Annotated in this window: 56 protein-coding genes (2 of these 56 cut by a window edge); 15 read left to right on the forward strand and 41 right to left on the reverse strand. The window is 61.3% G+C overall.

The features are described 5' to 3' along the window. The 6 genes from LCH97_RS07180 to LCH97_RS07205 form a co-directional block, all read right to left on the reverse strand. Positions 1–172, reverse strand: the 5' portion of a protein-coding gene (locus LCH97_RS07180; RefSeq protein ID WP_017507949.1) for a hypothetical protein. The gene continues 140 nt to the left of window position 1, outside the view; only the first 172 of its 312 coding nucleotides appear in the window; its start codon is at positions 170–172; its stop codon lies off the left edge, out of view. Next, a complete protein-coding gene (locus LCH97_RS07185; RefSeq protein ID WP_227304485.1) occupies positions 165–542 on the reverse strand; it encodes a hypothetical protein in 378 nt (125 codons plus the stop codon). The genes LCH97_RS07180 and LCH97_RS07185 overlap by 8 nt, the downstream gene beginning before the upstream one ends. Next, a complete protein-coding gene (locus LCH97_RS07190) occupies positions 539–1,141 on the reverse strand; it encodes a hypothetical protein (protein ID WP_227304488.1) in 603 nt (200 codons plus the stop codon). Before LCH97_RS07190 ends, LCH97_RS07185 begins: the two co-directional genes overlap by 4 nt. Continuing rightward, positions 1,134–1,364 (reverse strand): hypothetical protein, encoded by a 231-nt coding sequence (locus LCH97_RS07195; RefSeq protein ID WP_227304491.1) that lies wholly within the window; start codon positions 1,362–1,364, stop codon positions 1,134–1,136. Before LCH97_RS07195 ends, LCH97_RS07190 begins: the two co-directional genes overlap by 8 nt. A gap of 4 nt (positions 1,365–1,368) precedes the next feature. Next, on the reverse strand, positions 1,369–1,887 hold the full coding sequence (locus LCH97_RS07200; protein WP_227304494.1) for an N-acetylmuramoyl-L-alanine amidase: 519 nt from the start codon (positions 1,885–1,887) through the stop codon (positions 1,369–1,371). A 77-nt stretch (positions 1,888–1,964) separates the two neighbouring features. Then, positions 1,965–3,188 carry a hypothetical protein gene (locus tag LCH97_RS07205; RefSeq protein WP_227304497.1) on the reverse strand — a complete coding sequence of 408 codons (1,224 nt, stop codon included), beginning with the start codon at positions 3,186–3,188 and terminating at the stop codon, positions 1,965–1,967. A 136-nt stretch (positions 3,189–3,324) separates the two neighbouring features. On the opposite strand from LCH97_RS07205, the gene LCH97_RS07210 reads away from it, so the two are divergent. Further along, positions 3,325–4,257, forward strand: coding sequence for an IS5 family transposase (locus tag LCH97_RS07210; RefSeq protein ID WP_227301451.1), 933 nt, complete (start codon positions 3,325–3,327; stop codon positions 4,255–4,257). Here the strand turns inward: LCH97_RS07210 and LCH97_RS07215 are convergent. Continuing rightward, positions 4,188–4,889: a hypothetical protein gene (locus LCH97_RS07215; protein WP_227304500.1), complete on the reverse strand. Its 702-nt coding sequence runs from the start codon at positions 4,887–4,889 to the stop codon at positions 4,188–4,190. The two genes, LCH97_RS07210 and LCH97_RS07215, sit on opposite strands and share 70 nt — an antisense overlap. Positions 4,890–5,645: 756 nt before the next feature. Beyond that, entirely contained in the window at positions 5,646–7,502 is a 1,857-nt protein-coding gene (ilvD, locus tag LCH97_RS07220; RefSeq protein ID WP_227304503.1) for a dihydroxy-acid dehydratase, read from the reverse strand. A 220-nt stretch (positions 7,503–7,722) separates the two neighbouring features. Between ilvD and lgt the strand changes: the two genes are divergently transcribed. Both lgt and LCH97_RS07230 read left to right on the forward strand, forming a co-directional pair. Next, positions 7,723–8,517, forward strand: a complete 795-nt coding sequence (lgt, locus tag LCH97_RS07225) for a prolipoprotein diacylglyceryl transferase (protein WP_227304507.1) — start codon at positions 7,723–7,725, stop codon at positions 8,515–8,517. A gap of 10 nt (positions 8,518–8,527) precedes the next feature. Continuing rightward, entirely contained in the window at positions 8,528–8,869 is a 342-nt protein-coding gene (locus tag LCH97_RS07230) for a hypothetical protein (RefSeq protein WP_227304510.1), read from the forward strand. A gap of 95 nt (positions 8,870–8,964) precedes the next feature. On the opposite strand, the gene LCH97_RS07235 is transcribed toward LCH97_RS07230, so the two are convergent. Continuing rightward, positions 8,965–9,408 (reverse strand): Lrp/AsnC family transcriptional regulator, encoded by a 444-nt coding sequence (locus tag LCH97_RS07235; RefSeq protein ID WP_017508524.1) that lies wholly within the window; start codon positions 9,406–9,408, stop codon positions 8,965–8,967. Between the two features lie 121 nt (positions 9,409–9,529). On the opposite strand from LCH97_RS07235, the gene LCH97_RS07240 reads away from it, so the two are divergent. Next, positions 9,530–10,144, forward strand: a complete 615-nt coding sequence (locus LCH97_RS07240) for a LysE family translocator (protein ID WP_227304513.1) — start codon at positions 9,530–9,532, stop codon at positions 10,142–10,144. Positions 10,145–10,253: 109 nt separating this feature from the next. Here LCH97_RS07240 and LCH97_RS07245 read toward each other — a convergent pair whose 3' ends face one another. Continuing rightward, positions 10,254–11,132: a LysR family transcriptional regulator gene (locus LCH97_RS07245; protein ID WP_227304516.1), complete on the reverse strand. Its 879-nt coding sequence runs from the start codon at positions 11,130–11,132 to the stop codon at positions 10,254–10,256. A gap of 98 nt (positions 11,133–11,230) precedes the next feature. On the opposite strand from LCH97_RS07245, the gene LCH97_RS07250 reads away from it, so the two are divergent. Next, positions 11,231–12,235, forward strand: a complete 1,005-nt coding sequence (locus LCH97_RS07250; protein WP_227304519.1) for a YeiH family protein — start codon at positions 11,231–11,233, stop codon at positions 12,233–12,235. A 53-nt stretch (positions 12,236–12,288) separates the two neighbouring features. Here LCH97_RS07250 and LCH97_RS07255 read toward each other — a convergent pair whose 3' ends face one another. The 11 genes from LCH97_RS07255 to LCH97_RS07305 form a co-directional block, all read right to left on the reverse strand. Further along, positions 12,289–12,429 (reverse strand): hypothetical protein, encoded by a 141-nt coding sequence (locus tag LCH97_RS07255; RefSeq protein WP_227304522.1) that lies wholly within the window; start codon positions 12,427–12,429, stop codon positions 12,289–12,291. Between the two features lie 112 nt (positions 12,430–12,541). Further along, positions 12,542–14,884 (reverse strand): heavy metal translocating P-type ATPase, encoded by a 2,343-nt coding sequence (locus LCH97_RS07260; RefSeq protein ID WP_227304525.1) that lies wholly within the window; start codon positions 14,882–14,884, stop codon positions 12,542–12,544. Positions 14,885–14,945: 61 nt separating this feature from the next. After that, positions 14,946–16,010, reverse strand: coding sequence for a magnesium/cobalt transporter CorA (gene corA / locus LCH97_RS07265; RefSeq protein ID WP_227304528.1), 1,065 nt, complete (start codon positions 16,008–16,010; stop codon positions 14,946–14,948). A gap of 103 nt (positions 16,011–16,113) precedes the next feature. Then, complete coding sequence (gene ppx / locus LCH97_RS07270; protein WP_227305283.1) at positions 16,114–17,562, reverse strand: exopolyphosphatase; 1,449 nt, start codon at positions 17,560–17,562, stop codon at positions 16,114–16,116. 128 nt (positions 17,563–17,690) lie between these two features. Beyond that, on the reverse strand, positions 17,691–18,407 hold the full coding sequence (gene phoU, locus LCH97_RS07275) for a phosphate signaling complex protein PhoU (RefSeq protein WP_017508517.1): 717 nt from the start codon (positions 18,405–18,407) through the stop codon (positions 17,691–17,693). Between the two features lie 133 nt (positions 18,408–18,540). Beyond that, positions 18,541–19,203, reverse strand: coding sequence for a ribose-5-phosphate isomerase RpiA (rpiA, locus tag LCH97_RS07280; RefSeq protein ID WP_017508516.1), 663 nt, complete (start codon positions 19,201–19,203; stop codon positions 18,541–18,543). A gap of 28 nt (positions 19,204–19,231) precedes the next feature. Then, positions 19,232–19,717 carry a 2-C-methyl-D-erythritol 2,4-cyclodiphosphate synthase gene (gene ispF, locus LCH97_RS07285; RefSeq protein WP_147692720.1) on the reverse strand — a complete coding sequence of 162 codons (486 nt, stop codon included), beginning with the start codon at positions 19,715–19,717 and terminating at the stop codon, positions 19,232–19,234. Positions 19,718–19,751: 34 nt separating this feature from the next. Next, positions 19,752–20,432: a 2-C-methyl-D-erythritol 4-phosphate cytidylyltransferase gene (gene ispD, locus LCH97_RS07290; RefSeq protein ID WP_227304532.1), complete on the reverse strand. Its 681-nt coding sequence runs from the start codon at positions 20,430–20,432 to the stop codon at positions 19,752–19,754. Continuing rightward, on the reverse strand, positions 20,429–21,160 hold the full coding sequence (gene dnaQ, locus LCH97_RS07295; protein WP_227304536.1) for a DNA polymerase III subunit epsilon: 732 nt from the start codon (positions 21,158–21,160) through the stop codon (positions 20,429–20,431). Before dnaQ ends, ispD begins: the two co-directional genes overlap by 4 nt. A 45-nt stretch (positions 21,161–21,205) precedes the next feature. Then, positions 21,206–21,652 (reverse strand): ribonuclease HI, encoded by a 447-nt coding sequence (gene rnhA / locus LCH97_RS07300; protein WP_017508512.1) that lies wholly within the window; start codon positions 21,650–21,652, stop codon positions 21,206–21,208. Then, the gene (locus LCH97_RS07305) at positions 21,645–22,406 is read right to left on the reverse strand and encodes a methyltransferase domain-containing protein (RefSeq protein WP_227304540.1); all 762 of its coding nucleotides are present in this window, start codon (positions 22,404–22,406) and stop codon (positions 21,645–21,647) included. The genes rnhA and LCH97_RS07305 overlap by 8 nt, the downstream gene beginning before the upstream one ends. Between LCH97_RS07305 and gloB the strand changes: the two genes are divergently transcribed. Both gloB and LCH97_RS07315 read left to right on the forward strand, forming a co-directional pair. Then, positions 22,405–23,169, forward strand: coding sequence for a hydroxyacylglutathione hydrolase (gene gloB, locus LCH97_RS07310; protein WP_227304542.1), 765 nt, complete (start codon positions 22,405–22,407; stop codon positions 23,167–23,169). The genes LCH97_RS07305 and gloB overlap by 2 nt on opposite strands. Positions 23,170–23,322: 153 nt before the next feature. Next, on the forward strand, positions 23,323–25,260 hold the full coding sequence (locus LCH97_RS07315) for a LysM peptidoglycan-binding domain-containing protein (protein WP_227304544.1): 1,938 nt from the start codon (positions 23,323–23,325) through the stop codon (positions 25,258–25,260). A 139-nt stretch (positions 25,261–25,399) separates the two neighbouring features. On the opposite strand, the gene LCH97_RS07320 is transcribed toward LCH97_RS07315, so the two are convergent. The 15 genes from LCH97_RS07320 to ndk all read right to left on the reverse strand — a co-directional run bounded on the left by LCH97_RS07320 (position 25,400) and on the right by ndk (position 40,600). Next, positions 25,400–26,695, reverse strand: a complete 1,296-nt coding sequence (locus LCH97_RS07320; protein ID WP_227304546.1) for an adenylosuccinate synthase — start codon at positions 26,693–26,695, stop codon at positions 25,400–25,402. Positions 26,696–26,726: 31 nt separating this feature from the next. After that, the gene (locus tag LCH97_RS07325; RefSeq protein WP_227304548.1) at positions 26,727–27,878 is read right to left on the reverse strand and encodes an ATP phosphoribosyltransferase regulatory subunit; all 1,152 of its coding nucleotides are present in this window, start codon (positions 27,876–27,878) and stop codon (positions 26,727–26,729) included. 96 nt (positions 27,879–27,974) lie between these two features. Beyond that, positions 27,975–28,850 carry a protease modulator HflC gene (hflC, locus tag LCH97_RS07330; protein WP_227304550.1) on the reverse strand — a complete coding sequence of 292 codons (876 nt, stop codon included), beginning with the start codon at positions 28,848–28,850 and terminating at the stop codon, positions 27,975–27,977. Between the two features lie 12 nt (positions 28,851–28,862). Beyond that, positions 28,863–30,086, reverse strand: a complete 1,224-nt coding sequence (hflK, locus tag LCH97_RS07335) for an FtsH protease activity modulator HflK (protein ID WP_227304553.1) — start codon at positions 30,084–30,086, stop codon at positions 28,863–28,865. Then, positions 30,073–31,209 carry a GTPase HflX gene (gene hflX, locus LCH97_RS07340; protein ID WP_227304556.1) on the reverse strand — a complete coding sequence of 379 codons (1,137 nt, stop codon included), beginning with the start codon at positions 31,207–31,209 and terminating at the stop codon, positions 30,073–30,075. The genes hflK and hflX overlap by 14 nt, the downstream gene beginning before the upstream one ends. 67 nt (positions 31,210–31,276) lie before the next feature. Beyond that, positions 31,277–31,534 (reverse strand): RNA chaperone Hfq, encoded by a 258-nt coding sequence (gene hfq, locus LCH97_RS07345; protein ID WP_017508502.1) that lies wholly within the window; start codon positions 31,532–31,534, stop codon positions 31,277–31,279. Positions 31,535–31,622: 88 nt separating this feature from the next. After that, a complete protein-coding gene (der, locus tag LCH97_RS07350; protein ID WP_017508501.1) occupies positions 31,623–32,987 on the reverse strand; it encodes a ribosome biogenesis GTPase Der in 1,365 nt (454 codons plus the stop codon). Positions 32,988–32,997: 10 nt separating this feature from the next. Next, positions 32,998–34,137 carry an outer membrane protein assembly factor BamB gene (gene bamB / locus LCH97_RS07355; RefSeq protein WP_227304559.1) on the reverse strand — a complete coding sequence of 380 codons (1,140 nt, stop codon included), beginning with the start codon at positions 34,135–34,137 and terminating at the stop codon, positions 32,998–33,000. 2 nt (positions 34,138–34,139) lie between these two features. After that, positions 34,140–34,772 (reverse strand): tetratricopeptide repeat protein, encoded by a 633-nt coding sequence (locus LCH97_RS07360; protein WP_227304562.1) that lies wholly within the window; start codon positions 34,770–34,772, stop codon positions 34,140–34,142. A 15-nt stretch (positions 34,773–34,787) separates the two neighbouring features. Further along, entirely contained in the window at positions 34,788–36,059 is a 1,272-nt protein-coding gene (gene hisS / locus LCH97_RS07365) for a histidine--tRNA ligase (RefSeq protein WP_227304565.1), read from the reverse strand. Positions 36,060–36,115: 56 nt separating this feature from the next. Then, complete coding sequence (gene ispG, locus LCH97_RS07370) at positions 36,116–37,390, reverse strand: flavodoxin-dependent (E)-4-hydroxy-3-methylbut-2-enyl-diphosphate synthase (protein WP_227304568.1); 1,275 nt, start codon at positions 37,388–37,390, stop codon at positions 36,116–36,118. A 6-nt stretch (positions 37,391–37,396) separates the two neighbouring features. After that, complete coding sequence (locus LCH97_RS07375) at positions 37,397–38,233, reverse strand: RodZ domain-containing protein (protein ID WP_227304571.1); 837 nt, start codon at positions 38,231–38,233, stop codon at positions 37,397–37,399. Positions 38,234–38,255: 22 nt separating this feature from the next. Then, positions 38,256–38,996 carry a type IV pilus biogenesis/stability protein PilW gene (gene pilW, locus LCH97_RS07380; protein WP_227304575.1) on the reverse strand — a complete coding sequence of 247 codons (741 nt, stop codon included), beginning with the start codon at positions 38,994–38,996 and terminating at the stop codon, positions 38,256–38,258. After that, positions 38,996–40,087, reverse strand: coding sequence for a 23S rRNA (adenine(2503)-C(2))-methyltransferase RlmN (gene rlmN, locus LCH97_RS07385; protein WP_147683831.1), 1,092 nt, complete (start codon positions 40,085–40,087; stop codon positions 38,996–38,998). The genes pilW and rlmN overlap by 1 nt, the downstream gene beginning before the upstream one ends. Positions 40,088–40,174: 87 nt before the next feature. Then, positions 40,175–40,600: a nucleoside-diphosphate kinase gene (gene ndk / locus LCH97_RS07390; RefSeq protein ID WP_147683833.1), complete on the reverse strand. Its 426-nt coding sequence runs from the start codon at positions 40,598–40,600 to the stop codon at positions 40,175–40,177. Between the two features lie 185 nt (positions 40,601–40,785). Here ndk and LCH97_RS07395 point away from each other — a divergent pair, with 185 nt between their 5' ends. Then, positions 40,786–41,646: an SPOR domain-containing protein gene (locus LCH97_RS07395; protein ID WP_227304578.1), complete on the forward strand. Its 861-nt coding sequence runs from the start codon at positions 40,786–40,788 to the stop codon at positions 41,644–41,646. Between the two features lie 81 nt (positions 41,647–41,727). On the opposite strand, the gene zapE is transcribed toward LCH97_RS07395, so the two are convergent. From zapE to LCH97_RS07420, 5 genes are all read right to left on the reverse strand, one after another. Beyond that, positions 41,728–42,846, reverse strand: coding sequence for a cell division protein ZapE (gene zapE / locus LCH97_RS07400; protein WP_227304581.1), 1,119 nt, complete (start codon positions 42,844–42,846; stop codon positions 41,728–41,730). A gap of 82 nt (positions 42,847–42,928) precedes the next feature. Continuing rightward, positions 42,929–43,825 carry a cysteine synthase CysM gene (gene cysM / locus LCH97_RS07405; RefSeq protein WP_227304584.1) on the reverse strand — a complete coding sequence of 299 codons (897 nt, stop codon included), beginning with the start codon at positions 43,823–43,825 and terminating at the stop codon, positions 42,929–42,931. A 227-nt stretch (positions 43,826–44,052) separates the two neighbouring features. Next, the gene (locus tag LCH97_RS07410; RefSeq protein ID WP_227304588.1) at positions 44,053–45,426 is read right to left on the reverse strand and encodes an esterase-like activity of phytase family protein; all 1,374 of its coding nucleotides are present in this window, start codon (positions 45,424–45,426) and stop codon (positions 44,053–44,055) included. Positions 45,427–45,577: 151 nt separating this feature from the next. Next, positions 45,578–46,822, reverse strand: a complete 1,245-nt coding sequence (glyA, locus tag LCH97_RS07415) for a serine hydroxymethyltransferase (RefSeq protein ID WP_017508488.1) — start codon at positions 46,820–46,822, stop codon at positions 45,578–45,580. 124 nt (positions 46,823–46,946) lie between these two features. Next, positions 46,947–47,990: a hypothetical protein gene (locus LCH97_RS07420; protein ID WP_227304591.1), complete on the reverse strand. Its 1,044-nt coding sequence runs from the start codon at positions 47,988–47,990 to the stop codon at positions 46,947–46,949. 836 nt (positions 47,991–48,826) lie between these two features. On the opposite strand from LCH97_RS07420, the gene sbcB reads away from it, so the two are divergent. From sbcB to LCH97_RS07455, 7 genes are all read left to right on the forward strand, one after another. After that, the gene (sbcB, locus tag LCH97_RS07425) at positions 48,827–50,251 is read left to right on the forward strand and encodes an exodeoxyribonuclease I (protein WP_227304595.1); all 1,425 of its coding nucleotides are present in this window, start codon (positions 48,827–48,829) and stop codon (positions 50,249–50,251) included. Positions 50,252–50,394: 143 nt separating this feature from the next. After that, positions 50,395–51,165, forward strand: coding sequence for a sulfite exporter TauE/SafE family protein (locus LCH97_RS07430; protein WP_227304598.1), 771 nt, complete (start codon positions 50,395–50,397; stop codon positions 51,163–51,165). Positions 51,166–51,261: 96 nt separating this feature from the next. After that, on the forward strand, positions 51,262–52,206 hold the full coding sequence (gene miaA / locus LCH97_RS07435; protein WP_227304601.1) for a tRNA (adenosine(37)-N6)-dimethylallyltransferase MiaA: 945 nt from the start codon (positions 51,262–51,264) through the stop codon (positions 52,204–52,206). Positions 52,207–52,234: 28 nt separating this feature from the next. Then, positions 52,235–52,747, forward strand: a complete 513-nt coding sequence (locus LCH97_RS07440; protein ID WP_227304604.1) for a MarR family transcriptional regulator — start codon at positions 52,235–52,237, stop codon at positions 52,745–52,747. A gap of 121 nt (positions 52,748–52,868) precedes the next feature. Next, positions 52,869–54,272, forward strand: a complete 1,404-nt coding sequence (locus LCH97_RS07445) for an efflux transporter outer membrane subunit (protein WP_227304607.1) — start codon at positions 52,869–52,871, stop codon at positions 54,270–54,272. 38 nt (positions 54,273–54,310) lie between these two features. After that, positions 54,311–55,495 (forward strand): efflux RND transporter periplasmic adaptor subunit, encoded by a 1,185-nt coding sequence (locus LCH97_RS07450; RefSeq protein ID WP_227304610.1) that lies wholly within the window; start codon positions 54,311–54,313, stop codon positions 55,493–55,495. A gap of 9 nt (positions 55,496–55,504) precedes the next feature. Continuing rightward, positions 55,505–55,831 carry the 5' portion of a DHA2 family efflux MFS transporter permease subunit gene (locus LCH97_RS07455; protein WP_227304613.1) on the forward strand. The gene runs 1,218 nt beyond the window's last position, so only the first 327 of its 1,545 coding nucleotides appear in the window; the start codon lies at positions 55,505–55,507; its stop codon lies beyond the right edge, outside the window.

Below are 55,831 nucleotides of genomic sequence, written 5' to 3' on the forward strand. Positions count from 1 at the left end.
CAGACAGGTAGTCCAGCTCGCGCCGGACTTCAATCGGCGTCACGTCCGGATAGATGGACTGCATGGTCATCTGGATAGGCCCCTCGGACAGCTCCTCCGGGCGGGCGTTGTACAACGCCAGCAGCAAATACCAGCGCAGACTTTCACGGCGTACTTTGGCTTGATCAATCACGGTTGGCCCCTTTTAGTTGCCAGTTCTCAAGGCGCAACGCCACCGCATCAAGCTTGGCCTCGATCACGGTCTGGTTGCGGATATAGTCTTCGCGGCGCACGTACTGCAGCGGCAGCTCGGCTTTCCACTGCAGGAAGTCGCGGTCCAGTGCCTGCAGCCGGGTGACCACTTTCTGTTCTTCTTCGGCGTGGCGGGTGAGCGTGGCCTGCATGGCGGTGTCGGCCATCTTGCGGGCGTCTTCCAGCGCCTGGAAGCGCTCGTCCAGGCGACGGTCTATCTGACTGAACAGCACCTTGGCGCCGCCGGCGACAAAGCCAAAGAAAGCCAGCAACAACGTGAGTAGCTGCCAGAACTCTACTTGTACGGTCATGGCTTGCTCCCTTCATGCCAGTCCAGTAGGCGGTTCAGCTGTGACTCGATGTTGCGGCAGCGCTGTCCGTAGTCGGTGATGTGTTCCAGGATGTCAGCCTGCTGTACCCCGGCATCAAGGGCTTCGGCGGGGTCGGCCGCATCAGCAGCGCCGGCGGCAGGGATGGTTGGGGGCACAGGGGCGGCACCGATGGCGCCGTTGTACACGCCGACAAAGCCATGAGTGAAAACGCACTGAGGAACAGGCTGCAGCGGCGCATCAGGCGCCGGGCGGTATTGGCTGGTGACACGGGTGATTCTCCGTTTCAGTTGGTCGGTATCTTCGGCGTGCCGGGCACGCGCCTGCAGCAACTGGAAACCCAGCTGGTTGGCGGTGGCGGTCAGCTCGCGCTCTTTGTCCAGGGCCTGCCCGGCGGCGGTCGACATCAGCAAGGCGTGGTCACGCTTGAGGTTAGCCAGCGCGGTCTCGCCCTTGGCCTGGGCCGAGCGGTGGCCCAGACCGTAACCCCCGGCACCGGCCGCCAGGGTTGTGATGGCGATCAGGCCCAAGCCAGCCAGTGCCGCCTGCAGGCGGGTGGCGATGAAGGGGGTATCAAGCATTGCTGGCCTCCTGCTTGTCGCGCTTGGCGGCAATCCAGCTACGGGCAGCCGAGTAGCCGCCCACCACGCCTAGATAGACCAGCCAGGTATCGGTAGTCAGCTGGCCAGCCACGCCCTGGTAGATGAACATGCCAGTGGCAGAGGCGCAGGCCACATTGGCCCACAGCTTGCTGTGGCTCAGACGGCCGCTGGCTGGGTTGGTAAACAGATCAGACAGGCGCATGGGCTTACTCCTGCAGGCTGCCAACCAGTGGCTTCAACCCACCCTGCAGCCAATCGGCCACGTTGAAGCCAGGGCAGGTTTTGAGCCACTCGCCAGGCTCCACGGTGCCGTCGCCATCCTTGTCTGGCGACAGGTCACGGTGGCCTACCACGCGGGCAGCCGGGTACTGCGCCTTCAGCGCTTTTACCAGGCTGTGTAGTGCATCCCACTGCGCCCGGGTAAAACGGCTGGTGCCTACCAGACAGATGCCGATGGATTGGGCGTTGAAACCCTGGGCGTGGGCGCCTACCTCGGCAATGCCTCGGCCGGTGTGCTTGCTGCCATCGGTATCCAGCACGAAGTGGTAGCCGATGGCGGGTAGATGCGGGTTGAGCTGTGTCAGCGCAGCCGGCTGGCGCTTGAAGCCACGCTGGGCATGCCAGATATCGATGACCGCTGCGGCGCTTTTGGTAGGGCTACCCAGCTGACGGCCATTGGCGCTGGCCGAGCAGTGGATAACGATGCAGTTGATGGTACGAGACATGATCCCCTCCAGACGTGAACATGCCGCCATTGTCGGCGGCATGTTCGGGAGGGGCTTTTAATCGAGATTAGAGAGATTCAGCAGAAAACTATAGGAATTACGGAAGTAACACTTTCCAACCATAACCAAGCAGCGGGAGTGAGGCAGAAGTACACGACATGAGCTAAAACAAGCCCAATGATTAGTACAAAAGCAATTGCCCATAGAATGCGACGCTGCATGGACAATCGTGCGTCTAACATCGCAAAGATGTCGTTGAACGTTGGAGCAACGGTTTGATGCTTTTTCTGAATGAGATCTTTCTGACGTGTGATTTCACCCTTCAGCACCTCGAGCGTATGCCTCTGATTCCAGATCAGCAAACCGACCAACAGTACAAAAATCCAGCAGCCAAGTAATACGGCAGAATTCACCCAAGTCTCATAGCTGGTTGCTTTTTCAGACCCGGCATCCTTCATTTGTGTGGCTACTATGATCGTAGCAACTGGGATGCTAAGCATTTGGTTCTGAATATCAGCAAAAACCTTATGAATTTTCCCCGTGTATTCGACCTTTGCTGCTTCGAGCTCACTTCTGACTTTGTCATAAGAGAAGTTGGAAACGAACAGCCGATAGCCATCGGCAAACTTATTTTGCAGCTCAGGAAGATGAGAGAGTAGTCGCTGGAACCGCTCAGCAGGAGAAGCCCCCTTAGCGATGCTTATTGCCGCATCTGCGAGGATGGCAAGCTTTTGCTCCTTGTGAGTATCGTTCGTGAAGGAGTCTTCTAGCTTCTTTATGGCAGACAGATCGGCGGCTAAAAGATCAGCTTTGCAATAGCTCACTGGAAGTGTGAATTTTCCTTCGTGAATGAATATCAGCTCTTCTCTTTCGGCTTCTAGGTATGCCGCAGCTTCTCTGAGTAGCAGGATGAAGCTGAGCAAAGTTTTATAGCTCTGCACCTCCGGGGGGACAGAGCTATCTCCTGGAGCATACTTGCTATCAATTAAAAAGTATCTCTTTGGCTCTTCAATGCGGGCCTTCCTGGTTCGGAGAAGGCCATCTAAATCGCTAGATAGCACACCAATGCCGAGCCTTGGTTCCCCAACGAGCAAGCGTACAGTCTGCCCAACTGCAAGTTTGTCAGGGTTTCCAGACGCCAGGCTCATTCCTGAGTCATCAAGGTTTTCCTCTTCCAAAAGCAACGCAAGCGTATCCCTCAAGTCTTGACTTGATAGGGTAAGCGTACCGGCCTTGGCATTTTGGTCAAATGCCAAGCTCCGATAAATACTTAGCAGAAGCGGGAATGTAACCTTACTCATTATCTCCGTCGTCTTGTTGCATCTCTTTACGTAGCCTGATCTTGAGTTCTTCAGGCACGTTTGTGATAGTCAATGATTCGTCGTCATGGCTTTGTTGCACAAATCAGTGCTTGCGTCCGTCCGGTAGAATGACCGCATGAGCAAGCCCCTTCCTCCCAAGTACCAAACCATCAACTGGCAGTCATACAACCAGTCCCTCAAGCAACGAGGGCAGCTCCTTCTCTGGCTCGACAAAGGCATGAACTGGTTGGCACCGGCTACCGGCAGGCGGGGACGGCAGCTAACTTTTTCTGATGCTGCCATCCAGTTCTGTCTCACCATCAAATGCCTCTTTGGCCTGGCGCTACGGCAAGCCACAGGTATGGTCGAAAGTATGTTGCGCCTGGCTGGCCTTGACTGGGCCGTCCCCGACTTCAGCACGCTTTCCCGCCGCCAGAAAGACCTGCAAGTCCGCATCCCGGTACAGAAAAAGCAAGGTTGTCTGCATCTCTTGGTGGATAGCACCGGCATCAAGATGATGGGTGAAGGCGAGTGGAAGGTGAAAAAGCATGGCGCTGATTACCGCCGCCAATGGCGCAAGCTGCATCTGGGCATAGATGCGCAAACGCTGGAAATCCGGGCAATGGAAGTGACCGACAATCGCACTGGAGATGCCACGATGCTGCCAGAGCTGCTATCGCAAATTCCGGCGGGAGAGGGACTGGTAACCGTCACCACGGATGGGGCGTACGACACACGCCTATGTTACGCAGCGATTGCAGAGCGTGGGGCGGCAGCCATCATTCCCCCACGTCGAAATGGCCAATTCTGGAAAGGGAATTTACGGGGCAATCAGGCTCGCAATGAGTCGCTACGAGCGGTGAAGTATCTGGGGCGCGCGCTCTGGAAAAAGTGGAGTGGCTACCATCGCCGCAGCTTGGTCGAAACGAAGATGCACTGTTTCAAATTGCTGGCAGATCGGGTTAAGTCACGGGACTTTGACCGGCAAGTAGCGGAGCTTCAAATCTGTGCAGCGATTCTGAATCGCTTCACAGCACTGGGCACGCCGCAAACGGTCCGTATGGGATAAATCCGTCTGGGGATTGGGGTAGTTCGACCTACGGCTGATTTGTGCAACAAAGCCCTGTTGCTGCCATCATTACAAGAAGAAAGGGTTCCTAGCCTGAAGTCCGCGGGCACGTAGTCCAGCAGGTTGCCCTGCCCTGACAGATCGGCCGTGAATTGCTTGCCCCAGGCATGGGCATCGCGCGGTATGCGCGAGCGCACCAGCACTGCGCTAGTGCCCTCGCGTTGGCCGCCGTATAAAGACTTGCGCAGCACGTCCGCACGCGACATGGCAACGTAGTTCAGCAGGTTGCCAGACCAGTAGCTGCCACCGCATTTTTTATCGGCCGTGTACTGCCTCGCCTCGAAACGGTTGGTAGCAGTTGAGTATTCGTAGCATACGTTGCTATTGAAATAGCCGTAGTAATCGATAGACGGCTTGAATTCTACATCATATATGCCATCATCGTCCAAATCAGTCGCATCGTTATAGGCTTCAACGAACATATTTCGGTCGCGGCCTACTACCAACACATTCAGCGGTGGTTGCGACACCGAAGTACCAACCATGGGTAAATTGGGCACCACCAGCGCGGCAGCCGGCAAAATATGGCATACCAAAATTAAACATTTGAAATTATCGACCAATCTGCGCATTTTAAACTCCACCAGAAAACAGCCCTGAATTTTCTGATTAAAATATAGCCACACCCACCACAATACGAAATTATAGCCACCAACACTCAATCACATACACTTTAAATCTCAAAAAAAAATGCTCAATATCAGAACCCCAAGAGAACTACTCATCAACATTCACCAAACCACCAGTATTTATATTGCCAACAGTAATTAATTTATTAAAAACACGTATAACTAATTATCGAAAAATACACATACAAGCATGGTAAAAAAAAAGCAGTGCCCGCAAAGCACTTCGCGTATGTCACAAAAAACAGCGCACCTATGTGCAAGCTAGCTGGTGTACAACCACGCTTGCTCACAATCCACAAGATAAGTCATAGCGCAGAGCCTGTATGCCTTTGCAAAGACAAGCAGTGGAAAGTGCCTTCTGCCAAGCCCAAAAAAGCTAACAGGCGATGCGCAGCAACTAGCCGACAGCAAGCACACGGCATAGCAGGCGGCTCTGCCAGCCAAACCCAACTGATGCCGTAAACACTGCCGATCAGGCATAGCAACTGTTGCTATCACACTCTGCATGCTGACCCGCAAAGCTTCGCCGTGTTTGAAATAGCAGTATCAGCCCCGTGAAGACAGCAGCGACTTCCGACTTTTACGGATGCCAGTTGCACGACAAGTGTCATCTAGCCGCTAGTAAAAAAGACAAACCCCGCTTGTACAACCAGCGGGGTTTGTCTTGGGCTCGGTAACGCCGGGCGGGCCGGCTGTGGCTTACTTGCGCTCTACCTGCGATACATCGCGCACCGCACCCGTATCGGCGCTGGTGGTCATGGCAGCGTAGGCACGCAGCGCCGGGCTCACCACGCGCTGTCGATCCTGCGGTTTCCATGCCTGGGCGCCACGGGCCTCCTGTGCGGCGCGGCGTGCGGCCAACGTTTCATCGCGGACTACCAGATGGATGCCACGGTTGGGGATGTCGATCTCGATGGTATCGCCCTCTTCCACCAGGCCGATGGCACCGCCTTCGGCGGCTTCCGGCGACACGTGGCCAATGGACAGGCCGGAGGTACCGCCCGAGAAGCGGCCGTCGGTCAGCAGCGCGCAGGCTTTGCCCAAGCCTTTGGATTTCAGGTAGCTAGTGGGGTACAGCATTTCCTGCATGCCAGGGCCGCCTTTCGGACCTTCGTAGCGGATCACCACGACATCACCGGCCACCACTTGGTCAGCCAGGATAGCGGCCACGGCGTCGTCCTGGCTTTCAAACACGCGGGCACGGCCGGTGAATTTGAGGATGGAATCGTCCACACCAGCGGTTTTCACGATGCAGCCACGCTCGGCGATATTGCCGTACAGCACGGCCAGGCCGCCATCCTGCGAGTAGGCGTTGGCCTTGTCGCGGATGCAGCCACCGGCGCGGTCGTCGTCCAGCGTCGGGTAGCGCATGCTCTGGCTGAAGGCGATGGTGGTCGGCACGCCGCCAGGTGCCGCGCGGTAGAAGCGGTGCGGCTCGCTTTCCGGGCCGTGGCGCATTACGTCCCAGGCCTCGATACCGGCGCCCATGCTGGGGCTGTGTACGGTGGGTACATCGCGCTGGATCAGGCCGGCGCGGTCCAGCTCGGCCAGGATGGCGATCACGCCACCGGCGCGATGTACATCTTCCATATGGTACTTCTGCGTGGCCGGTGCCACCTTGGACAGGCAGGGCACGCTGCGCGAGATGCGGTCGATGTCGGCCATCTTGAAATCCACACCGGCTTCGCTGGCGGCAGCCAGCAGGTGCAGCACGGTATTGGTGGAGCCGCCCATGGCCACGTCCAGGCTCATCGCGTTCTCGAACGCGGCCTTGGTGGCGATACTGCGCGGCAGCACGCTGAAGTCGTCCTGCTCGTAGTGGCGCTTGGTGATCTCCACGATCAGGCGGCCGGCCTTCAGGAACAGCTCCTTGCGGTCGGCGTGGGTGGCCAGCAGGCTGCCGTTGCCCGGCAGCGACAGGCCCAGCGCCTCGGTCAGGCAGTTCATCGAGTTGGCGGTAAACATGCCGGAACAGGAGCCGCAGGTCGGGCAGGCGCTGCGCTCTACCTTGTCCACCTCGGCGTCCGACACGGCGCTGTTGGCCGCTTCCACCATGGCGTCCACCAGGTCCAGCTTGCGGATGTCGTTACCCCACTGCACCTTGCCGGCCTCCATCGGGCCGCCGGACACAAACACCACAGGGATGTTGAGGCGCAGCGCGGCCATCAGCATGCCGGGGGTGATCTTGTCGCAGTTGGAGATGCACACCAGCGCGTCGGCGCAGTGCGCGTTGACCATGTATTCCACGCTGTCGGCGATCAGGTCGCGGCTGGGCAGGCTGTACAGCATGCCGCCGTGGCCCATGGCGATGCCGTCGTCCACCGCGATGGTGTTGAATTCTTTGGCGACGCCACCAGCGCGCTCGATTTCACGCGCCACCAGCTGGCCCATATTGTGCAGGTGTACGTGGCCGGGCACGAACTGGGTAAAGCTGTTGGCAATAGCGATAATCGGCTTCTGGAAGTCTTCGTCCTTCATGCCGGTGGCGCGCCACAGCGCACGGGCACCGGCCATATTGCGGCCTGCAGTGGAGGTTTTGGAGCGGTATTGCGGCATGGCTTTATCCTTTGGGTCTCTTTGCCTACGCCACACGGGCGCAGCCTGAATCTTGTCCTGTTTGCGCGCATCGCCGCCTCTGTGAGCAGCTGGCAGGAACTTCCGGGTGCGTGAAGTTTCTGTTAATGGCACCATCCCGTCATGATCGCGTCGGGACGCCACCTGGCGCTTTCCGTATAATTTCGATCTTCCTTTTACCGCAAACGCACATTACTGACAAATGCTGATCCATCCTCAGTTTGACCCCGTCGCCATCCACCTGGGCCCGCTGGCCGTGCACTGGTACGGCCTGATGTACCTGCTGGGCTTTGGCCTGTTCCTGTGGCTGGGCAATCTGCGCGTGAAAAGCCAGCCGTGGAGCGGCTGGAGCGCCAAGGACCTGGACGACTTTCTCACCTGGGCAGTACTGGGTGTGGTGGTGGGCGGCCGCCTGGGCGAAGTGCTGTTCTACCAGCCCGGCTACTACCTGCAACACCCGGCAGAAATCCTGATGGTGTGGAAAGGCGGCATGAGCTTCCACGGCGGCTTTATCGGCGTACTGGTAGCCATGGCGCTGTTTGCGCGCAAGCAAGGCAGCAGTTTCTGGCGGGTAGCCGACTTTGTTGCCCCGCTGGTGCCCACCGGGTTGGCCGCAGGCCGCGTCGGCAACTTTATCAATGGCGAATTGTGGGGCCGCGTGGCACCGGCCGATCTGCCGTGGGCGATGATTTTCCCGCGCGTAGACATGCTGCCGCGCCACCCGTCGCAGCTGTATCAGGCGCTGCTGGAAGGCCTGGCGCTGTTTGTCATCCTGTGGCTGTTCTCGGCACGCCGCCGCCCGGTGGGCCAGGTGTCGGCGGTGTTCCTGATCGGCTACGGCAGCTTCCGTTTCATCGCCGAATACTTCCGCACCCCGGACGCCGGCATCTTCGGCCAGTCCGACGTAATCAGCATGGGCCAATGGCTGAGCCTGCCGATGATCGTGGCCGGTATCGCGCTGTACCGCTGGGCAGCGCGCCAGCCGCAAACTGCTTGAGGAGCCTGCGATGAAAGCCATCGTTCCCCTGCTGCTGTGCAGCCTGCTGGCCGGCTGCGCCACCTACCAGTGGCGCCACGGCGACGGCACCCGCAACTTTGACGCCGAAAGCTACCCGTGCAAACAGGAGGCCGCCAAAGCCTTCCCGCCGGACATGCGCGAACGCGTGGCGCGCGCTGCGTCGTTCCAGCCGCCGCGGCAGATCTGCGGCGCCAACAACCAGTGCACATGGACACCGGGCTATTGGGAGCCCGAGCGCCGCGAAAGCTTCGATGCCAACGCCGAGCAGCGCGAAGACATGTACAGCAGCTGCATGAAAGCCAAAGGCTGGGCCTACATACGCGTGGATTAAGCGACTGGCGCAAGGTTGGCCGCAACGAACAAGGCCCTGCCGCATGGCAGGGCCTTGTTGTTTTACCCGGCACCATTCTGGTCGACCGCCAGCGTCTAGCGCGGCGGGCACACCGGCCGCGCCGATAGCGGCGTAGACAGAATAATGCTGGTACGCGTCTCGCCCAGGTCGTTCAGGTGCGATACCAGCAATTCCAGATGCTGCACGTCGCGCGCCAGCACCCGAAACACGTAGGAGTCCACCCCGGTCACGTGGTGGCACTCCTGCACCTCCGGCATGGCAGCCAACCTGTCCAGCAGGGTTTTCTTGGCCGGCTGCGGCACGGTAATGCCCACCAGCGCAGACAGCGCGTAGCCCGCCTTCAGCGGCGCCACCACCGCGTGGTAGCCGCGAATCACCCCCGCCTCTTCCAGCCGCTTGACGCGCTCCGACACCGCCGGCACCGACAAACCCACCGCTTGCGCCAGCTCGGTCAGCGACTGGCGGGCGTTGTCCTGCAGCGCGGCCAGAATGGCCCACGATTTGGCATCCACTTCCATTTGTTAAGCCCTTCTGCCATCTGGCCTGATTTTCTTAGGCCAGCATAGCGCATCGCCTGCATCTCGGCATGGGCAACCGCGCCACGCCGCGTCACACTATGCAGCAGCAAAGGAGAACACCATGAGCCTGTTTCTGGAAGCGGCCGCCATCGGGCTGGCCATTGCCGCACCGGTCGGCCCCATCGGCCTGCTGTGCATCGAACGCACGCTGCGCCGTGGCCCGGCGGCCGGATTTGTCACCGGCCTGGGCGCCGCCAGCGCCGATGGCCTGTACGCCAGCGCCGGTGCCGCCGGCATGGGCACCCTGCTGCACACCCTTAGCGCCATCGCCACGCCGCTGGCGCTGGCCGGTAGCGCGCTGCTGCTGTACATGGGCGTGGGCACGCTGCGCCGCGCCGCGGCCAACCATGCCGCCCGCGCCAGCGAAGGCGGCGGGCTGGCCATGGCTTATCTGTCGGCGCTGGGGCTGACGCTGAGCAACCCGATGACCATCCTGTCGTTTATTGCAGTCTTTGCCAGCCTGGCTGGCGGCCAACACACCACGCCGGCACAGGCCGCGCTGATGGTGGCCGGCGTGTTTGCCGGCTCGGCGCTGTGGTGGCTGTTGCTGGCCTACGGCGGCGGGCGCCTGCTGGCGCGGCTGGGGCCCGCCGGGCAACAGCGCATCAACCAGCTATGCGGCGTGCTGCTGATCGGCTTTGCCGTGCTGATGGCGTGGCGCACGCTGGCAGGCTAAACACGGATAACAAGCACCACGAACAGCTGCAGGCAGCGCACCTAGCTAGGGGGGCGCAAAGGTACGGCCAGGCAACACAAAACAGGCTCAGGCGTTTTGTTAGCGGTGTCTATGGCGCCAGGCTATCCAGCTGCAGAAAGGCACGCATGCTGCTGCCGGGTGCTTTGTCGCGGTGACGGATGCACCACAGCGTGCGCTGTAGCGGCGGCAAGGCCGTTTGCAATGGCACCAGCGCGCCGCTGTCCAGCAGCTCGGCCACCACGCGGCGCGACAGGCAGCTCACGCCCAGCCCGGCCGCCACCGCCCGCTTGATGGCCTCCGAATCGCCCAGCTCCATTTCCACATTCAGGCTGCCCAGGTGCGGCAGCAACACGCGCTCCACTTCCTCGCGGGTGCCGGAACCCGCCTCTCGCAGCAGCCACGGCGCGGCGGCCAGTTCGGCCAGGCCAACCTGCCGCCCGGCCAGCGGGTGGTTGGCCGCCGCAAACACCAGCAACTCGTCCTGCTGCCAAGGCAGGCTGTGCAGCGCCGGGTGGTGGCTCGGGCCTTCGATCAGGCCGAAGTCGGCTTGTAGCGCCGCCACCGCCGCCACGATGTCGCGGGTATTGGCCACCTGCAGGCTGACGCGGCAGTGCGGCCAACGTTGCCGCAAGGTGGCCAGCCGCTGCGGCAACAAGTAGTTGGCAATGGTGGTACTGGCCCCCAGCCGCAGCGACAGCGCCGCCTCGCCGAACAGGTCCTGCAAGGCCGCGGCTTCGTCCAGCAGCGTCCGCGCCCGGGGCAACAGGGCACGGCCGTGTTCGTTCAGCTGTAGGCCACGGCCGATACGGTCGAACAAGGGCACGCCCAATGCCTGCTCCAGCTGCGCCAGCGCCTGGCTGGCGGCCGATTGCGACAGCGCCACCTCGGCGGCAGCACGGGTGACCGACTCGCAAGTGGCCACGGCGGCAAACACTTCCAGTTCGCGCAGCGATAGTCTTAGCGCCATAATTAATCGGTTTTAGTGATCGGTACCATTCATATTATCCGTTTTACCACTGAATAGCAGCCCACTAAGCTTGGCTTATTCATGGAGGTAATAACGATATGAAGATTCTGGATAAACAACACGGCCTGCTGCTGGCACTGGCACTGGCGCTGGCCTCGCTGTGGCTGGCCACCCTGCCGTGGTTGGCCGCGCACGGCGTATCTGCCCTCACCGTGGCCATGCTGCTGGGCATGCTGGCGGCCAACCTGGGCCCGCGCCACACCCGGCCGGCGCCGGCCACGCTGGCACTCTGTAAAACCACGCTGCTGCGCACCGGCATCGTCCTGTTCGGCCTGCGCCTGACGCTGGGCGAGCTGGGCCAGCTAGGCCCCACCGTGTGGCTGATCGACGCCGCAGTGCTGGGCAGCACCTTCGCGCTGGCGCTGTGGGCCGGCCCGCGCCTGGGGCTGGACCGTGAAAGCAGCGTGCTGATCGGCGCCGGTAGCGCCATCTGCGGCGCCGCCGCGGTGATGGCGGCGCAGCCGGTAATCCGCGCCAGCGGCGAGCGCGCCAGCCTGGCGGTGGCCGGCGTAGTGCTATTCGGCAGCCTCGCCATGCTGCTGTACCCGGCGGCCTACCCGCTGCTGGCCAGCCTGGGCGTCAGTGATACCGCCTACGGTGTGATGACCGGCTCCACCCTGCACGAAGTAGCGCAAGTGGTGGCCGCCGGCAAGGCGGTAAGCGACCAAGCGGCCAACGCCGCCGTGCTCACCAAAATGCTGCGCGTGATGATGCTGGCGCCGTTCCTGTTGCTGCTAGCAGCTTGGTGGCAACGCCGCCAGCCGCAGGCGCACGGCCAGCGCGGCCGCATCACCATACCGTGGTTTGCTTTTGGTTTTGTGGCGATGGTGGCGCTGAACAGCAGCGGCTGGCTGCCGGCCAGCGTGGTGGCTCCACTGCAGCAGCTGACCACCCTGCTGCTGGCCACTGCCATGGCCGCGCTGGGGCTGGACACCCGCGCCAGCGCCATCCGCGCCGCCGGCTGGCAACCGCTGCTGCTGGCCGGGCTGCTGTTTGGCTGGCTGATGCTGGGCGGCGGGCTGTTTAACTGGCTGCTGGGCTGAGGGGTTTATAAAGTGGTAGCCCGGATACGCCGCAGGCGCATCCGGGTAAATGGCTACCAATAAAAGTAGGAATACAGCGTTATGCCCAGCAGCGTCATCAGCAGAACAAGCACGATCCAAGTCTTGTCCAGCTTGTGTTCGAGATAAGCCGGCAACAGCACTTCCAGCAGATAGCGGGCTAGCCCGTGCAACACGCCAACACACCACTCGATGACATTACTCCTCCTGATATCCTGTCAGAACGGCACCCGCGCCAATAGCCTAACCCGCCTCCGGTCTTACGGTTGCTACCCCGCACACCGCACATCACCGCCAGCGCCGCAGCAGCAGCGCGTTGCTGACCACCGACACCGAGCTGAGCGCCATGGCAGCGCCGGCCAGTACCGGGTTGAGCAGGCCCAGCGCGGCCAGCGGGATGCCCAGCACGTTGTAGACAAAGGCGAAGAACAGGTTCTGGCGGATCTTGCCCAGCGTGGCGCGCGCCAGGCGCAGCGCGTCGGCCAGGTGCTGCAGGTTGCCGTGCATCAGCGTGACATCCGCCGTGTCGATGGCGATGTCGGCACCGGCGCCCATGGCAAAGCTGACGTCGGCTACCGCCAGCGCCGGGGCGTCGTTGATGCCGTCGCCTACCATCGCCACACGGCGGCCGGCGGCTTGCTGGCGCTGGATATAGGCGGCCTTGTCCTGCGGGCGCTGGCTGGCGTGCACCTCGGTAATGCCGGCGTCGGCAGCGATGGCGTCGGCGGTGGCCTGCTTGTCGCCGGTCAGCATCACTACCTGTACGCCCAGCGCCTGCAAGGCGGTGACGGCAGCGGCGGAGCTTGGCCGCAAGCGGTCGGCCAGCGCCAGTAGCGCCAGCGGGGTATCACCGCTCGCCAGCGCCAGCACGGTCTTGCCCTGCGCGTATAGCGCGGCAGCCTGCGGCGGCAGCTGGCCCAGCGCCCATTGCGGCTCGCCCAAACGGTAGGCCTGGCCGGCAATCTGGCCACGTACGCCGTAGCCGATCTCACTATCAAAATCGGCCAGATGCGGCAGCGCCAGCTGGCGGGCGGCGGCGGCCTGTACGATGGCTTGCGCCAGCGGGTGCTCGGCGCCCTGCTCCAGCGTGGCGGCCAGCGTCAGCACGGCGTCGGGCTGGATGTCGGCCAGCGGGATGATGTCGGTCAGCTGCGGCTTGCCTTCGGTGAGGGTGCCGGTTTTGTCCACCACCAGCAGGTCGATGTTGGCCGCGTGCTGCAAGGCAGCGGCGTGGCGGAACAGCATGCCGCGCCGCGCGCCCACGCCCACACCCACCATCACCGCAGTTGGCGTAGCCAGGCCCAGCGCGCACGGGCAGGCAATCACCAGCACTGCCACCGCGTGAATCAGCGCCTGTTGCCAATCGCCCAGCCACCAGGCGGTGGCCAGCAGCGCGAGCGTGGCGATGGCCAGTACTACCGGTACGAAGACGGCCGAAATGCGGTCGGCCAGCGCCTGGATCGGCGCCTTGCTGCCCTGCGCCTGCGCCACGGCGCGCACGATGGCGGCCAGCTGCGTGGCCTGGCCCACGCTGGTGGCGCGCACCTTCAGCATGCCGCCAGCGTTCTGGGTACCGGCGTACACGGTGTCGCCTTCGCCACGCGCTACCGGCAGGCTTTCGCCGCTGAGCGCGCTTTCGTCCAGCACCGCGCTGCCCGCCAGCACGGTGCCGTCTACCGCCAGCCGCTCGCCATGGCGCAGCACCACCACATCGCCGGGCAACAATTGGCCGATGGCGACTTCGTGCAGCTGGCCGTCGCATTCCACGCTGGCGGTCTTGGGCGACAGTGCCAGCAGCGCCTCGATGGCACCAGCGGTGCGGCGCTTGGCGCGGCTTTCCAGCAGCTTGCCCAGCAATACCAGCGTAATCACCGACACGCTGGCCTCGAAATACACGTGCTGGCTGTGGTCTGCGGCCAACGTTACCCACGCCGACAGCAGCCACGCCACGCTGGTGCCCAGCGCCACCAGCACGTCCATATTGGCCGCGCCGCTGCGCAGTGCGTGGTAGCCGCCGCGATAGAAACGCCAGCCGACGATGAATTGCACCGGCGCCGATAACGCCAGCTGCCATTCACGGGGTAACCAGCCATGATGGCCGCCGCCGAACATGGCCACCATCTCGCCCACAAACGGCAGCGTCAGCAGCAACGCCAGCGCAAACCAGGCCAGCTCGCGACGGTCGTCGTGCTGCGGCGTGGCCGGCGCGGCGTCATCCAGCACGCTGGCGCCAAAGCCGGCGCCCTGCACCACTGCTGCCAGTTGCTGCGGGGTATACAGGCCGCTGGCAAAGCGCAGCTGCGCGGTTTCGCTGGCCATATTGACGCTAGCCTGCACGCCGTGCTGGCGATTCAGTACTTTCTCGATACGTTGGCCGCAGGCAGCGCAGCTCATGCCGGTGAGCGCCAGTGTCAGCACCGCGTCCGGTACGGCAAAACCGGCGCGGGCGATGGCGTCCAGCACCTGTTGCGGCGTGGTTTGTTGCGGGTCGTAATCCAGGTCGGCGCTTTCGCTGGCAAAGCTGACACTGGCAGCCACGCCGGGCAGGCGGTTCAGCACTTTTTCGATGCGCAGCGCGCAGGCGGCGCAGCTCATGCCGCTGACGGGCAGGTGCAGATGGGCGGTATTCATCGGGTGTTACCGGTTAACTGACAGCACTATCGTATACCCCACAGGGGTATTAAACAAGCCGCTACAGCCAACGCCTTCGCCAGAACACAATGCCGAGCCCCAAGGCAATGGCCGCCATCAGCGCGATGGCGTAGTAGTAGCCAAAGTGCCAATGCAGCTCGGGCATATTGTCGAAGTTCATGCCGTAGATACCGGCAATCAGCGTCAGCGGCATGAAAATAATGGTAATCACGGTGAGCACGCGCATCTGCACGTTCAGCCGGTTGGACTGTGCTGACATATACAGGTCCAGCATGCCGCCGATGGCTTCACGCGCGGCTTCCAGCGACTCGATCAGGTGCAGGGTGTGGTCGAAGGCATCGCGCAGATAGACCATGGTGTCGCGCTGGAAGAAGGCGTAATCGCCTCGCACCAGGGTATTGAGCACCTCGCGCAGCGGCACCAGGGCGCGGCGCAGGCGCATGGCGTCTTGCTTCTGGCGCTGGATGCGCGCCAGGATGAAGCGGTCGTGTCCACCCAGCACCTGGCGGTCCAGGTCTTCCACCCGCGCGTTGAACTGGTCCAGCACGCCAAAGTAGTCGTCGATGATGGCGTCCAGCAGCGAGTAGCCCAGGTAGTCTGCACCCAGCTGGCGCACCAGCCCGCGCCCTGCCTGCAGCCGCTCGCGCAGGCTGGTGAATACGCCCAGCGGCTGGGTCTGGAAAGTCAGCACAAAGCCACTGCCTATCACCAGATACACCTGGTCGTGCACCAGGCGCTGGCCTTCCTGCTGGTAGCGATACACGCGGGTGGCAATAAACAGGTAGCTGCCGTAGTCGTCCACCTTTGGCCGCTGGCGAGTGTTGGCGATGTCTTCCAGCACCAGCGGGTGCAGGCCAAAGCGCTGCCCGATGGCTTGCAGTACGGCGGGGTCGGTCAGGCCGTACACATTGAGCCACAGGTTAGGCAGCTGCGCGCGGTGCGCCAGGCCTTCTTCTACCGTGGCAAAGCGCGTCTCCAGGTAGTCGTCTGCCGTGTATTCCACCAGCGAGATACTGCTGGCCACCGCCCCCTCTGCAGCGGTGGCCAGGGTGCCAGGGGCTTCACCCAGCGTGGGGTGACGCTGTTTCAGCTCGGGGTGGCGCATGGTTATCCTTTTCTAGACCTTGATACGTGACAAAGCCGCACCGAAGTGCGGCCAAGCCGGTTTGCAGCGGCCTGCGCCGCTACGGTTCATGTTGCCCGCGGTACTAGTCGCCGCGCAGCTCCAGCGCCACGCCGATGGCACGCCACTGCGCGATTTCCTGACGGAAGGCAGCGGTGGTGAGCGGGTTGGCCGCCAGCCAGTCTTTGCCCACGGTCAGCGCGTAGCCGTTCATGGTGGGTGTCAGGCCGTGTACCGCGTTGATGTCCAGCTCGTTGCGGCTGCGGTAGAACAATGCGGCCAACCTGAGCGACAGCACAGCGGGCCACAGCGCCGGGTCGGCCACTTCTTTTACCATCTTGCCCATATCGCCACGGTGGCCCAGCACGATGGTCGCCAGTGTGCTTTGTTCACGGCGTGAAAAGCCGGGCATGTCGGCATTGGTCAGCACGTACGCCGAATGCTTGTGATAAGCAGCGTGGGCGATGGTCAGGCCGATTTCGTGCACCTTGGCGGCCCATACCACACGCTTGAGCATATCCGGGTCCAGCGCATCCCCCGACACCAGGCGGAACAGGCGCTCGGCCAGGCCGGACACCCGCTCGGCCTGCGGCACGTCTACGTGGTAGCGGCGCTTGAACTGGGTAATGGTGGAGTCGCGCATGTCTTTTTCGCGCTGACGCCCCATCAGGTCGTACAGCACGCCGTCGCGCAAGGCACCGTCGGTCACGATCATCTGCTCGATGGCCAGCGACTCGAAAATGGCAATCATGATGGCCAGGCCGCCGGGTAGCACCGGCGCACGGTCGTCTTTCAGGCCATTGATGCGGATGTCTTTGGTGTGGCCGCAGGCGATCAGGTCGTCACGCAGGCGCTTCATGCCGCGCAGCGTGATCTCGCCGTTGCTCCAGCCGTTGGCTTCCATCATGTCGCGCAGTGCCCGCGCAGTGCCGGAGGTGCCCACCGCCAGCTGCCATTCGCTGGCCGGATACTCGTGCACGATGCGCTGGATTTCGTTGCGCGCGGCCAGCTCTGCCTCGCGGAAGGCGGCCTTGCTGATCTTGCCATCCACAAAAAAGCGCTTGCTGAATACCACGCAGCCCAGCGGCAGGCTTTCGGTCACGTGCGCTTTGTAGCCGCTGCCGATGATGAACTCGGTAGAACCGCCGCCGATATCCACCACCAGACGGCGCTCTTTGGTGGCTGGCAGGCTGTGCGCAGCGCCCAGGTAGATCAGGCGCGCTTCTTCGCGGCCGGCGATAATTTCGATGGGGAAGCCCAGCAGGCGCTCGGCTTCCACGATAAATTCGGCGGCGTTTTTCGCCACGCGCAGGGTGTTGGTACCCACCACGCGTACCTGTTTGGGGTCGAGGCCACGCAGGCGCTCGCCAAAACGGCCCATGCAGGCCAGGGCGCGCTGCAGGGTTTCGCTATCCAGGGTTTTGTCGTCTTGCAGGCCACCGCCCAGGCGCACGGTGTCTTTGAGGGAATCCAGGGTATACAGCTGGTCGTCTACCACGCGGGAAATCTGCAGCCGGAAGCTGTTCGACCCCATATCTACGGTAGCCAGCACGTCAAACGGGGGCTTAACGGAGCTCAAATGTCACCCCTTCTCTCTTGTCAGTAGGTCAATAAAAAACGGCGGTAACCGATGTTACCGCCGCTTGGCCCTGCTTGCCATGCTTATTGCGTGGCAGCATCACCCAGAGACTCACGCTTTTTGTCTTCCAGCGAGGTATGGCGAATGTCTTTGCCCTTCACCAGGTACACCACATATTCGGAGATATTCTTGGCGTGGTCACCGATACGCTCGATGGCCTTGCAGATGAACATGGTGTCGATGGACATGCTGATGGTGCGCGGGTCTTCCATCATGAAGGTAACCTGGGCACGCAGCTCGGAGGCGTAGTCCTGGTCCAGCAGCAAGTCTTGCTCGGCCAGCTCGATAGCGGCGGTGGCATCCAGGCGGGCAAAGGCGTCAAGCGCACGGTGCAGCATACCCAGGGCGACCTCGGCCATCTTGGCGGCTTCGCGGAAACGCGGCGCCGGGTAGCGGCCGGTCTGGTACATGGTGCGGCCAACGCGGGCAATCTTTTGCGCCTCGTCGCCAATACGCTCCAGATCGGTAATGGTCTTGATCACGGTGATCACCATGCGCAGGTCACTGGCGGCCGGCTGGCGGCGCGCAATGATGTGCTGGCAGTCTTCGTCGATCTGCACTTCCAGCGCGTTGACCTTGGTATCGTCGGCCACCACTTTGTCCAGACGGTCGACATCGCCGCTTTGCAAGGCATCCATGGCGGCGCGGATTTGCTGCTCTACCAGCCCGCCCATCTGCAGCACGCGGGTGCGGATGGTTTCGAGCTCCAGGTCAAACTGTTTGGAAATATGTTCAGGCATGGCAACCTCGTCGGGAATTGACTCAACGCGTCATGATATGGCGGCCAGATGACAGTTATGTTTCATCTGCACAAAAAGGCCGGCGCGGCGCCGGTTTGCAGCAGCAAACCCACACCGTGCCGGCCCGCCGCGTTTAGCGCAGCTCTTTTACCCCGTCTGGCGTACCCAGCAGCAGCACGTCGGCACGACGCTGGGCAAACAGGCCGTTGGTGACCACGCCCACGATCTGGTTGATCTGGTTTTCCAGTTTTACCGGCTCGGCAATCTGCAGGCCATGTACGTCCAGAATGATATTGCCGTTATCGGTAGTGACGCCCATGCGCCACTCCGGGTGGCCGCCCAGCTTCACCAGCTCGCGCGCCACGTGGCTGCGCGCCATCGGGATGACCTCTACCGGCAGCGGGAACTTGCCCATGATCTCCACGTACTTGCTCTGGTCGGCAATACAGATGAACTGCTGTGCCACGGCGGCCACGATTTTTTCGCGCGTCAGTGCCGCGCCACCGCCCTTGATCATGTGCAGATGGTGGTTAACCTCGTCGGCGCCATCTACGTACACCGGCACTTCGTCCGGGCCCACGGTGTTCAGGTCGAATACCGGAATACCGATGGCTTTCAGGCGCTGGGTGGATGCCTCGGAACTGGACACCGCCCCCTTGATGCGGCCTTTGATCTTGGCCAGCTCGTCGATGAAGAAGTTCACGGTGCTACCGGTGCCTACGCCGACGATGCAGTCTTCCGGTACGAGCTTGACGGCAGCCTGGGCTACCAGTTGTTTCAGTTGGTTCTGGTCCATGGTGTAGCACTCCAAAAGGGAAAGAAAATCAGTTGGCGGGCACCAGCAGGCAGACGGCCTGCGTTTCTATTGCCTCGGCGCGGCCCAGGTAGCCAAGCTTTTCGTTGGTCTTGCCTTTTACGTTGACGCAAGCCACGTCGATGTCCAGTAGCTGCGCAATGCGCGCGCGGATGGCATCGATATGCGGCGCCAGCTTGGGGGCCTGGGCAATGATGGTGCTGTCCACGTTCACCAGCTGCCAGCCGGCGGCGCGCACGCGGCGCATGGCTTCTTGCAGCAGGACGCCGCTGTCGGCGCCTTTGAACGTGGGGTCGGTGTCAGGAAAATGGCGGCCAATGTCGCCCAGCGCAGCGGCACCCAGTACCGCGTCGGTAATGGCGTGCAGCAGCGCGTCGGCGTCCGAGTGGCCCAGCAGGCCTTTATCGTGCGGGATCGTTACCCCGCCCAGTATCAGCGGGCGGCCTTCTACCAGGCGGTGTACATCGTAACCCTGGCCTATGCGAAACGGTGTCATGTCTTGTCCTTGCGATAGTTGGCCGCAGCCGGCATCAGGCCCGGCGCGCCGCCAGAATGGCCGCCGCCAGCGCCAGGTCATCCGGCCAGGTCACCTTGAAATTCTGCGCCTCGCCCACCACCAGCCGTGGCGCGTGGCCCAGCAGCTCGATGGCGGAGGCTTCGTCGGTAATGGCAGGGTTGGCCGCATCCTGCAGCGCTTCGGCCAGCAAACCGGCGCGGAACATTTGCGGGGTCTGTGCCAACCACAGATTGTCGCGCGGCACGGTGGCGGCAATGCGGCCAACCTTGCCCTGCTTGACGGTATCGGCCACTGGCTGCGCCAGAATGCCGCCGATGGCGTCGTCGCCCACTTCGTCCAGCAGGCGCTGCAGCGCGGCGGGGCTCAGGCAGCAGCGCGCGGCGTCGTGCACCAGCACCCAGTCGTCTTCGTCTGCCGCCAGCGCCGCCAGGCCATTGGCCACGCTCTGGGCACGGCTGGCACCCCCTGCGCGCAGCACTTCCAGCTTGGCTTGCGGCCAACTGTAGCTGTCAAACCATTCGTCACCAGGGGAAATCACCACCACCACGCGGTCTATGGCGGCACAGTCGCACAGTACGTTAACGGTATGTGCCAGCAGTGGCTGGCCGTGTAGCAGCTGGTACTGCTTGGGGGTGGCGGTACCAAAACGGCTACCGTGGCCGGCGGCAGGTATCAGGGCAATGCGCTGGCTCATGCAGCAGGCTCCGCCGGAGGCGGGTTTTCGATGCTGCGCCACAGGCAGCTGCCTTTCACGCTTTTATCCAGCAGGTCCAGGTAGGCCTGGTGTTCGGCCAGCTCCTCGGCGCTAGGCTGCAGCACGGCCAGCGGTTTGCGCTCGAAGGCCATGCGCATGCCGCCGGCGCTGTTGTCGTTTTCGGCCAGGCCGGCGTCCATCAGCAGGCTGTCCTGGCCACGCGTCATCCACAGGTAGACTTCGGACAACAGCTCGCAGTCGATCAGCGCGCCGTGGTAGGTACGGTTGCTGCGGTCGATCTCGAAGCGGTCGCACAGTGCGTCCAGGCTGTTGCGCTTGCCGGGAAAGTTATCGCGCGCCATGGCCAGGGTGTCGATCACCCCACCGGCGACCTTGGCAACCGGCGGCATGCCCAGGCGCTTGAACTCGGCGTTCATGAAGCCCACGTCAAACGGGGCGTTATGAATGATGAGCTCGGCACCGTCGATAAAATCGACCAGCTGCTGTGCCACCTCGGCAAAACGCGGCTTGCCTTCCAGGCTGGCCAGCGAAATGCCGTGCACGCGCTCGGCGTCGGGGTCGATGTCGCGTTCCGGGTGAATGTACAGGTGCAGGCTACGGCCGGTCAGCTTGCGGCCTTCCATCTCCAGGCCGGCAAATTCGATAATGCGGTGGCCCTGGTTCGGGTCCAGGCCGGTGGTTTCGGTATCAAGAATGATCTGACGCATGATGAGCTTTCGGCAGGCAGCCTGGCGAGCTGCCGGTAATACAGGCTAGCGCAGGCTTTCCACGCCGGCATTGGCCAGCTGATCTGCGCGTTCGTTGAATTCGTGGCCGGCGTGGCCTTTTACCCAGCGCCATTCTACGTGCGGGTGGCCGTTACGCAGGGCGTCCAGCTGCTGCCACAGGTCGGCATTTTTTACCGGCTCCTTGCTGGCGGTTTTCCAGCCACGGGTTTTCCAGCCGTGAATCCACTCGGAAATGCCTTTTTGCACGTATTGCGAGTCGGTATACACCACGATGCGGCACGGGCGCTTCAGCAGCTGCAGGCCTTGTATCACCGCCATCAGTTCCATGCGGTTATTGGTGGTGCCGTGCTCGCCGCCAAACAGCTCTTTTTCCTGCCCTTTGTAACGCAGCAGCACACCCCAGCCACCCGGGCCTGGGTTGCCCTTGCAGGCACCATCGGGGTAAATCTCGACGATAGCGTCGTCACTCATGGCTTGTCTCGTTCGCTTGGGTTCGGTTAATGGGTTGGCGCTCGTTGCCGCTAGCCACGGCCAGCGACCTGACCGGCTTGGCTCGCTGCCAGCGTGGCATGATCAGGCGCATGCCGCGCTGGCGTTTTACCGCCACCACACCATAGACACCCGCCAGTTGCGGCCAACAGTATTCGCCAGCCTGCTCCATGAAACGGCAACGGGCCAGCCAGTCTGCGCGCGCGAAAGGCGGCGAGTATGCCATGAACCGGGTAGCGGTGGTTTCCAGTTGTAGCAAAGTCATCCAGTCTTTCAGACGGCTGGTGCCCACAAAATTGCCGCACCAGGGCACCCTGTTGCGGCGGTATATCAGACGGCTAGCACCCCATAATGAAAACGGGTTGAAGCCGGTAAGCACCAGCCGGCCTTCCGGCAGCAGCACACGCTCGGCCTCGCGCAACACCTGGTGCGGCTCGCTGGTAAAATCCAGCGCGTGCGGCATCAGCAGCAGGTCCAGGCTTTTGCTGTCAAACGGCAGATAGGCCGGGTCGCACACGACATCTGCCTGGCCATCCATACCGGCGTAGCCATGCCAGGGTATGCGGTTGCAGGCCAGAAAGTCATAATCCACCAGGCCCAGCTGCACGGCACGAAAACCGAATATGTCTGCCACCGCATGGTCAAAAAAGGCTTGCTCGCGGCAGAGCAGATCGTGCCCCAGCTCGCTGCTGGATAGCCAGTCCGCAAATTCTTCCATCGTTTCGGGATACATCATGGCCGACATGTTTCGCCTCGCCGCTATAAGCGCGTTTGCTGACAATTATATCTGGGTTTTGCACGACAGCCGCCGTGCCATTGCAGTCGACCCGGGCGATGCCGCGCCGTTGCAAGCCTGGCTATCCCAGCAGCAGTTACAGCTGGAGGCGGTATGGGTTACCCACCACCATGCCGACCACATCGGCGGGCTACCCGCCCTGCTAGCTGCCTGGCCGCAGCTGGCGGTATACGGGCCGGCGGATATCACCGTCGTCAATCAGCCTTGCCGCCACGGTAGCACAGTTCCTGCCTTTGGCCGCGAGGCCCGGGTACTGGCCATACCTGGCCACACGGCCAACCATCTGGCCTTCTATCTGGCACCCCATCTGTTTTGTGGTGATACCTTGTTTGGTGCCGGTTGCGGGCGGGTATTTGATGGCACCATGACAGACCTGTTCCACTCGCTACGCAGCCTGGCCAGCCTGCCGCCAGACACCCTGTGCTACCCGGCACACGAATATACGCTGTCCAATCTGGCATTTGCGGCAGCGGTAGAACCAAGCAATACCGCAATCATCAGCCGCCAGCAACGCGACCAGGCCCGCCGTGACGCCAAGCAGCCTACCTTGCCTACCCTGCTGGCAGACGAGCTGGTGACCAACCCCTTCCTACGCACCGCAGAGGCCGCCATACAACACGCAGCCAAACAACATGCCGGGCAAGAAATCAGCGCTGAAGAAGGCATTTTTGCCACACTCCGCTTATGGAAAAATAACTTTTAGACAAAAATATCAAGCAACTGTAAAAAATGACTAGCCAAGCTACTGAAACCTCTCTAAAAATCAGCAAAAATCAGGGCCTTGAGCATTTTTTATGACTTATTACTTGCTCAAGCCGTGTTAGCATCGCCCGCATAGAGAAAACAGGCCCCGCCCATGAAAAAGCTTACTCCGCTCGCATTGTCGGTCACCCTTGCGCTGTCCTTGCCCATACTGGCTCATGCCAATAATGCAATACCCGCTGTCGCCTACCCCGCCGGCAGCGTGGACGACGGACTGTCTGCCGGCCTGGACATGATGCTGCTGAATACCAGCCCGCTGCGTAATGGTGACAGTGTGTGGACCCGTGCGCGTGAAGGCTTCCAGATGGCAGAGGTAAACCCGGAGCTGGTTCGCCGCCACGAGCGCAACTTTGCCGGCAAGTCTGCCTACTTCAAACGCACCATGGATCGGGGCCGCAAATACCTGTTTCACATCATGAACGAGGTAGAGCGCCGTGGCATGCCTACCGAAATCGCTTTCCTGCCTGTGGTTGAAAGCGCTTTCGTCCCCGGCGCCCAATCGCATGTCGGCGCCTCGGGCTTGTGGCAGTTCATGCCGGCCACAGGCCGACAGTACGGCCTGGAGCAAACCTGGTGGTACGACGGCCGCCGCGACGTGATGGAGTCTACCCGCGCCGCACTGGACTACCTGCAAAACCTGTACACCATGTTTGGCGACTGGAGCCTGGCACTGGCCGCCTACAACTGGGGTGAAGGCAACCTGTCGCGGGCCATCGCCAAAGTACGCGCACGTGGCGAAGTGGAAACTTACGAAAACATCCAGATGCCTGCCGAGACACGGAACTACGTGCCCAAGCTGCTGGCCGTGCGCAACATCATGCTGGAACCGGAAAAGTTCGGTTTGAAACTGGACCCGTTTCCCAACAAGCCAACGTTTGTCGCTACCAGCAACGGTCGCCACATGAATATCGACATTGCCGCCAAGCTGGCAGAGATGCCGGTAGCCGAATTCAAAGAACTCAACCCGGCCTTTAACCTGCCAGTGTATGCCCACAAGCCAGGCCGCCAGATGCTGCTGCCCGCCACCAAACTGCACAAGTTTGAAACCAATCTGGCCAAATGGGACAAACCGCTGCTGACCTGGCAGGTTCACGTACCGGATAGCGACACCACCACCAGCGAGCTTGCCAGCCAGTTCGACATGAATCCGAACGAGCTGATGACTGCCAACAACCTGAAAGGCAGCGCGCTGTCGGCCGGTCGCCCGGTACTGGTAGCCCTGCGCAACAACAGCACCGCCCCTGCGCTGGAAAGCACTGACATCCCTGCCCAGCCAGCAGAAAGCGCCACGCTGGTTGCCTTTGCGGCCAACGCCGGGCCGATGGATACACCCAAAGCAGTCGCCGAACCCGTCAAGCCGGCCCAGCAGCCTGATACCATCAAAACGGCCGAAGCCACGCCACTGCGCACCCTGCAAAAAGCCGAGCCTGCCCGCAGCGATGCGAACCCACGCCCCGAACCCGCCACGGTTCGAGTTGCCACGCGTACCGAACCTGTCGCGGCACCTAGCCGCAGCGAACCACGCTTCGAGCCGATTCGCGCCGAGCTGGTGAAGCCAGAGGTAGTCAAAGTGGCTGCCAAGACCGAAACGGCCGGCTCACTGGGTGACAACATCCCGGTAAGCAACCCGGATAAAGTCGTGAGCGCCAGCGCCAGCCTGCATACCGTAGCCGCTGGCGACACCCTGTACAACATTTCCCGCCGCTACAGCATGAGCGTGACCGACTTGCGTAGCCTGAACAGCCTGCCGGACGACACGGTAAAACTGGGCCAGGTACTGAAAGTTATCGGCACCAGCAGCACTGTCGCAGCCAGCGCCACCGATAGCAGCGCCCTGCGCCCGGCATCCTTCAGCCGCCCGGCCACCGCAGTGGTAGCAGTAGATTACGTTGTGCAACGCGGCGACACGGTATTCAGCATTGCCCGCAAGTTTGGCGTAGCACATACCGATATCCTGCGCTGGAACAACCCGGAACAGCTGGCCAACCTGCAGCCAGGCCAAAAGGTACGCGTGCAGAATACCGGGCTCTGATCGCCTCAACCTCTGCAGACTAAGCCCCTTGCCTTGGCAAGGGGCTTTTGCTTTCACTTTGCGCCACCTAGCAAAAAGCCCGTCACATGGACGGGCTTTTTGTTGCACCACACCGGCAGGCGCCGGCGACATCAGGCCATTACAGGCCGAACGGGTGGCGCAGTACGATGGTTTCTTCGCGATCCGGGCCGGTAGACACGATATCGATCGGCGCACCGCAAACTTCTTCGATGCGCTTCAGGTAGGCCTGGGCGTTAGCCGGCAGGTCTTCCCAACGCTTGGCACCTACCGAGCTGTCACTCCAGCCTGGCATGGTTTCGTAGATCGGCTCGCAGCGGGTTACGGCATCGGAACCGAATGGCAGAATGTCTACCACTTCGCCGTTCAGCTTGTAACCTACGCACAGATTGATCTCTTCCAGGCCATCCATCACGTCCAGCTTCATCACGCACAGGCCGGATACACCGTTGATCTGGATGGAGCGTTTCAGGGCAGCAGCATCGAACCAGCCACAGCGGCGCGGGCGGCCGGTAACAGAACCGAACTCGTTGCCACGCTTGGCCAGGAAAGCGCCAATGTCGTTTTCCTGCTCGGTCGGGAACGGGCCGGAACCCACACGGGTAGCGTAACCCTTCACGATACCCAGCACGTAGTTCAGCATCTGCGGAGCCACGCCGGCACCCGGTGCTGCGGCACCGGCTACACAGTTGGACGAGGTCACGTACGGGTAGGTACCGTGGTCGATGTCCAGCAGGGTGCCTTGCGCGCCTTCGAACAGGATAGGCACACCGGCCTTGTCCAGGTCGTGCAGGATGCGCGACACATCGGCCACCATCGGCTTGATGCGCTCGGCTTGCTGCATGGTGTTGGCCAGAATGGTGTCGAAATCTACCGGCTGGGCATTGAACAGCTTGGTCAGCAGGAAGTTGTAGTACTCGACGTTTTCTTTCAGCTTGGCTACAAAACGATCGGTATCGAACAGGTCGATTACCTTCAGTGCGCGGCGCGCTACCTTGTCTTCGTAGCACGGGCCGATACCACGGCCGGTGGTACCGATCTTGGCATCGCCCTTGGCGGCTTCACGTGCCTGGTCCAGTGCAATGTGATACGGCAGGATCAGCGGGCAGCCTTCAGCGATTTTCAGACGGGCAGATGCATTGACACCAGCGGCTTCCAGCTCGTCGATCTCTTTCAGCAGCGCCTCAGGCGACAGCACGACACCGTTGCCGATGAAGCATTCCACGCCATCACGCAGGATGCCGGACGGTACCAGGCGCACCACGGTTTTCTTGCCGTTTACCCACAGGGTATGGCCCGCGTTATGACCGCCCTGAAAACGCACTACCGCACGGGCGTGGTCTGTCAGCCAGTCAACAATCTTGCCCTTGCCCTCGTCACCCCACTGGGTACCGATTACCACGACATTCTTGGACATTGGAAAAAACCTCTTCTCTTCAGAAATCACATTACTTGAAAGGTACAAGCTGCCATTCGCCCGACACCATGACCAGCTCGCGGTCACAGTTCAGCGCTTCGGCAGATTCACCCAGATAGTCGATGATGACCCGCTCGCCAGCGGCGCGCAGTTCAGTCACTTTGCCTGCTGCCATAGGCAACAGGCGAGCAGCCAGCTTGATGCCCTGCACGCTGTCTTTTTGCGGCAGAATACGCACCAGATCACGCAAATCCAGGCTGAAACCGGTGGCCGGACGGGCGCGACCAAAACGGCGGCCAACGTTGTCGTAGCGGCCACCACGCGCCAGTGCCTCGGACCAGCCAGGCGCGTAGGCAGCAAACATCAGGCCGGTATGGTAGGCATCGCCACGCAGCTCGGCTAGGTCAAAGCTCAGCTGTACGCGATCCCCCACCGCAGCGGCAATGGCAGACAGCTGCATCAGCGCCAGCTCGATCTCCGGCAGCGATGGCAGGCGCGAACGCGCTTTATCCAGAATGCTGGCAGGACCATATAGCTCAGGCAACGCCAGGAAAGCACTGCGATATGGCTCGGCCACACCAGCGACCATCTCGCTGATGGTAGCCACGTCTTTGGCTTGCAGCGCGGCAAACAACTCGCGCCCCTGCTCGGCAGACAGGCCTGCGGCTGCAGCCAACCCGCGGTAAATACCGATATGCCCTACGTCCAGCCGCACCTGGTTCACGCCAACCTGCTGCAGGACGTCCAGCATCAGGCCGATGATTTCCACATCGGCCTCAATACCGGCATAGCCGTACAATTCGGCGCCTACCTGTAGCGGCTCGCGCGAGCTCATCAGGCCGGACGGACGGGCATGCACCACACTGCCGGCGTAGCACAGGCGGGTGACACCGGTACGGGCAGACAGCAGGTGTGCATCAATACGCGCCACCTGAGGCGTAATATCGGCACGCAAGCCAAGCTGACGGCCGGACAGATGGTCGTCCAGCTTGTAGGTTTTCAGGTCCAGCGTTGCATCGTCGCTAGACACCAGGGCATCGGCGTACTCCACCAGTGGCGGGAGTACCAGTTCGTAGCCGGACAGGCGAAACAGGTCCAGCATGGCCGATTTTGCGCTTTCTACCTGACGGGCAGTAGCGGGCAAAATATCGGCAATATGTTCGGGCAGCAGCCAGTTACGCATTGTTTTTTGCACACAAGAAAAGGCGGGATGCGTGATCCCGCCTTGTTTTTATCGCAACCCGGCACGTGCCGGGCTGTTGCAAGTCACACCATTTTATCAGCGTGGCTTCGGTTGCGCATTCTTGAAATACTTGAAGAATTCTGAACTTGGGTCCAGAACCATCACGTCACTCTTGTTGCGGAAGGTTTGCTTGTACGCATCCATGCTCCGCCAGAAGGCATAGAACTCCGGATTCTTGCCATAAGCATGGGCATAAATAGCCGCTGCCTTAGCGTCGCCCTCGCCCTTGATGGCCTGAGCCTTGCTATAGGCCTCAGCCAGCACAACCTCGCGCTGACGGTCAGCATCGGCACGAATACGCTCGGCCTCTGCTGCGCCTTCGCTGCGCAGCTGGTTGGCCACAGTGCGGCGCTCGGAGTTCATGCGCTCGTAAACCGAAGTGCTGATTTTATCCGGAAAATCCACACGTTTTAAGCGGACATCGAGAATTTCCATACCGATTTTCTGCGCGTCAACGTTGGCACGTTTGCGTACCAGTTCCATCACCTCGTCACGCTTGCCGGAAATCACGTCGGCGACGGTTTTCTGGCCGAACTCGGCACGCAGACCATCGTTGATAGTCTGGCGCAGGCGCTGCACCGCTACCGTCTCGTTGCCACCTACGCTCTTGTAGAATTGCTCCACATCGCGCACACGCCATTTCACAAAGCTATCCACCAGCACGTTTTTCTTCTCGCGGGTATTGAATAGCTCAGGTGCTTCCGGGTCGATGGTCTGGATACGACGATCGAAATAACGCACGTTTTGCAGCATTGGCACCTTGAACTGAATGCCAGGCTCTTTAACGACGCGCACCACTTCGCCAAACTGGAACACCATGGCGAACTGGCGCTGATCAACGGTGTACAGCGAGCCGGATGCCAGCAGCAAAGCGCCGGCGATACCCAGTACTACAGGAAAGAAACGATCCATCTTGCTATCCTTTTAGCGGCCACGAACAACGTCGCGCTCTACCGGCGGGCGTGCCATGTTCTGGTTAGGCTGGGTAGCCGGAGCGGCCACGTCGGGAGCCGGCGCTACAACCGCAGGCTTGGCCTCGGCAGCCTTATCACTGGCGGTTTGCTGCATCAGCTTGTCCAATGGCAGGTAAAGCAGGTTGCTACCGGCTTTCTGGTCTACGTACACCTTGCTGCTATTGGTCAGCACTTGCTGCATCATGTCCAGGTACAGGCGGTCACGCATCACTTTTGGTGCTTTGCCGTACTCGGCCAGCACGCTCTGGAAGCGGGCTGCATCACCCTCTGCGGTGGAAATCACACGCTGGCGGTAACCATCAGCCTCTTGCGCCAGGCGCGCTGCCAAGCCCTGGGCTTTAGGAATGACTTCGTTGGCGTAGGCTTGGCCTTCGTTACGCAGCTTTTCCTTGTCCTGACCCGCTTTTACCGCGTCGTCAAAGGCGGCAATTACCGGCTCAGGCGGCTGCACGTCGTTAATGTTCACTTTAGCGATGCGTACACCCATGCCGTAGCGATCCAGGATTTCCTGCATGATGCGCTGGGTATCCACGGCAATCTGGCCACGGCCTTCGTTCAGCACGAAGTCCACCTTGTTGCGGCCAACGACTTCGCGGATAGCCGTTTCGGCAGCCTGTTTCACCACGTCCTGAGCACCCTCCTCCAGGGTCAGGTTGTTGAACAGGAATTCACGCGCATCCTTGATGTCGTATTGCACCGAAAGCTGTACATCGATGATGTTCTGGTCTTCGGTCAACATCAGCGACTCTTCTTCGACACGGCTCTTGGCCGAGCCGCGGTAGCCGATTTCGACACTGCGTACTTCGGTAAGATTGACGATCTCTACCTGCTCGAACGGATAAGGCGCATGCCATTGCAGGCCAGAGTCGCTGATGCGGTCATAGCTACCCAGGCGCAATACGACGCCCTGCTCGCGGGCGTCCACCACGTAGAAGCCACTAGCCAGCCACAAGCCACCCAGAATAGCGGCAATGCCGACAGCACCAAACTTCATGCCGCGCTCGGAAGGCATGCCGCCATTACCGCCGCCAAAACCATTATTGTTACCCTGCTGCTGCGCAGGTTTGCCGCCCAGCAGGCGTGACAGCTTCTGGTTCAGCTGGCGAAAGATTTCTTCCAGATCCGGCGGGCCGTCGTCAGGACGCTTGCCGCGGTTATCGTCATTCTGTGCCATAGTGATCTACTTTTTCTGTGGTTTGCGAGTGAGTCGTTGCCAACGCCCGTTCGGCAATGGCTTCACGCAGGAGTTCCAGGCCCGCACCTGACAGTGCAGAAACCCGCACGCCCTCTACCGCGCCGTATTCATCGTACAGGATGGCAGGGGGCAAACCGCGCAGGTCGGTCTTGTTCCACACCATCAGCTGCGGTACGTGATCGGCACCGATTTCTTTCAGTACTTTATTAACCTCTTCTACCTGACGCTCCCGCATGGGGTTGGCCGCATCAACCACATGCAGCAGCAAATCGGCAGAGATGGTTTCTTCCAGCGTAGCGCGAAATGAGGCCACCAACGAGTGAGGCAAATCGCGGATAAACCCGACGGTATCAGACAGCACGATAGACACATCGGTATTGATAAACAGGCGACGGCTAGTGGTATCCAGCGTGGCAAACAGCTGGTCTGCCGCGTAGGCTCCCGCCTTGGTCAGGCCATTAAATAGCGTGGATTTGCCCGCGTTGGTATAGCCGACTATCGATACAGACGGCAAACCGGAGCGGTCCCGGCTACGCCTTTGCGTTTTGCGCTGTTTTTGCACGGTAGCCAGGCGGTCTTTCAGTGCCTTCACGCGCAAGCCCAGCAAGCGGCGGTCGGTTTCCAGCTGCGTCTCGCCCGGGCCACGCATGCCCACACCGCCCTTCTGGCGCTCCAAGTGCGTCCAGCCACGAACAAGACGGGTAGACATATGCGTCAGCTGCGCCAGCTCGACCTGCAGCTTGCCTTCGTGACTGCGCGCGCGCTGCGCAAAAATATCCAGGATCAGGGTGACGCGGTCTATTACCCGGCACTGCAGTACCCGCTCCAGGTTACGCTCCTGCCCCGGCCCCAGTGCGTGGTTGAAAATCACCACATTGGCATCGGTAGCCTTGACCAGCGCAGCGATTTCTTCCACCTTGCCCTTGCCGGCAAACAAGGCGGCATCCGGGCGCTGGCGCTTACCCTTGATCAGGCCGGTGACAGCGACACCAGCACCTTTTATCAGCTCCAGGCACTCGCTCACGCCGTCTTCATAATCCGCCTCGCCAAAGTCGAGACTTACCAGTACTGCTTGGTCACCAAGATCAGGACGATCAAACACGCAGGGGGACTTTCAATAAATAAGGCTGACCAGCATACGCCGGCCAGCCTTGGGGTAAGACTAGGGATTACGCGTCTTGCGAGTCCGACTTGGCACCATGGTGCTCGTGCGGGATGTTCACTGGGCGGGCAGGAACCACGGTGGAAATGGCGTGTTTGTACACCATCTGGGTAACCGTGTTTTTCAGCAGAACCACGTACTGGTCAAACGACTCGATCTGACCCTGCAGCTTGATGCCGTTTACCAGGTAGATGGATACCGGTACGTGCTCTTTACGCAGGATGTTCAGAAACGGGTCTTGTAACATTTGCCCTTTGGCGCTCATTTTTGTTCTCCGATTCGATGCAGTTTTTGTAATTCAGTACAAGCGAGCTGGTGCTAACAGTCTTTTTAGCATAAAAAATTCCAGCAGACTATTTGAACCCCTTGTGGCGCAGCAAACTTACCTTGGTACCTGTCGCTTCGACCTCAAACGGGTTGCTATTCGATTTGTATTGTACGCGCAGCGGTGTGCCTTGCAGGTGGAACGCCTTGCGGAACATGCCTTCCAGATAGCGGGTGTAGCTATCCGGAATCTTGTCCAGCGAGTTACCGTGAATCACGATAATCGGCGGGTTCATACCACCCTGGTGGGCATAACGCAGCTTGGGTCGAACCTGGCCGGCACGTGGTGGCTGCTGGCGTTCGGTAGCCAGCTGCAGAATACGTGTCAGCTTCGGCGTAGGCAGCTTGCTCATGGCAGCTTTGTACGCTTCATCAATAGATTTGAACAAGTCACCCACACCACGGCCTTGCAGCGCGGAAATATAGTGGAACTTGGCAAAATCCAGGAAGCCCAGCTTACGCAGGATATCGCGTTTGATGGTGTCTTTCTGGTGCAGTTCCAGGTCTTCCCATTTGTTTACGGCTACAACCAGTGCACGGCCAGCTTCCAGCGCAAAACCGGCGATAGTGGCGTCTTGCTCTGAAATATCCAGCTGGGCGTCCAGTACCAATACGGCTACGTTGGCGTCTTCCACAGCCTGGATAGTCTTGATGACCGAAAACTTCTCGATCGCCTCGTTCACCTTTCCGCGGCGACGCACACCTGCCGTATCGATAATGGTGTATTTGCGGCCATCGCGCTCAAAATCAATATAGATGCTGTCACGCGTGGTACCGGCCTGGTCAAAAGCGATGACGCGCTCTTCACCCAGCACGGCATTCACCAGTGTGGATTTGCCCACGTTCGGGCGGCCGATCACCACAAATTTCGGGTGATGGGTCTTTTCTTCTTCCTCGGCTTCCGGGAAGTTTTCCAGCACCAGCTCTACCAGCTCGCGCACACCGTCACCGTGCGAGGCCGAGATCGCCAGAGGCTCGCCCAGTGCCAGCTCATGGAACTCGGCAGCAGCCATGGCATTGCTCACGCCTTCGGCTTTGTTCACCGCCAGGTAGACCGGCTGGTTGGACTGGCGCAGGCGGTTGGCAATGATTTTGTCCTGCGGCGTCAGGCCCACGCGGCCATCCACCAGGAAAATGATGGCATCAGCCTCGTCTACGGCCTGCAGCGTCTGCCTGGCCATTTCGAACAGGATGCCTTCGTCCACCACCGGCTCGAAACCGCCGGTGTCCACCACCAGATAAGGTTTGCTGGCACCACGGCCATGGCCATAGTGACGGTCGCGGGTCAGGCCCGGCTGGTCTGCCACCAGGGCATCACGGCTACGGGTCAGTCGGTTGAAAAGTGTAGATTTGCCCACATTCGGGCGGCCCACCAGGGCAATAGTCGGTTTCATTGTGTACTACTTACTTCGTCAGCGCGGACAGGTTGCCATGGTTATCCAGCACATAGGCCACGTCGCCGCTTACCAGCGGGCGTGGCACGGTGCCGTTTACTTTCAGGCTACTGCGGCCAACTATACGTCCATCAAGGGATGAAAGCAGATGTGCATAGCCTTCACCATCAATTACCAGCAATTTGTCGCCCAGCGTTACCGGGGCAGAAACATTGCGGTAGCGGAAATCGTCCTGTTTCCATAGGTTGCGACCCGAGTCGGCATCAAATGCCCAGATCGCGCCATCTTCTGCCGTCACAAAGACGGTCTTGCCATCCGACACCAAGCCACGGCTGCTGCTCAGATCGCGCGCCCATAGTTGCTGGCCGCCACGCGAATCAAAGCAGGCAACGCGGCCCTGGTACGCTACGGCGCACACACGGCGGCCATCAAACATGGGCTGGCTTACCACATCAGTCACACGCTCCAGCTCGCTGGCACCACGCGCATTGGCCACTACGGACTGCCACAGCTGGTCGCCACGCTCGGCAGCATACGCTGCCACCTTGCCCGCTGCCTCGCCTACCAGCAACACGTCACTACCTTCCACCTTGATTTGCGGAGTAGTAGCGCGGACGGTAAGCGGCGGCTGAGCCTGCCATTGCGTCCAGACCTGGCGGCCGGTTTTTACGTCGAAGCCAGACACGCGGCCGTCGCCAGCACGCACAATCAATACCTGGCCGGCCACTTGCGGTGCCTCTGCCAGCAGGCTGGTGAGCGTTTGCTTCCATACCAGCTTGCCATCTGCGGCGCTTACCGCGAGCAACTCGCCACGGTCATTACCCACAAACGCCAAGCCATCCTCTACCGCCACGCCGGCTACCAACGCCTGTTTTACATCCAGTGTATGCAGGGTTTTGCCGGTTTGCGCATCCAGTTGCTGGATTTTGCCATTACTGCCGGCGACCCACAGCTTACCTTGTTCGATAAATGGGGAAAACAGGCCACGGTCGGCATCCGGCACACTGGCTTGCCACAACACTTTAGGCCCCGCAGCAGCCTGCAAAGGTTTCAGCGGCGTAGGCTGATAGGCTGCCTCTCCCTCAAACCACGATGCGCAACCACCCAACGCAGGCAATAGTGCAGCACACAGCAACAGTCGGCGCATCATGATCAGCTCCCCAGAGAGTCTAGTTTGGCCTGGATAAACTCGCGTACCGGCGCTTCCGGAGCGGATTTGGCCAGCGCAGCCTTGTAGGCTTCACGCGCACCGCCCATATCGCCACGCGCTACCAGCACGTCGGCCTTCAGGTCCAGGAACATGGCATCAAACGCGACCGGGTGCGCCATGGCCAGCTCGGCCAGGGCGGCATCGTACTGTTTTTCATCCAACAAGACGGAAGCCAGGCGCAGACGTGCAACCGCCTGCATGGTGTCGTCTTTCTCGGCATGTTCGACAACCCACTTCAGCTGGCTGCGGGCAAAACCCAGCTCTTTGCTGTCGAATGCCAGCTTGGCGGCCAACAGGGTACCGTTGGCCGCATAAGCCGATGCAGGGTACTCTTTTTGCAAGGCGGCCACGGTAGCTTTCACTTTCTCCAGCTGGCCGGCCTGCAGCTGCTGCTCCAGCTGGCCATAGACTACCGCAGCCTGTTCGGCCTGGCTCTTCTGGTAAGCATGCCAGGCTTTGTAACCGATAAAGCCCAGCGATACTGCCAGCACGGCGCCGCCAATCAGCTTGCCCCACTGCACCCAGAAGCCCTTGAGCGCGTCGATCTGTTCTTGTTCCTGCAGGTCGTAAGCCATGCGGCCCCCTTGTAATTAAGACTTGAAGCGGGAAACTGCTGCTACCACATCGGCGGCGGCCACGGTTTCCTGAGCAGCCTCGGCACGCAGTGGTTTTACCACCACCTGTGCGTTGGCTACTTCGTTTTCACCGATGATCAGCGCTACAGCGGCGCCACTGCCATCGGCCTTTTTCATTTGCGACTTGAAGCTGCCATCGCCCATGTTCTGTACAACACTGAAGCCTGCAGCACGCAGGGCTTGTGCCAGCTGCATAGCGTAAGCCGCAGCGCCTGCGCCCTGGTTCACGATAAACACGTCGGCAGCACGGCGCGCTGGCAGCAGGCCTTTTTCGGCCAGCAACAGCAAGACACGCTCCATACCCATGCCAAAGCCGATGCCTGGCGCCGGCTTGCCACCCAGCTGCTCGATCAGCCCGTCGTACCGGCCACCCGCACAGACGGTACCCTGAGCGCCCAGCTCGGTGGTAACCCACTCGAACACAGACAGGTTGTAGTAGTCCAGACCACGCACCAGGCGCGGGTTTTCCACAAACGGAATGCCCAAGGCGCTGATCATGGCCTTCCAGCCTTCGTAATGGGCGCGCGAAGTGTCACCCAGATAATCCGCCAGGCGCGGCGCGTTGTTGGCCATGTCCTGCAGTGCGGGGTTTTTGGTATCCAGCACGCGCAGCGGGTTGCTGTACAGGCGGCGCTTGCCGTCTTCGTCCAGGATATCAACGTGCTTTTCCAGGTAGGCGATCAGCGCTTCGCGGTGAGCTGCGCGCTCTTCTTTGTTGCCGAGCGAATTGATTTCCAGCTGCACGCTAGCGGCCAGACCCAAACGCTGCCACAGGTCGGCAGTCATGGCGATGATTTCAGCGTCGATGTCCGGGCCGGCCATGCCCAGTGCTTCCACACCGATCTGGTGGAACTGGCGATAGCGGCCTTTCTGCGGGCGCTCGTGGCGGTACATCGGGCCCATGTACCACAGCTTTTGCGTGGTGTTGTACAGCAGGTTGTGCTCTACCACCGCGCGCAGGGTACCGGCTGTGCCTTCCGGGCGCAGCGTCAGCGGGTCGCCGTTGAGCTTGTCTTCGAAGGAGTACATTTCCTTCTCGACGATATCGGTCACCTCGCCGATAGAGCGTACAAACAGCGGAGTCGGCTCCACGATGGGGGTACGGATGTTGGCGTAGCCGTAGTCGTGCAGCCAGCCGCGCAAAACGTTCTCAAAGTATTCCCACTGCTGCGACTCTGCCGGCAGCACATCATTCATGCCACGCACAGCCTGGATTTTCTGGGCCATTCTCATACTTTCTTTTGCTTGATCATGTGCAGCGGCGGCCAACACTGGCCACCGGCTTAAACCTGTTTGATGGGGATAGTACGCGCTACTACTTCGCGGCGCTTGGCGCCACCTACGCCGTAGCGGGTATGCACGTAGTTTTCCACGATAGCCTTGAACTCCAGCGCGATATTGTCACCCTTGAGCGTCACGTCTTTCTGGCCATCTACATACACCGGCGCTACCGGTACTTCGCCAGTACCCGGCAGGCTGATGCCGATATCCGCCAGCTTGGATTCACCCGGCCCGTTTACCACACAGCCCATCACCGCCACTTTCATGTCTTCCACGCCGGGGTATTGCAGGCGCCAGATGGGCATCTGCTCGCGCAGAAAGGTCTGGATGCTATCGGCCAGCTCCTGGAAGAAGGTACTGGTGGTGCGGCCACAGCCCGGACAGGCGGTAACCAGCGGGGTGAACGAGCGCAGACCCATGGTTTGCAGCAGCTCCTGCGCCACCACCACTTCTTTGGTGCGCGCCTCGCCTGGCTGCGGGGTCAGCGAAATACGGATGGTATCGCCAATGCCTTCCTGCAACAGCACAGCCAAGGCAGCGCTGGAGGCCACGATGCCCTTGCTGCCCATGCCGGCTTCGGTCAGACCCAGGTGCAGCGGAAACTCGCAGCGGCTACCCAGATCGCGGTACACGGTGATCAGGTCCTGCACATTGCTCACCTTGCACGACAGCAGGATCTGGTTGGCCGGCAAACCCAGCTCCATCGCCTTGTCGGCAGACTCCAGCGCCGACACGATCAGCGCCTCGCGCATCACCACGTCCAGCGCCTTGGGGCTGGCCGCATGGTTGTTCGCGTCCAGCATACGTGCCAGCAGAGCCTGATCCAGGCTACCCCAGTTCACGCCGATGCGTACCGGCTTGCCGTATTCGGCAGCGGTGCGAATCATGTAGGCAAACTTGTCGTCGCCTTTGGCGCCCTTGCCCACATTACCGGGGTTGATACGATACTTGCCCAGCGCGCGCGCGCAGTCCGGGTAGTCTTTCAGCAGGCGCTCGCCGTTAAAGTGGAAATCGCCTACCAGCGGTGCCGCGCAGCCCATATCGTCCAGACGCTGGCGGATTTCTGCCACACGCGCAGCTGCCTCCGGGCTGTTTACCGTGATGCGGACAACTTCCGAGCCGGCTTGCGCCAGCTCGAATACTTGCTGTGCCGTCGCGGCGGCATCTGCGGTATCGGTATTGGTCATCGACTGCACCATCACCGGGTGCTCGGAACCGACCATCACATGGCCTACCGCTACCTGCAGCGTTTTACGGCGTTTGATCGTTGCGTCCATCTGTTATCAGTTCAATTCCAGTTTGGCGGTAGCACCGCGCGTCTTGTCTTTCAGATCGATCGCCGCACCGTCGTAGCTCAAGGCAACCTGGGGGGCATTGCCGATCTTCAGTTTGAAGGGCGGTACACCACGCACCTCCTGGCTTTGGCCTGCACTGATCAGGCCGTACACCAATTTCTTGCCACTGGCATCCACCACCGACACCCAGCTATCACCGCTGGCCTGCAGCCGCACAGTCTTCTGGCTAGCCGGTGCCAGCGGTGCAGAAGCCTGCTTGGCGGGCTTGGGCACGGCGACCGCAGCACTAGCCGGGCTGGCACTGGCCACAGCTGAGGCAAGCGGAGCCACCGCTGCAACAACAGGCGCACTGGCTGGCTCGCTTTGCGGTGCGCTAGCCAGGGCATCGCTGGACGCCTGGTGCAGCATGGGTGCCAGCTCGCCTTGCGGCGCTTCCGGCTCGCTACTACTGCCTTGCATTTGCCAGGCAAGCACGGCGGCCACCAGTAATACAAGCACCAGCAGCCACCACGGTTTGCCACCGCGGGCAGCGTGTACCTCGGCAGCTTGCGGCGCTGGTGCGCGATCAGCAGGGCTGGAGGGATACTCCTGCTCCAGCAGCGCCATCAGCGGCGCACTGTCCAACTCCAGAAAACGGGCATAGTTGCGCACGAAGCCACGAACAAAGGTGGCACCAGGCAGGCGGGCGAAATCCCCCGTCTCCATCCATTCGAGCTGGCGCAGGGAAAGTTTCAGACGGTCGGCCACATCGTGCAGGCTCAGGCCCCGCTCTACGCGGGCATCGCGCAGCTGCTGGCCGATTTGTTGTGCAACAGAAGAGGTCATATCCTGGGCATGCTTCCTGGGATCAGGTCCCGCTCAAGAGTTGCTGGGTTTCTAGGCTATCCGGGTGGCGGCTTTTCAGCATGCCAGCCAGGCGCTGCTCGGTAGCTGCGTCTTTCTTGAGGCGCGCCAGCTTCACCCCCAGCAGTAACTCGGCCGGGCCGAAACGCTTTTCGTCCTTACCCAGCCGCTCAAAATAAAATTGCGCCAGCGGCGCATTGCCACCCTGCAAAGCCAGGCGTGTCAGCTCGCGCAGTGCCGACGCATCGTTCGGTGCGCGGCGCAGGGCCTCCAGCAGCAGCTGGTTAGCCTCGTCATTACGGTTCATTTGCCCCAGACAAATGGCCTTGTTGATCAGCGCTGTATGGGGGGCAGCAAAAAACGGGTCGGCCAGTGCCCGGTCAAATCGCGCCAGCGCTTCGTCAAAGCGGCGGCGATTACACAGGAACAAGCCGTAGTTATTGTTGACTTCCGGGTTACCCGCCTGAATGGACAAAGCCTTGCGAAAGGACGCTTCGGCCTCGCCATCCACCCGCAGCTGCATGTAGATCAGCGCACGGGCCAGGTAGCCAGCCTGGAAGGTAGGGTCTACCGCAATGGCCTGATCGGCATTTTCCAGCGCTACGCGCATATTGCCGTAGCGCATGTATTCGATAGCCAGCTGAGCACGCATCTCGGCCAGTTCGCGCGGCGGGGCTGCGGCCAACGCCATCTGGGCAGCGCATAGCGCCGCCAGCAAACCAGTCAGGATACGTGTTTTATTCATCAGCCTTTATCCTCTGCGATACGGATCCACTTTTCCTGGCGCCGCGTCTTGTCCTGCACCTGGCCGGCCAGCTGGCCACAGGCTGCGTCGATGTCATCGCCACGGGTTTTACGCACGGTCACGATAAAGCCTGCCTCTTGCAGGATTTCGCGGAATGCGCGGATAGCGTTATTGCTGGAACGATCGTAACCGGAATTCGGGAACGGGTTAAACGGAATCAGGTTGAACTTGCACGGCACATCGCGCACCAGGGCAATCAGCTCGCGTGCATGTTCCGGCCTGTCGTTCACCCCGTCAAGCATCACGTATTCAAAGGTAATGAAGTCGCGCGGTGCCTTTACCAGATAGCGCTGGCAGGCTGCCATCAGCTCTTTTAGCGGGTACTTCTTGTTCAGCGGCACGATTTCATCACGGATGCGGTCGTTGGACGCATGCAGCGATACGGCCAGCGCCACCGGACAGGCCTCTTTCAGGCGGTCCATCTGCGGCACCATGCCCGAGGTGGATACGGTAACGCGGCGGCGGCTCAAACCGTAGGCATGATCGTCCAGCATGATCTGCAACGCCGACACCACGTTATCGAAGTTGGCCAGCGGCTCGCCCATGCCCATCATCACCACGTTGGAAATCACGCGCTCGTTACGCGGCGTAACACCCATGGCCTTGTTGGCCCACCACAGCTGGCCGATGATTTCGGCGGTGCTAAGGTTGCGGTTAAAGCCCTGGCGGCCGGTAGAGCAGAAAGTGCATTCCAGCGCACAGCCCACCTGAGATGATATGCACAAGGTGCCGCGGTCATCCTCGGGGATGAATACGGTTTCCACACCATTGCCGGTGCCAACGTCCAGCAGCCACTTGCGGGTACCATCTTCGGATTCCTGCGACACCATCAAGTCCGGAATACCCACCAGCGCGGTGTCGTGCAGTTTGGCACGCAGGCTTTTGGCGATATCGGTCATGGCGTCAAAATCGGCCTCACCCATCTGGTGCATCCAGCGCATGATCTGCTTGGCACGAAACGGCTTTTCGCCCATCGCGGCAAAGTGTTCTGTCAGCTGGTTCAGGTTGAAGTCGAGCAGGTTGGTCTTCATGTGTATCTCGGATAAAGGCGGCCACCCTTGGGCAGCCGCCGGGTACAACTGGTTCCGCGTGCGGCCAGAGTTGGCCGCAAACGGCAATTAGCGTGCGGTTACTTCGGTAGCAGCAAAGAAGTAAGCGATTTCGATAGCTGCGTTTTCCAAGCTGTCGGAACCGTGAACGGCGTTAGCGTCGATGGAGTCGGCGAAGTCGGCGCGGATGGTGCCGGCGTCAGCTTTCTTCGGGTCGGTAGCGCCCATCAGTTCGCGGTTTTTCAGCATGGCGTTTTCGCCTTCCAGCACCTGGATCATCACCGGGCCGGAGATCATGAAGGACACCAGATCGTTGAAGAAAGGACGCTCTTTGTGTACAGCGTAGAAGCCTTCGGCTTCAGCGCGGGACAGCTGTTTCAGCTTGGCAGCAACGATCTTCAGACCAGCGGTTTCGAAACGGTCGTAGATTTTACCGATTACGTTCTTGGCAACAGCGTCCGGCTTGATGATGGACAGAGTGCGTTCGATAGCCATACAAATTCTCCCAGTTTGCAAGTGAAATGGTTACACTTGGCATGCGCATTTCAGGCTTGCCAGTGACCCAATTTTGAGGAACCCGGCATTTTACCAGTGTTCACCAGCGTTTGCTGCACAGAATTTAATCAGCGATGAATCCATCCTCCCCCGATCCGCGCACCACTTCTGATTCTGCAACCGCCATGACCCCAGAGCTCAAGAAACGCCTGGCCATGGCGGCAGGCCTGGTGGCCATTGCCCTGGCCGCCATCCCGGTGCTGGACAGCATGTCCGGCAAAAAACCGGAAACCACCCCCAGCAGCGTACCCGTCAGCTCAGGCCGCATCGTCAACAAAGAAGCTGCCTCCGAGCCAACACTGGTCATTGCGCAGCTACCGGAAAGCAGCGCCCCCGCCGCCGCCAGCACCCCCGCCATCGCCACGCCGTCACCGGCCACGCCAGACTTGGGCAAGACCCCTGCGGCCAACCTGGGTCAAACCAGCCCGTTGCCCGCCACCGCCGCGCCGGCCACCCCCGCCATGGCCACCGCCACCCCGGCAGCCAAAGCCAGCAGCCCCAACACCGCACCGGCCAGCAACAAAGCACCAGCACCGGCTGCCTCAGCCGCACCAACCAAGCCGACTACGCCACCCGCCGCCCCTGCCGCTGCCGCTGCCAAAGCAGCTGCGCCTGCAACGACCGCTGCACCGGTAGCAGCAACACGCAGTAGCGGCAAAACCAGCCCGGTGGGCGAGATCGAGCTGCCGCCCGCTGCGCCTGCCGTCGCGCCGGCCACCAGCAAGGGCACCATGCCAACCCTGCCGGCAGTGAAAGCCGCCCCTGGCGGCGCCTCGCTTGGCTATCAGGTACAGCTGGGCTTGTTTGCCAGCCCGGGCAACGCGGAAAAACTGCTGGATGACCTGAAAAAGCGCGGCATCAGCGCCCGCACCGAAACCCGCGTGCAACTGGGGCCGTTCAATACCCGCGCCGAGGCCGAAGAAGCCATGGCCAAGCTGAAGGCACTGGGCTATCAGCCACTGCTGGTGCCGGCAGGCGCGCACTAGCCGCCGGCCAACCGCCAAGCCAGCTGGCCAACAAAAAAGCCGCAGCATCCGCTGCGGCTTTTTACGTACCACTCCCTGCCATCAGGTCTCGCTGACCCCTTCGCCAATCTTGAAGTTATCCACCAGGTGCGGCAGCTCCAGATAGGTGCGCGACTGCATCTCGGTCAGGCGGCTGGCGGTGCGGAAGAACTCGCTGGACTGCGTGCCCTCGGTGTAAATCTGCTCCGGCTCCACGGCACACGAGGCCACCAGCTTGACACGATGGTCGTAAAACACATCGATCAGCCAGGTAAAACGCCGCGCCATAGCGGCATCGCGCGCGGCCAGCTTGGGGATATCGGACACGAACACGGTGTGGTATTCGCTGGCAATTTCCAGGTAGTCGGTTTGCGCGCGCGGGCCATCGCAAATCGCCAGAAAGTCGAACCAGATCACGCCTGGCACGTGGCGCTTCAGCGTAATCTCGCGCCCCAGCACGCTTAGCACATGCGCTTCTTCCGGCGTGGCACCGGCCAGGCGCTCGAACATGGCCTGCATTTTCTGCTCGGCCTCGGCGCCAGCAGGCACGTGAAACAAAGGCTCGCGGGTAAGCTCGCGCAGGCGATAGTCGTTGCCGCCATCCACGTTCAGCACGTCCAGATTGGCTTTGAGCAGCGCGATGGTGGGCAGGAAATTGCTGCGCATCAGGCCGTTGGGGTACAGGCTGTCCGGCGGGTAGTTGGAAGTCATCACACAGATAATGCCGTGCGCAAACAGCTCGCTGAACAGGCGGCCCAGAATCATGGCATCGGCGATGTCGCTGACATGGAACTCGTCAAAGCACAGCAGGCGCACGTCTTTGGCAATACGTGCGGCGACGGTTTTCAGCGGGTCGGCCTCATTGGACACCGTGCGCAGCTGCTTGTGGATTTCCGCCATGAAGTGGTGAAAATGCACGCGGCGCTTGCGCTCATAGGGCACGCAGCTGAAAAAAGCATCCATCAGGAAGCTCTTGCCCCGGCCTACGCCCCCCCAGAAATACAGGCCGCGCGGCACGTCCGGCTTGCGCAGGCTGCGCCCCAGAAAGCGGTTACGCTTACCCTTGAAATCGACCAGCGCTTGCCACAGGGCATCCAGACGCTCGATCGCCGCCGCCTGGGCGGCGTCATGAATAAAGCCTTCTTGCTGGCTGGCAGCCTGATACCAGGCTTGCGGGCTCATGGAACCATCGCTTGGTGGCGAAAACACGTGTTGGGACATAGTGGTATGGGTGAAGGTTGGCCGCATGCGGCCAACCTTGCGCTCAAGAAAATAGACCGGTGGAAAGATAACGGTCGCCGCGGTCGCAGACAATAGAAACAATCACGGCATTCTGCAATTGCTCGTTAAGCCGCAGCGCCACCGCCAGCGCACCACCGGACGATGGACCGGCCAGAATGCCCTCTTCGCGCGCCAGACGGCGGGCAGTATCTTCTGCCGTTTGCTGGTCTACCAGCAGCAGCTGGTCGATGCGTTCGAAGTCGCAAATCTTGGGCAAGTATTCGTCTTCCCACTTGCGGATACCGGGAATCTGGCTGCCAGGCTGCGGCTGCACGCCGATAATCTGGATAGCCGGGTTCTGCTGTTTCAGATACGTGCTGGTACCCATAATGGTGCCGGTAGTACCCATACTGGACACAAAATGCGTAACGGTACCCGCAGTATCGCGCCAGATTTCCGGGCCGGTGCCTTCGATGTGCGCCAGCGGGTTATCCGGGTTGCCAAACTGGTCCAGAATGCGGCCAACCCCGGCTGCCTGCAGGCGGCGCGCCTCGTCGATGGCGCCAGGCATCGATACTTCCTTCGGCGTCAGCACCACCTCGGCGCCGTAGGCGCGCATGGTGTCAACGCGCTCCTGGCTTGAGTTTTCCGGCATCACCAGAATCATCTTGTAGCCCATCATGGTGGCGGCCATGGCCAGCGCAATGCCGGTATTACCGCTGGTGGGCTCGATCAGCGTGTCGCCGGGGCGGATGTCGCCGCGCGCTTCGGCCTGGCGAATCATCGACAGCGCCGGGCGGTCTTTTACCGAACCGGCGGGGTTATTGCCTTCCAGCTTCACCAGCACTACGTTGCTGCTGTTGCCGGGCATGCGTTTCAGGCGCACCAGCGGGGTGTTGCCGACGAAGTCTTCCAGGTATTTGAATTCAGGCTGGGTCATGATGCTCTCCTCGTTGGCCGCATTATACGGGCGCCGCGCCGGCACTTCGCCACCCCGCCGGCCCCACGTGCCGGCAAAAACGAAATTTATACTTTTAAATCAATTATTTGCACAAAATTTGTGCTTTGTAATATTAAGCTCTGTTCTTATAACCGGATTGCAAGCCGCCGCACGCAACAAGGCCCGCTTGCCTGGGCAAGCGGGCCTTGTTGTGGCGTAGCCAATACTTACTGCAGCAGCTCTTTCAGCGGCTTTTGCAGGGTAATCAGCCACAGCTGGGTGCTTTCACCGTTGGCCGCCACCCCCAGGCTGGCACCGGCTTGCGCCTGACCCTGTTTGTCTACCAGCTTGCCGTCGGCCACACGCAGCTCGTCCAGCTTCAGGCTGCTGCCGCGCAGCTCGCTGGCCACGCCGAAGTCGTTATCGTTGATCACCGCCAGCGTGCTGCCATCTACCAAGGCCAGACCTTCGCTTTTTTCTGCTGTCCAGCCCAGTGCGCGCAGGTCTATCGCGGTTTTCTTGCGCACCGGCTGCACACCGGCTGCGGCCAACGCTGCGGCGTCGCCGTATTCCAGTGCACGGCCGTCGGCCAGCTGCTTGCCGCTGATATCAGTTGCAGCGGCCAGATCCAGCAGCACGATGTCGTTGTGCATGCGCTTGTCTTTGTCCTTGCCCTGCTCGATCACGGCAAACTGGGTATCGGACAGTGCCACGATGTCACCCAGCTTCATGTCGCCGGTTTTCTTGAAGTGCGCCGATACCGGGTAGGCAAACTGGCGCACCGCACCGCTTTTCGGGTCCAGCTCTACTATGCGGGTAAACAGCGCGTCGTTGCGGGTCTTGCCGTCCACATCCAGCGTACTCTGCACAATAGCCACCACTTTGCCAGCCGGCGTCACCGCCACACCTTCAAAACCACGGTTGGGCTGGCGTGCGGCCAACTCTGCCGGCAGGCCCTGGCCGGGCGCGTACCGCTGCAGGATCTCGCCACTCTTGCCGTCCACCTTCACGATGAACGGGCCGTACTCGTCCACGATCCACAGGTTGCCGGCGGCATCCGCATCGATGCCTTCCGGGTCCAGCCCGCTGGCGTCATACGGCAGCGCGACCAGCTGCTCGCTCAGGCCCAGCTCGCCGCTGGCGCCGATCTGGCCGGGCGCAATCGGGCGACCGCTGATCGGCTTGCCGTTCTGTTTCAGCGGCAGCGTCTTGGTCACCTCGGCTTTTTCGGCCAGCGACACGCGCAGCTGGGTGATGGTGGGGGTGTAGTCCGGCGCGGCAAATACCTTGCTGGCGCGCTTCCCTTTGCCGTCCGCCACATCAGGCGAATCCACATTGGGGCCGCGGTCGGTCAGCGACCAGAACTCCAGCGCCGAGGTGGCTTTCTCGTAGCCCTTGAAACGCAGGCCAGACCCTACCGCCAGCGGTAACCCCTGAGGGAAGGCGGCCTTGGCCGTGCCAGCGTAGGGCACCATCGGCGTGGCCACTTCGTAACGCTCCAGCGCGGCGATGTTCGGCTCGCGGGTTTCCAGCAGGGTAAACGGCTCGGCCAGCGCGGGCAGCGCCGCACTCAGCAGCAGGGGCAAAAGCAGACGTTTCATGGCGCATTCCATCGGGCGTGAGAGTGATGCGGCCAACTTATAACAAACAGGTGACAAAACCGTGACAGCAAGACGGCGCAAAAAAACACCGCGCTTCTGGCGAAGGCGCGGTGTTGTACACACAACAGCCACCCGCAGGCGGCCGCGATGATTACTTGGCGTACACCGGGAAGCGGCGAGCCAGCGCGGTAGCCTGCTCGGCTACGCGGGCCAGTACGGCGTCGTCGTTCGGGTTATCCAGCACGTCGGCTACCAGGTTGGCCACGATACGGGCTTCTTCTTCCTTGAAGCCGCGGGTGGTGATGGCTGGGGAGCCGATACGGATGCCGGATGTCACAAACGGGCTTTCCGGGTCGTTCGGGATGGCGTTTTTGTTGACAGTGATGTGCGCTTTGCTCAGGGCAGCATCGGCAGCCTTGCCGGTCAGGCCTTTCGGGCGCAGGTCTACCAGGAACACGTGGCTCTCGGTACGGCCGGAGATAATGCGCACGCCGCGGGCCGCCAGGGTTTCTGCCATGGCGGCAGCGTTTTTCAGTACCTGTTCCTGGTAGGTCTTGAATTCTGGCTGCAGCGCTTCCTTGAAGGCTACGGCTTTACCGGCGATGACGTGCATCAACGGGCCGCCTTGCAGGGTCGGGAACACGTTGCTGTTCAGCGACTTCTCGAACTCGGCCTTGGCCAGGATGATGCCGCCACGCGGGCCACGCAGGGTCTTGTGGGTGGTGGAGGTCACGAAGTGGGCGTGCGGCACCGGGTTCGGGTACACACCGGCAGCTACCAGGCCCGCGTAGTGAGCCATGTCAACCATGAAGTAGGCACCGACTTTGTCGGCGATTTCGCGCATGCGGGCCCAGTCAAAACGCAGGGCGTAAGCGGAAGCGCCGCCGATGATCAGCTTCGGCTTGGTTTCCAGCGCTACGCGCTCCATGTCGTCGTAGTCGATCTCTTCGTTCTCGTTCAGACCGTAGGCCACGATGTTGAACATCTTGCCGGACAGGTTGGCCGGGGAACCGTGGGTCAGGTGACCACCGTGACCCAGGTTCATACCCATGATGGTGTCGCCCGGTTTCAGGATGGAGAAGTACACCGCCTGGTTGGCTTGCGAACCGGAGTGCGGCTGCACGTTGGCGTACTCGGCACCGAACAGCTGCTTCACACGGTCGATAGCCAGCTGCTCTACCACGTCAACGTGCTCGCAACCACCGTAGAAGCGTTTGCCCGGGTAGCCTTCGGCGTACTTGTTGGTCAGCTGGGAACCCTGGGCTTCCATAACGGCCGGGCTAGTGTAGTTTTCCGAGGCGATCAGCTCGATGTGATCTTCCTGGCGGACAACTTCTTCGCTCATGGCGGCGGCAAGTTCCGGGTCGTACTGGGCAATCTTGATATCTGCAAACATCGTCGACAATTCCATCAAAGGGTTATGGATGAAAAAATTCTAGCGCATTACGGCAACAGGCCGAAATGAACAAATGGCGAAGAAACAATGAATTGCATTCATGTTCCTTCGCCATTCTGTTGTCTTACTGCAGGGTCTGGCTTACAGGCCAGTCGTCTGCGGTGAAAAACAGCGGGATGCCATCACGGCTTTCCGGCTGCACATCCGGCACCAGCCGCACATCGCTTACCTGGCACTCGGCCATCAAGATGCGGAAACTGGTTTCGATCTGGCCGACCACATCCTGCGCTGCCAGCGGCCATACAAAGCCACCCCAGTCTTTTTCGTTACCCGCGGCCGACACGGTAAAGTGCAGCTCGCCATTATCGTGGGCGGACACCACCGCTACCGGCTCCTGACCCTGATCGCGCAACAGGCGTATCTGGCTGCTGGCAAACACCTGCAACGCCACCTCCAGCCGGGCATGGTTGGCCGCAGCAATAGCCTGCATCAGCGGCATGGGCGGGCGCGGAATCGGGAACAGCGTCACACCGTCGGTCTTGAGCTGCTCGCCCAGGAATTTCATCAATGGCACGCCCCAGGCACCCACACTGCCACCCAGTTTCACCGGCGCAGGCGCGCCCTCTTCCTGGATAGCCACGCCCAGCAGATAGCGCAGGAACACGCCCTCGTCTTTGGCGGTAATGGCCGCCGCAGGCAGGTCTAGCGGCAGGCCGCGGGCCGCGTCGGCCAGCTGGCGGGTATAGCGGTAAATTTGCGCCGATGAAATGTCGACAATGGAATCCGGGTGCAACAGCTTGCCGGACAAGAATACTTCTGCGCCCTGGGCAAACAGGCCGTGCTGGCGGAACAAGCCATTCAGGGTGTCCACATCGGCAATACGCTCTGGCAGCGTCACCTTGTTCTTGCTGCCCACCACCAGTACGACCGGTACGGCGAATACCACCGCGTGGCGGCCGCCATCCGGGCGCTCGGCAGCATCGCGCAGGGCATCCCACAGGATCTGGTAGGTTTGCTGCGAAGTCACCATCGCCAGCGCTACCGACAACGACAGCAGCTCTTCACGCTCCAGCATCTCCAGCAGCGCGGCACGCAGCGAGTCCTGCCACATGGCACGATCGTCTTCCGTACGCGCACTGGCAATAGACTGCGCGTAATGGATCAACATATTAGAAGGAGAAGATTCGGGGTACTGGCGCGGATCGGGCAAAACAGGGCTTAAATCGCTCATTGCTGACAACCGGTGGGATGGGCAAAACCGTATTTTCGCACAGCCGGGCAGCGAGGGCGAGCCCGTTACCGGCTCCCGGTGCAGATTAGGGCAGGGGCATGGTAGCTGCCGCGGCCCGTATCAAGCCCCACCGCTGCGGCTTGCTGTTACACGGCCATAACAAGCAAGCGCTCAATTTTCATCTTCGAACATTCAATGTATCCTATGCGCGACGAAATGTTATATTTTTTGCGCTTTTGTAAATTGTATACATTGACACCCTCCAGTGCGATCTGGATAATCCGTCCTCGTTGAGATGCAGCAATTGCTTCTTGATAGTTTCTCCTCTATTTCTCCTTTGTAGACTTGGCGCGGGCATCAAACCCCGCGCATTTTTTTTGCCTGCCGTTCGAGCACTGGTAAATCAGCCACTTAGCCCTACTCCGCACCAGCATAGCCTGCGCCATTGCCATCATCACCCGCCTGTACCCTGTCAATCATCTGCAGCTGTCTGTATTGAACATGCGCCAAACACGCCCCGATAAAACTGCACCTGCTTTTTCGCACCAAGCCAACAGCATGTTCGTATCGGCGGGCAAATTAATTCGATTTTGTTGCAATACGAAAAAAGCCGAGCTTGCAAACGCAAACCCGGCCAAAGGAATACAACATCAGGGGACGTGAACACCGTGGTGCCACGGTAGCTTTGAAGCGTGCCTTGCGCCCAAGTTCCACACCGCTTGGCCGCCAGAACACTCGATGGGACAATCTCCTTTTATGCCGCCCTGCCTGCCATGACCCAAACCACCTTTTTCTGGCACGACTACGAAACATTCGGTGCCGTACCACGCAGTGACCGCCCGGCACAATTTGCCGGCATCCGCACCGATGGCGAGCTGAACGAGATCGGCGAACCCGTCATGCTGTACTGCAAACCGGCACCGGACTTTCTGCCCTCGCCGGAGGCCTGCCTGATTACCGGCATTACGCCACAACGCTGCGCCGAACTGGGCGTACCCGAACACCAGTTCGCCGCCGCCATCGAGTGCGAGCTGGGCCAGCCCGGCACCATTGGCGTCGGATATAACTCCATCCGTTTCGACGACGAAGTGACGCGCTATCTGCTGTGGCGCAACCTGAAAGACCCGTACGCGCGCGAATGGCAACACGGCTGCAGCCGCTGGGATCTGCTGGACGTAGTACGCACCACCTACGCCCTGCGGCCGGAAGGCATTCACTGGCCGCGCCACGACAACGGCCTGCCCAGTTTCAAGCTGGAACACCTCACTGCGGCCAACGGCCTGGCGCACGAGGCGGCGCACGACGCGCTGTCAGACGTGCGCGCCACCATCGCGCTGGCACGGCTGATTCGCCAGCGCCAGCCCAAGCTGTTCGACTTTTGCCTGGACCTGCGCAAGAAAGACGCGGTGCGCCACCAGCTCAGCCAGCACGCCCCGCAACCCTTGGTACACGTATCAGGCATGTTTGGCAGCGAGCGCGGCAATGTGGCCATTGTGTGGCCGATTGCCGACCACCCCAGCAACAAGAACGAAGTACTGGTCTGGGACCTGGCGCACGACCCGCGCCAGCTGGCCGGCTTGTCGCCAGACGACATCCGCCAGCGCCTGTTTACCCGCAGTGCCGATTTGCCGGAAGGCGTCAGCCGGCTGCCGCTGAAAAGCATCCACATCAACAAATCGCCTTTTGTCTGCAACAAGCTGGCCGTACTCAGCGACGCACGCGCTGCCGAGCTGGGCATAGACAAGCCACTGGCGCTGCAAAACGCCGCCCACGCTGCCACCCTGCCCGACCTGACACCGGTGTGGAAAGCCGTATTCCGCCGCGAAGCCGGCGAGGTACCCGACGTGGATGAAAACCTGTACGGCGGCTTTGTCAGCTACAACGACCGCCGCATCCTGAACCGTCTGCAACAATTGTCGGCGCCCGAGTTGGCCGCAGAACGCCCCGCATTCGAAGATAGCCAGCTCACCCGCCTGCTGTGGCGCTACCGTGCACGCAACTTCCCGCATAGCCTCAGCCCGGAAGAGGCCCAGCACTGGCAACAATGGTGCCGGCAAAAGCTGCATAGCGGCCAACCCGGCGGGCGCAGCCATGCCAGCTTCCAGCAAGAGCTGGCTGCCCTGGCGGCCACTGCCACACCAGCACAGCAGGCCATTTTGCAAGCCCTGCAAGACTGGGCGAGCCAGCTGCCACAATAGCCTCCGCCGCCGGCCAATGGCGAAGGGGCTGGCGGCCGCCTTCTTTATTCATTTTCCGAATAACTAACCATGAAATTCGTCTAAAGGCGAATAAGACCATCGGTTAGCATGGCCCCTTATCTGTCAATACCGAAGGGTGCCCCATGGACTTGGGCTATGTGATTGCAGGCTTGGTTGTCGGCTTTATCGTGGGCCTGACCGGCGTGGGTGGCGGCTCGCTGATGACGCCCATCCTGCTATGGTTCGGCATCAACCCGGCCACGGCTGTAGGCACAGACCTGCTCTACGCCTGCATCACCAAGATGGGTGGCGTGTGGGTACACCACAAGCAAAAGCATATCGACTGGCACATTACCCGCCTGCTGGCACTGGGCAGCGTACCGGCCGCACTGCTGACCGTGGCCGTGCTGCATTTCCTGCAGCTGGAAACCGCGCACGTCAACAAGGTCATCAAGGTCACGCTGGGCTTTGCCCTGATGCTGACAGCGCTGGCTATCCTGTTCAAACCGTTCATCCTGAAGCAACTGGCGCGCATCAGCCCGCCCCGCCCGCAGGGCTATGTGCCAGTCAAGGCCACCATCGCCACCGGCGTGGTGCTGGGCGTGATCGTGACGCTCAGCTCGATTGGTGCCGGCGCACTGGGCACGCTGGCCATTTTTGCCTTGTACCCGCTGCTGCCAACCGCCCGCCTGGTGGGCACCGAAATCGCCCACGCTGTACCGCTTACCCTGGTAGCCGGCCTGGGGCACGCCAGCATGGGCAATATGGATTACGGCTTGCTGGGCCAGCTGCTGGTGGGCTCTCTGCCGGGCATCTGGCTGGGCAGCCACATGACCCGCCGTGTGGCCGAGCAATGGCTACGCCCCGCGCTGGCTATCATGATGGTATTGATCGGCGCCAAACTGGTGATGTAATGCCAGAAACAGACAGCAAAAAGCCGCCCCGGGCGGCTTTTTCTTTTGGCGCCTTGTGCGACAATAGCGCCCTTCCATTTTGCTTCTGGCTACCCGATGACTTCTCCACACCGCGCCATCCTGCTGATGGGCCCCACTGCTTCCGGCAAAACCGGCCTGGCACTGGCGCTGGCGCAACGCTTTCCGGTAGAAATCATCAGCGTGGATTCCGCGCTGGTTTACCGCGGCATGGACATTGGCACCGCCAAGCCCACTGCCGCCGAGATGGCCAGCTGCCCGCACCACCTGATAGACATCATCGACCCGACCGTGTCGTACTCGGCGGCGCAGTTTCACGCTGACGCCAACCGCCTGATAGCCGACATCTGCAGCCGTGGCCGTATCCCGCTACTGGTGGGCGGCACCATGCTGTACTTCAAGGCGCTGATGGAAGGCCTGTCCGACCTGCCGCAAGCCGACGCCGCCACGCGTGCGCAGCTGGAAGAAGACGCTGCCCGCCTCGGCTGGCCGGCCATGCACCAAAGGTTGGCCGCAATCGACGCCGAAACCGCAGCACGGCTGGCCCCCAATGATGCGCAGCGCATCCAGCGCGCGCTGGAGGTCTACCTGCTCAGCGGCCAGCCCATGTCGCAGCTGATGCGCCAGGGGCGCGACGATGCCGCCACTTTTGCCACGCTGCGCCTGGCGCTGCAGCCTGCCGACCGCGCCTGGCTGCACCAGCGCATTGCCCTGCGTTTCGAACAAATGCTGGCGCAAGGTTTTCTGGATGAAGTAACACAGCTGCGCCAGCAGTACCCAACGCTATCGCTGGATCTGCCCTCCATGCGCTGCGTAGGCTACCGCCAGGCCTGGGAATACCAGGACGGGCTGTACGATATGGCCGAGCTAAGCTACCGCGGCATTGCCGCCACCCGCCAGCTAGCCAAACGCCAGCTCACCTGGCTGCGCAGCATGCCGCAGAATACCCCGCTAGACTGCCAGTCTGCCGACTTGCTCACTCCGGTAGCACAGCAGGTGGAAGCCTGGCTGGCTGCTTGTTAAAACTAGTAACGCACGTTACCATATTGCCATGTCCGAATACCCTACCTGCTGCAATAGCTTCATCCCGTGCGAACAAGCCGTGGACACCATCTCGCGCAAGATGCCCGGCGCCCCGCGCGAAGAAGTGCTGCTCACCCGGCTGTTCTTTCATATCCAGCCCTACCTTACCGGCTACTTCAACGAAACGCTGAAGTGCCACGATATGAACGAAACCACGTGGATGGCACTGATGGTGCTGTACGCGCGGCCAGAGCAACGCATCAGCCCGTCCGAGCTGTCGGATGCGCTGGCGTTTTCGCGCACCAACGCCACCCGTGTGGTGGACGACCTGTGCCAGCGCGATATGATGCAGCGGCTGCCTTCGCAAGAAGACCGTCGCAAGACCGAGCTGATCCTGACCGAAAAAGGCCTGGCTTTTATCGCCATGGTCATGCCGGAACAACGCCAGCGCATGCGCGAGCTGTGGCAGGATTTCAGCCCAGAAGAGCGCGCCCTGCTGGATGGCATGCTACGCAAGCTCTTGCGCAAGGTAGGCGGCTGATACATTCTGTTTCATACAGATTGGAAGCATTTGCAATAGTATTGCCTTAATTAAGATAGAGCCGGCTCGTGTAAAACGGCCGGTTTTTTGACGCCCAACTAGTAACGCAGGTGATAATTACATGCGTAACATCAATACCCGCATGCCCCCCCTGGCCGCACTGCCGCTAAGCCTGCTGCTGGCCAGCTGCGCCACACCGGACGTGGCGCCGCCCTCCGCCAGCCTGCTAAGTGCAGAAGCCCTGGCCGTGCAAACGGCCAACCCGCACATTGCGGCCAACTGGTGGTCGGCCATGAACGACCCGGTACTGGACAAACTGGTATCGGTGGCACTGGCACGCAGCCCGCGCCTGACCATGGCCGATGCCAAACTGCGGGCCGCCCGCGCCAGCAGCGACAGCGTGGCCAGCAGCGATGGCCTGCGCGTCAACGGTAGCGCCAGCTTTACCCGCGAACGCAGCTCCGAATACGGCAACAACCCACCCGCCTACCGCGGCATCTATACCAACCTGGAAACAGTCGGCCTGGACATCAGCTACCGCTTCGATTTCTGGGGTAAAACCCGCGCCCAGCTCGCTGCTGCACGCGGCCAGGCCCGCGCTGCCGAGCTGGAAGCCGATGACGCACGCCAATGGCTAGCCTGGGCCGTGAGCAGCCAGTATCTGGAATGGCGTACCGCCCAGCACGCCCTGCAGCTGCTGCACGAGGACCTGTCCCAGGCCGAAGCCCTGCTGCAAAACAGCCAGACCCGCAGCAAACACGGCCTGGCCGCGCCGGAAGAGCTGGCACAGCTGCAAGCCCAGCTGGCCGAAAGCCGCGAGCGCCTGGCCCGCGCCAGCCAGCGCGAAGCACAAGCCAGCCACGCACTGGCTGCCCTCAGTGCTCAACCACAAGCCAGCCTGGCCCTGCTGCCAGACGCCCCGCTACCGCAATGGCAGCTGGATAGCAGCCAGTACAGTACCGCCATGCTGGGGCTGCGTGCTGATATCCAGGCGGCGCGCGAGCGCGTAGAAGCCGCCAGCGCCACGATGCGCGCCGCACGTGCCGACTTTTACCCGGACCTGCGTATTGGCAGCCTGGCAGCATTATCGTCGGCAGAGCTATCCAATTTGCTGGACCCCGGCGCGCGCCTGCTGCGCTTTGCCCCGGCGCTGACGCTGCCCATCTTCAGCAATGGCGAGCTGAATGCCCGCCTGTCCGGCCGCACCGCTGACTATGAACAAGCTGTGGCGCAGTACAACCAGACGCTGCTCGCTGCCATTCAGGAAACAGCCGACCGCAGCAGCCAGCTACATAACCTGAACCAGGCCGAAAGCCAGGCCCAGGCAGCCCAGGCCGCGCGCCACGAAGCCGCGCGCGTACTGCAAGCTCGCCTGCAAAGCGGCCTGGTATCGCGCAGCCAGTGGCTGGCAGAAAACCGCCGCTACACGCAGGCCCGCCTCACCACACTCGAAACCCGTGCCCAACGCCTGCAAGCGCAGGCCGCACTGTTGCGTGCGCTGGGTAGCCAGCGCGCCGCCAGCTAAGCGCTGCGCTATCGAAAGGACAAAACATGGAAAACACGATGGACCAACAGCAGCCGAACGCCCGCCGTACCGCCCTCACCCGCCTGACCCTGGCGCTGGCTTTGGCCGGCCTGGCCGGTGGTGCCTACTGGTTTGTGGCACTGCGTCATCACCAAAGCACCGACGATGCCTACGCGGCAGGCAACCTGATTCCCATCTCTGCGCAGGTGGCAGGCAGCATCCGTGCCGTTCACGCTGACGACACCCACACCGTGCAGGCCGGCGATGTGCTGGTGAGCCTGGACAAGAGCGATGCCACCCTGGCACTGGCCCGCGCGGAAGCCGACCTGGCCCAGGCGGTACGCCAGACCCGCCAGCTGATTTCGGTGAGCGGCAAGGCCGACGCGGTAGTGACCCAGCGCGAAGCCGACCTGGCCCGCGCCCAGGCAGACGCCACCCGCAGCGCCGGTGACCTGGCCCGCCGCGAGGCCGCCGCCAAAGAACAAGCCATCGCGCAAGAGGAAGTCCAGCATGCACGCGATGCGGCCAACGCCGCCCGCGCCCAGCTGGCGGCCGCTACGGCCGCGCTGAATGCCGCGCGCGAAGACCAAAAAGCCAGCCGCGCCCTGGTGCTGGCCGATAGCGCAGAGAAACAACCCGCCGTCGCCCGTGCTGCCGCCGCCGTACGCGAAGCCTGGCTGGCCCTGTCGCGCACCGAGATTCGCGCCCCGCTGGCCGGGCAAATCGCCCGCCGCAGCGCCCAGCCCGGCGCCCGCATTGCCCCTGGCACCCCGCTGATGGCCATCGCCGCGCTGGATAGCGCCTGGGTGGATGCCAACTTCAAGGAAGTACAGCTGCAAGACCTGCGCATCGGCCAGCCGGTAGAGGTGCACGCCGACCAGTACGGCGACGATGTGACCTACCACGGCAAGGTAGCCGGCCTGGGTGCGGGTACCGGCAGCGTGTTCTCGCTATTGCCGGCGCAAAACGCCACCGGCAACTGGATCAAGGTGGTACAGCGCGTGCCGGTGCGCATTGCGCTGGACCCGGCCGAGCTGAAAGCCCACCCGCTACGCCTGGGCTTGTCCATGCACGTCAGCGTGGACACCAGCCAGCAGGATGGCCCCTTGCTGAGCGCCGCCCCCAAAGCAGCGCCGGTACTGGCGACCAGTGTATTTGACGGCAAGCTGGCCGAAGCCGACCGCCGCGTGGCGCAAATTGTTGCGGCCAACATCGGCAAATAAGGAGGCTGCATGGCACACCCCCCGCTACAAGGGCGCTCGCGCACGCTGGTAACGCTGGCGCTGTCGCTGGCGACCTTCATGCAGGTGCTGGACACCACCATCGCCAACGTAGCCATCCCCACTATCGCCGGCGACCTGGGTGCATCCACCAGCCAGGGGACCTGGGTGATTACCTCGTTTGGCGTGGCCAACGCCATTGCGGTACCCATCACCGGCTGGCTGGCCAAAAAGCTGGGCGAAGTACGGCTGTTCCTGATCGCCACCATCGGCTTTGTGCTGTCTTCGCTCTTGTGCGGCCTGGCGCCCAGCCTGGAGCTGCTGATCCTGTTCCGCGTA

The organism is Vogesella sp. XCS3, assembly GCF_020616155.1.
Classification (GTDB): Bacteria; Pseudomonadota; Gammaproteobacteria; order Burkholderiales; family Chromobacteriaceae; genus Vogesella.

What these genes read in the sequence shown, in the direction of transcription:
- sbcB (WP_227304595.1), top strand. Translation starts at nt 48,827, where the DNA reads ATGACCCAAACCACCTTTTTCTGGCACGACTACGAAACATTCGGTGCC.
- hflC (WP_227304550.1), bottom strand. Translation starts at nt 28,850, where the DNA reads ATGGATCGTTTCTTTCCTGTAGTACTGGGTATCGCCGGCGCTTTGCTG.
- rnhA (WP_017508512.1), bottom strand. Translation starts at nt 21,652, where the DNA reads ATGAGTGACGACGCTATCGTCGAGATTTACCCCGATGGTGCCTGCAAG.
- LCH97_RS07185 (WP_227304485.1), bottom strand. Translation starts at nt 542, where the DNA reads ATGACCGTACAAGTAGAGTTCTGGCAGCTACTCACGTTGTTGCTGGCT.
- LCH97_RS07210 (WP_227301451.1), top strand. Translation starts at nt 3,325, where the DNA reads ATGAGCAAGCCCCTTCCTCCCAAGTACCAAACCATCAACTGGCAGTCA.
- LCH97_RS07450 (WP_227304610.1), top strand. Translation starts at nt 54,311, where the DNA reads ATGGACCAACAGCAGCCGAACGCCCGCCGTACCGCCCTCACCCGCCTG.
- LCH97_RS07235 (WP_017508524.1), bottom strand. Translation starts at nt 9,408, where the DNA reads ATGGAAGTGGATGCCAAATCGTGGGCCATTCTGGCCGCGCTGCAGGAC.
- LCH97_RS07205 (WP_227304497.1), bottom strand. Translation starts at nt 3,188, where the DNA reads ATGAGTAAGGTTACATTCCCGCTTCTGCTAAGTATTTATCGGAGCTTG.
- LCH97_RS07440 (WP_227304604.1), top strand. Translation starts at nt 52,235, where the DNA reads ATGTCCGAATACCCTACCTGCTGCAATAGCTTCATCCCGTGCGAACAA.
- LCH97_RS07200 (WP_227304494.1), bottom strand. Translation starts at nt 1,887, where the DNA reads ATGTCTCGTACCATCAACTGCATCGTTATCCACTGCTCGGCCAGCGCC.
- LCH97_RS07445 (WP_227304607.1), top strand. Translation starts at nt 52,869, where the DNA reads ATGCGTAACATCAATACCCGCATGCCCCCCCTGGCCGCACTGCCGCTA.
- gloB (WP_227304542.1), top strand. Translation starts at nt 22,405, where the DNA reads ATGGCCGACATGTTTCGCCTCGCCGCTATAAGCGCGTTTGCTGACAAT.
- phoU (WP_017508517.1), bottom strand. Translation starts at nt 18,407, where the DNA reads ATGCCTGAACATATTTCCAAACAGTTTGACCTGGAGCTCGAAACCATC.
- zapE (WP_227304581.1), bottom strand. Translation starts at nt 42,846, where the DNA reads ATGAGCCCGCAAGCCTGGTATCAGGCTGCCAGCCAGCAAGAAGGCTTT.
- corA (WP_227304528.1), bottom strand. Translation starts at nt 16,010, where the DNA reads ATGCGCCACCCCGAGCTGAAACAGCGTCACCCCACGCTGGGTGAAGCC.
- miaA (WP_227304601.1), top strand. Translation starts at nt 51,262, where the DNA reads ATGACTTCTCCACACCGCGCCATCCTGCTGATGGGCCCCACTGCTTCC.
- LCH97_RS07375 (WP_227304571.1), bottom strand. Translation starts at nt 38,233, where the DNA reads ATGACCTCTTCTGTTGCACAACAAATCGGCCAGCAGCTGCGCGATGCC.
- LCH97_RS07305 (WP_227304540.1), bottom strand. Translation starts at nt 22,406, where the DNA reads ATGATGTATCCCGAAACGATGGAAGAATTTGCGGACTGGCTATCCAGC.
- ppx (WP_227305283.1), bottom strand. Translation starts at nt 17,562, where the DNA reads ATGGGGTCGAACAGCTTCCGGCTGCAGATTTCCCGCGTGGTAGACGAC.
- LCH97_RS07410 (WP_227304588.1), bottom strand. Translation starts at nt 45,426, where the DNA reads ATGAAACGTCTGCTTTTGCCCCTGCTGCTGAGTGCGGCGCTGCCCGCG.
- LCH97_RS07320 (WP_227304546.1), bottom strand. Translation starts at nt 26,695, where the DNA reads ATGTCCAAGAATGTCGTGGTAATCGGTACCCAGTGGGGTGACGAGGGC.
- der (WP_017508501.1), bottom strand. Translation starts at nt 32,987, where the DNA reads ATGAAACCGACTATTGCCCTGGTGGGCCGCCCGAATGTGGGCAAATCT.
- LCH97_RS07190 (WP_227304488.1), bottom strand. Translation starts at nt 1,141, where the DNA reads ATGCTTGATACCCCCTTCATCGCCACCCGCCTGCAGGCGGCACTGGCT.
- rpiA (WP_017508516.1), bottom strand. Translation starts at nt 19,203, where the DNA reads ATGGACCAGAACCAACTGAAACAACTGGTAGCCCAGGCTGCCGTCAAG.
- LCH97_RS07215 (WP_227304500.1), bottom strand. Translation starts at nt 4,889, where the DNA reads ATGCGCAGATTGGTCGATAATTTCAAATGTTTAATTTTGGTATGCCAT.
- LCH97_RS07230 (WP_227304510.1), top strand. Translation starts at nt 8,528, where the DNA reads ATGAAAGCCATCGTTCCCCTGCTGCTGTGCAGCCTGCTGGCCGGCTGC.
- ilvD (WP_227304503.1), bottom strand. Translation starts at nt 7,502, where the DNA reads ATGCCGCAATACCGCTCCAAAACCTCCACTGCAGGCCGCAATATGGCC.
- LCH97_RS07395 (WP_227304578.1), top strand. Translation starts at nt 40,786, where the DNA reads ATGACCCCAGAGCTCAAGAAACGCCTGGCCATGGCGGCAGGCCTGGTG.
- ispF (WP_147692720.1), bottom strand. Translation starts at nt 19,717, where the DNA reads ATGACACCGTTTCGCATAGGCCAGGGTTACGATGTACACCGCCTGGTA.
- LCH97_RS07315 (WP_227304544.1), top strand. Translation starts at nt 23,323, where the DNA reads ATGAAAAAGCTTACTCCGCTCGCATTGTCGGTCACCCTTGCGCTGTCC.
- bamB (WP_227304559.1), bottom strand. Translation starts at nt 34,137, where the DNA reads ATGATGCGCCGACTGTTGCTGTGTGCTGCACTATTGCCTGCGTTGGGT.
- lgt (WP_227304507.1), top strand. Translation starts at nt 7,723, where the DNA reads ATGCTGATCCATCCTCAGTTTGACCCCGTCGCCATCCACCTGGGCCCG.
- LCH97_RS07360 (WP_227304562.1), bottom strand. Translation starts at nt 34,772, where the DNA reads ATGGCTTACGACCTGCAGGAACAAGAACAGATCGACGCGCTCAAGGGC.
- rlmN (WP_147683831.1), bottom strand. Translation starts at nt 40,087, where the DNA reads ATGAAGACCAACCTGCTCGACTTCAACCTGAACCAGCTGACAGAACAC.
- LCH97_RS07430 (WP_227304598.1), top strand. Translation starts at nt 50,395, where the DNA reads ATGGACTTGGGCTATGTGATTGCAGGCTTGGTTGTCGGCTTTATCGTG.
- LCH97_RS07240 (WP_227304513.1), top strand. Translation starts at nt 9,530, where the DNA reads ATGAGCCTGTTTCTGGAAGCGGCCGCCATCGGGCTGGCCATTGCCGCA.
- LCH97_RS07195 (WP_227304491.1), bottom strand. Translation starts at nt 1,364, where the DNA reads ATGCGCCTGTCTGATCTGTTTACCAACCCAGCCAGCGGCCGTCTGAGC.
- LCH97_RS07260 (WP_227304525.1), bottom strand. Translation starts at nt 14,884, where the DNA reads ATGAATACCGCCCATCTGCACCTGCCCGTCAGCGGCATGAGCTGCGCC.
- hflK (WP_227304553.1), bottom strand. Translation starts at nt 30,086, where the DNA reads ATGGCACAGAATGACGATAACCGCGGCAAGCGTCCTGACGACGGCCCG.
- hfq (WP_017508502.1), bottom strand. Translation starts at nt 31,534, where the DNA reads ATGAGCGCCAAAGGGCAAATGTTACAAGACCCGTTTCTGAACATCCTG.
- ispG (WP_227304568.1), bottom strand. Translation starts at nt 37,390, where the DNA reads ATGGACGCAACGATCAAACGCCGTAAAACGCTGCAGGTAGCGGTAGGC.
- glyA (WP_017508488.1), bottom strand. Translation starts at nt 46,822, where the DNA reads ATGTTTGCAGATATCAAGATTGCCCAGTACGACCCGGAACTTGCCGCC.
- LCH97_RS07420 (WP_227304591.1), bottom strand. Translation starts at nt 47,990, where the DNA reads ATGTTGATCCATTACGCGCAGTCTATTGCCAGTGCGCGTACGGAAGAC.
- pilW (WP_227304575.1), bottom strand. Translation starts at nt 38,996, where the DNA reads ATGAATAAAACACGTATCCTGACTGGTTTGCTGGCGGCGCTATGCGCT.
- ispD (WP_227304532.1), bottom strand. Translation starts at nt 20,432, where the DNA reads ATGAGCCAGCGCATTGCCCTGATACCTGCCGCCGGCCACGGTAGCCGT.
- LCH97_RS07250 (WP_227304519.1), top strand. Translation starts at nt 11,231, where the DNA reads ATGAAGATTCTGGATAAACAACACGGCCTGCTGCTGGCACTGGCACTG.
- ndk (WP_147683833.1), bottom strand. Translation starts at nt 40,600, where the DNA reads ATGGCTATCGAACGCACTCTGTCCATCATCAAGCCGGACGCTGTTGCC.
- LCH97_RS07245 (WP_227304516.1), bottom strand. Translation starts at nt 11,132, where the DNA reads ATGGCGCTAAGACTATCGCTGCGCGAACTGGAAGTGTTTGCCGCCGTG.
- hisS (WP_227304565.1), bottom strand. Translation starts at nt 36,059, where the DNA reads ATGGCCCAGAAAATCCAGGCTGTGCGTGGCATGAATGATGTGCTGCCG.
- cysM (WP_227304584.1), bottom strand. Translation starts at nt 43,825, where the DNA reads ATGACCCAGCCTGAATTCAAATACCTGGAAGACTTCGTCGGCAACACC.
- LCH97_RS07325 (WP_227304548.1), bottom strand. Translation starts at nt 27,878, where the DNA reads ATGCGTAACTGGCTGCTGCCCGAACATATTGCCGATATTTTGCCCGCT.
- dnaQ (WP_227304536.1), bottom strand. Translation starts at nt 21,160, where the DNA reads ATGCGTCAGATCATTCTTGATACCGAAACCACCGGCCTGGACCCGAAC.